Below are 56,865 nucleotides of genomic sequence, written 5' to 3' on the forward strand. Positions count from 1 at the left end.
AAAGTGCTACAGCGTCCTTTGCGCGTCTAATAAGACGCGCGGCGCTGTAGAGCGGTTGCGCGAAAGTCGTGCAGCCGCATCTTTACCGGCGAATCGCGTAACCGGATCAGCTCTCGAAATGGAAGGCGACTCTCTTGCCTGTCAGTTTGCCGAGTTGCTGAAGGCGGCCATCCAGGCGCTCGCCCTCGAAGTTGGAATAGGCCGCCGGCACGATGAATTCGAGATCGACATCCGGCCGCGGCGACTGCCGCAAGCCGAGATGGCGCGTGACGCCCGGCATCGACGCCGAGAAAAGATAGGCAACGCGCAGCAGGCCGCCCAAAAGCTTGGCGAGTTCAAGCAGGCGCGGCGTCGTGATCCCCGCGAGTGCCTCGGTGGTACCGTCGTCGTTGAGCCCCTCGAAACGGTAATAGTTCGCAAGCGCGATATAGGCGCGGCCGGCATGCGTGATGCCCGAGAAAGACGAGTGCGCGATGATGTTGAGCGCCTGCAGACCGCGATAATCCGGATGGGCCCGCCAACTGATATCGGCGAGCAGGCAGGCGGCCTGACGGTACCTGCTCTCCTCTTCCGTCTCCTCCACGCCGAAGTGCGGCACCATGCGTCCTGTCCATTCCGCGAGTTCACGGGCGTGTTCCGGCGAGCGGGCACGCAGGATCGCGATCTCGTCGGCGGCCGTCAGCAACGGGTCCTGCAGACGTTCGGCTTCGGAAAGCAGCGAGAACAGATAGCCCTCGCGGACGCCGAGCGCGGAGAAAGAAATGCGCTCCGGCTTCATGATCGCGAGCGCTTCCTGCATCGTCACGGCCCCGTAGGGCAAGAGGCTGCGGCGGCTCTTGGAGATCGTCGCGTAAGCCGAGGGTTTGATGTTCTTCGGCTCGATCACCTCGGGCAGGAGAGACATCGCCTCGTCATAGGAAATCTCGTAGCCCTGCATCATATGCAGCGGGTAGTTGCGCGTCTCCATATGAAGCTTGGCGATCGATCGCCATGTACCGCCGACGGCATAGAACGTGCGCCCCGCTCCGCCCTTGAGCACGGCCGCCCCTTTCATGAACTTGCGAACCCATGTCCGCGCCTTCGACAGCGAGCCGTTGCTGTGTTCAGAGAGGCGGATGCCGCCGAGCGGCAGCGTAATGCCCTTGCCGATGCGCTTGCCATTCACATCGACGAGTTCGAGGGAACCGCCGCCGAGGTCACCGACGATCCCGTCAGGATCGTGATAACCACTGACGATGCCCATGGCCGAGAAATGGGCTTCCTGCTCGCCGGTGAGGATATGCACCTTGCAGCCCAGGATGGCTTCCGCCTTTTCGATGAAAGACGGACCGTTGGAGGCTTCGCGCGCGGCGGCCGTCGCCAGCGCGTACATCGTGGTGGCACGCGCCTGATCCGACAGCGCCCGAAAACGCTGCAGCGCCTTCAGCGCCCGTTCGACGTTCTCATCCGCCATCCGGCCCGTCGCATCGATGCCCTTGCCGAGGCCGCACATAACCTTTTCGTTGAAAAGCATCGCCGGCGCGCGGCTGAGCCCTTCGTAGACGACAAGGCGAATAGAGTTGGAACCGATATCCACAACGGAAACCGGGCGGATGCCGGGCAGGCGCCCCTGCGCTTCAGATTCTACCATGCAATTCCAGTTTACTTGTGCCAACCGCTTTTCCAGCCGGCAATCAGCTTTGGTGCACTGGACTTCAGGGCCTCACCCCGGCCGGAGAGGCTGGGGTTGGTCATGAAATAATGCTGCGCATTGAACGGCTCGGCGTCCTTGCCGACTTCCATGCGGCGCGACGTGCCGTCCGGAAGAATCTCGTAGCTTTGCTGGTTGTCGATGAGATTGCCCAGCATGATCTGCGAAAGAACCTGTTCGTGCACAGTCCGGTTGATGAGAGGCACTAGCGTCTCGACCCGCCGATCCAGATTGCGCGGCATCATATCCGCCGAGCCGATATAGACAAGTGCATTTTCGGACGGAAGGCCATGACCATTGCCGAAGCAGAATATGCGCGAATGCTCAAGAAAACGTCCGACAATCGATTTGACACGGATATTGTCGGAAAGGCCGGGCACCTGCGGACGCAGGCAGCAGATACCACGCACGACGAGGTCGATTTCGACACCGGCACGGCTTGCCTCGTAAAGCGAGTCGATGATTTCCGGGTCGACAAGCGAATTCATCTTCATCCAGATCGCGGCAGGGCGGCCCGCCTTTGCATGCCCGATCTCTTCCTCGATATGCTTGAGGATCCGCGGCCGCAGCGTGTGCGGTGAGACCGCCAGCTTCATGCCCGCTTCCGGCTCGCCATAGCCGGTGATGAAATTGAAAATGTTCGCCATGTCGTGGGCGATCACCGGATTGCAGGTGAAGAACGACAGGTCGGTGTAGATCTTCGCGGTCACCGGGTGATAGTTGCCGGTGCCGAGATGGCAATAGGTCCTGAGCTTGCCTTCCTCACGGCGCACGACCATCGACATCTTGGCATGCGTCTTGAGTTCGATAAAGCCGAAGACGACCTGAACGCCAGCGCGCTCCAGATCGCGTGCCCAGCGGATGTTTGCCTCTTCGTCGAACCGCGCCTTGAGCTCGACAAGCGCCGTCACCGACTTGCCCGCGTCGGCGGCATCGATCAATGCGCGCACGATCGGGCTGTCGTTCGAGGTGCGGTAGAGCGTCTGCTTGATCGCAAGCACGTCCGGATCGCGCGCCGCCTGGAGGAGGAACTGCACTACGACGTCGAAGGATTCGTAAGGATGATGGACGACCATGTCCTTTTCGCGGATCGCCGCCAGGCAATCGCCGGCGTGCTCGCGCACGCGCTCCGGGAAGCGCGGATTGTAAGGCTCGAAGCGCAGATCTTCGCGCGGGGCCTTGGTGATTTCCGAAAGCGTGTTGAGCGCAAGAAGGCCTGGCAGCACGGCGATCCGGTTATCGGGAACCCCGAGTTCCTGCACCACGAACTGGCGCAGTGATGCCGGCATTTCCGAATCCGTTTCGATGCGGATGACCGAACCGCGACGGCGGCGCTTGAGGGCCGTCTCGAAGAAGCGGACGAGATCTTCCGCTTCTTCCTCGACTTCGATATCGCTGTCACGAATGATGCGGAAAGTTCCAGAACCCTGCACCTCGTAGCCCGGGAACAGGCGGTCGATGAACTGGCTGACCACATCCTCGAGCGTGATGTAACGGATGACGTTCTTCACATCCGGCAGGCGGATAAATCGGTCGAGCGCCACCGGTAGGCGCAACAGTGCGGTCATCGGCTCGCGGCCGGTCTTGCTGACGAGCTGCAGCCCGATCGAAAAGCCGAGGTTGGGGATGAACGGGAAAGGATGCGCCGGATCAATCGACAGCGGCGTCAGCACCGGGAAGATCGACTGATCGAATTCGTTGGCGAGCCAGCTTCGGTCCTGAGCGGACAGCGAGGCGGGCCGGACAATGAGGATGTCTTCCTTCGCGAGATATTGCTGCAGCACGGCGAGCGATGCCTGCTGCTCCATCTGCAGATTATCGATTTCCTTGAGGATATCGTCGAGCTGTTCGGCCGGCGTCTTGCCGTCGGGACTGCGTAGCGCGATCCCCTGACGCACCTGGCCTTCGATACCGGCAACGCGGACCATGAAGAACTCGTCAAGGTTGGCGGCCGAAATTGACAGGAAGCGGACGCGCTCCAGCAAAGGGTGCGCCGTGTTCAGCGTCTCCTCGAGAACGCGGCGGTTGAACTGAAGCCAGGAGAATTCGCGATTGATGAAGCGCTCGGGGCTCGTCAGCAGGTCTATCTGCTCCGCAGACGTCTCTTGTTCGATGATTGCAGACGTCGCCTTATCCATGCCCATCAGACCCCATTACTCCAACCTTGCGACCTACCCCACTTTGACGACGGAACTGTGACAGTCAATCGGACAGGTGGGGATTTCCAAGCTCTGCCAGCACTTCCGCAGCGAGGGTGCGCGTCAGGCGCGTGCCCCGGGCGAGCGCCAGATGGTCCAGTCGCTCGACGATCGTCTGAGCCGCTTCCAGCGAGCGCTCCATGCGCGCCACGATATAGCCGACAAGACGTTCATCGACGAAAAGCTGGCGGTCGGCGAAGAGCTTGACGAGCACCTGCGTCAAAAGCTCGTCATCCGGCTCGCCGATTTCGACGACCGTCGCAGCCTTCAGGCGCGAGCGGAGATCCGGAAGCGTCACCGGCCATGACATCGGCCACAGGCGCGTTGTCATCAGCAACGCGGTGCCGTGCTGGCGCACGCTGTTGATGACATGGAAGAGCGCCGTGTCGTCGAAGCCCTGGCGATCGGCATCCTCGAAGAGAACCGGCTTTCTCGCGGCAATGTCCGCGGCATCCGAGCCGGCGGCCGGATGGATCGGCTCGGCCCGTGCCCTCTCCCGCCAAATGCTGGCAAGGTGCGATTTCCCGGACCCGACCGGTCCGGCGATGATAACGACGGGCGACGGCCAATCGGGCCAATGGTCGACGATGGCGATGGCAGCGCTCAGCCGGTCGGAAACGAGCAGATCCTCGCGACCGGTTGCCGGATCATGGCCGAATGCGAGCGGCAGTTGTTCGAACGGACGTCTTGTCATGCTGTACTCTGGACAATGGCGCGGCTCAGCCGGGCTCCTGACCTTCCGGCCGCTTCTCCGCTTCTGTCCTATGCCCGTGATAGAGATCACTATCAAGGTACCGCTGTATGCCGAAACGGACAAGGACGCCGATCGCGGCGGCGGCCGGCACAGCGACGAGAAGACCGACGAAGCCGAAGAGAGCACCGAAGGCGAGCAGGGCGAACATCAGCCAGACGGGGTGGAGGCCGACGCTCTTGCCTACCAGCTTCGGCTGCAGAATGTTGCCCTCGAGGAACTGACCGCTGAAGAACACGGCCAACACCAGCGCGATCGTAAGATAATTCGGCCAGAACTGGACCAGCGCCACACCAACAGCCAGCACGAGCCCCACCATCGAGCCGACATAGGGGATGAAGCTGATCATGCCCGCGAAAAGACCGATCAGCAGCCCGAAATTGAGGCCGACGAGCGACAGGCCGATCGCATAGTAGAGGCCGAGGATGATGCATAGCGAACCCTGGCCGCGAACGAAGCCGGCGATGGTCGTGTTCATGTCGCGGGCGATCTGGCGGACGATGTCGACATAGTCGCGCGGTACCCAGCTGTCGAGTTTGTCGACCATGCGGTCCCAGTCGAGCAGCAGATAGAAGGCCACGACCGGCGTGATGATAAAGAGCGAAAGAATGTCCAGCAACGCCATGCCGGAGTTCCATAGTTGCTGGAACAGCGTGCCCAGGAAACTTGCGCCCTGTTCGAGCAGCTTGGCCGAATTCTGCTTGATCGCCGTCATCTGGTCCGCAAGCCAGTCCGGAAGCAGCGTTGTCTGGCTATCGGTGATGAAGGCCTGGAGGCTGGCGATATAGCCGGGCATCCTCTGGACGAAGTCAGCCGCTTGCGTGAAGATCAACGGGATGATGATCATCAGCGACAGCGCCAGCACGACGACGAAGGCGACAAGAATGACGATGGTCGCCATCAACCGGCTGAGGCCCAAACGCTGCAGGCGGTCGGCGACCGGATCGAGGAAATAGGCGAGCGCCATGCCGGCGAGAAACGGCAGCAGGATCGAGCTGAAGAGCGTCAGGAAGACGATGAAGCCGGCGAGCACCAGCAGCCAGAAGACGACCTGGCGCTTAAGACTGACACCGCTGACCTGACTGCCCATTGCGCTCCCCGTCCCGCGTCCGGCGCAAGCGCCTCGCGTTCCATCCATTCGGACGAGATAGGGCGCGGTCCGCATGCTGGTCAAGCCCGGCGCCTTCATGCGGAGGCAAATCAGGCCCTTACCGGGCGAAACGCGGTGGGATGCGGGTAAAATGGCAAAAAAAGCCGGCAAGCGCCGGCAGTTGGCTTGCACTCCTTGTCCTGCCGTGCCAATCGCTTCCGCAAAATTCGACGAGCCTTGGAGAACGAGCATGAGCCAGTCGGGCAAGAATGGTCTCACCTATAGCGACGCAGGCGTCGACATCGATGCCGGCAATCTGATGGTGGAGAAGATCAAACCCCATGTGCGCTCCACGCGACGTCCGGGTGCCGATGGCGAGATCGGTGGCTTCGGCGGCCTCTTCGATCTCAAGGCTGCCGGCTTCACCGATCCGGTGCTGGTTGCCGCGAACGACGGTGTCGGTACCAAGCTCAAGATCGCCATCGACGCGAACAAGCACGACACAGTCGGCATCGATCTCGTCGCCATGTGCGTCAACGATCTTGTCGTGCAGGGTGCGGAGCCGCTGTTCTTCCTCGACTATTTCGCGACCGGCAAGCTCGACCCGGACCAGGGTGCTGCGATCGTCGCCGGTATTGCCGCCGGCTGCCGCGATGCGGGCTGTGCGCTGATCGGCGGGGAAACGGCCGAGATGCCTGGCATGTATTCCGGCGGCGACTACGATCTCGCCGGCTTTGCCGTCGGTGCAGCCGAGCGCGGCCAGCTGCTGCCGGCGGGTGACATCGCCGAAGGTGATGTCATCCTCGGCCTCGCCTCGTCCGGCGTACATTCGAACGGCTATTCGTTGGTGCGCAAGATCGTTGGGCTGTCGGGACTGGCCTGGGACGCGCCCGCGCCCTTCGGCGAAGGCACGCTCGCCGATCTCCTGCTGACACCGACGCGCATCTACGTGAAGCCGCTTCTGAAGGCTATCCGCGAGACGGGAGCGATCAAGGCGCTTGCACATATCACCGGCGGCGGTTTTCCCGAGAACATTCCGCGCGTCCTGCCAAAACACCTTGCCGCCGAGATCGACCTCGATGCGATCAAACCGCCGGCGGTCTTCTCCTGGCTTGCCAAGACCGGCGGCGTCGCCGCCAATGAAATGCTGCGCACCTTCAACTGCGGCGTCGGCATGATCGTCGTCGTTCCCGCGGCAGAGGCTGAAAAGGTCGCGGCGATACTCAACGGCGAAGGTGAGATGGTCTTCACGCTCGGCCGCATGGTCGCGCGTGCCGAAGGCGCCGCGGGTACGATCTACAGGGGCAGCCTCTCCCTATGAGCGCGACTACTGCTAAAAAACGGGTCGTCGTCTTCATTTCCGGCGGCGGCTCGAACATGCTTTCGTTGGCGGAGGCAGCAGCGGAACCGGACTTCCCTGCCGAAGTCGTTGCCGTGATCGCTGACAAGGCGGAAGCAGGCGGCTTGGCCAAAGCAGCCGCCCTCGGCATCCCGACCTTTTCGTTCGTCCGAAAGGATTTTGCCAGCAAGGAAGCGCACGAAGCGGCGATCCTGACGGAACTGGACCGGCTCCAGCCGGACATCATCTGCCTTGCCGGCTACATGCGGTTGCTGTCGGCAGCCTTCATCCAGCGCCATGAGGGCCGCATCCTCAATATTCATCCGTCGCTTCTGCCGTTGTTTCCGGGGCTCCACACCCATCAGCGGGCGATCGATGCCGGCATGAGGCTCGCCGGCTGCACGGTTCATTTTGTCACCGAAGGCATGGACGACGGCCCGATCATCGCCCAGGCCGCGGTTCCGGTTCTGGCCGGCGACACGGCGGAAACACTTGCCGCGCGCGTTCTGACGGTTGAACACAAGACCTACCCGATGGCGCTGAGGCTCGTCGCCGAGGGCAAGGTCGAAATGCAGGATGGCCGGGCCGCAAGCCATGCGGTCGGCGAGGCATCGGGCACGCTCATCTCCCCCGCAATTTGATCGCAACCGTCCCTTCCAACCGGAGGGCGGACGGAATCGCAGTTCACTTTGCCGCCGCGAGCCTCCGGTCCAGCGCGTCAAGCACACGGCGCGTCAAGGCGGGATAGTCCTCATCGAAATGGTGGCCGCCCTCGATGGCGACCACATCCACGCCTGAAGATTTCAGATCCGGGCACGCGTCGCCGTCTTCGTCGGTGCCGTAGACACACTGGACGAGCGCGGGATCGATCGCCTTGAGATCGTCGACCGGGTCACCCCCCTCGCCCTCCGCACCCAGCCAGCCAAGAACCGAGATCTTGTAGTCGGCATGATGCGAGAGCGCCAAGAGCGTGAGCTGGCGCACGCGCGCACGATCCGCTGGCGGGAGCAGGTTGTAGGTGCGCGGCAGGATGTCCGCGCCGAAGGAATAACCGATCAGGAGGACGTTTCGGACATTCCATCGTTTTCGATAGTAGGTGATGATCCGCGCAAGATCGTCGGCAGTCGCTTGCGGCTGGCGTTCTGACCAGAAATAGCGCAGTGAATCCACCCCCACGACCGGAACACCCTGCTGCTGCAGGACATTGCCGACCTCTTTGTCGATATCCCGCCAGCCGCCGTCACCCGAATAGATCACAGCCATCGTGTCACGCGTGGGCTTCGCATCGAGAACCGTCAGCGGAAGGCCGAAAGGGTTTTCGGCTTCGTCGCCCTCGGCGAGCGCCCCGGAAAGCGCATCCGAAAGCGCGGTGTAGGCGTCGTCCCCGGTATCGTGCGTTTCAATGTCCGAATGCTTGGCAACAAGCGCGGCCACGTGGTCCTTCCCCTCGGCGGAGGCAGCGGGCGAAAACGTAACGGTCACGGGATCGGGCAACGGTCCGTCGGTCAAACCATAGACCATGCGGTCGCTCTTTCGAATCTTCCCGGCCGGCGTACAAAGCTGCTTCGTCAATGCGATGCCCTCTTCGGGATCGACCGCAAGCGTCTGACCGATGGTCGCGGCGGGGGACTGCGCGGCGATCGCCAGCGCCATCGCCCCCCCGGCGCCGACGCCCGCGACAATCGGCGGTCGATAGGCGCTGCTCTTTGCAGCGCGCTGGACCTGCTGGCTCAGCGATTCGATATCCGAGACCGTGTAGATGCAGTCGCCGTCATCCTTGGCAAGCGAAGCGAGATAGGCCTTGAGGTCGATGCCGATGACGAGCGCCTTGTCGTTTGCAAGCGCACGCGCGACCCCGTCTTCCTTCGCTGTCCATCCGGAAGCATCCGAAAGGAGAACGACAATTGCGGACGCCTCTTCCCTAGGGAAAAGGATATGCGGTGACGGGATCATGCCGGTGTCGAATTGCGGCGTGTCGTCGGCCCGGGCATGCAGCAAAGCTACCGCAATCAGCGCGGCGGAAAGGGCGAGCTTCCAGATCTTTCGCGTGCCGGTCATTTCCTTATCACTCCCTTGAGACCGCCGCCGATGAGGAACGTTGCGTCCATCAAAGCCAGGATCGGGTTGAGGCCGCCGCTCGCAACAAGGTAGCGCGGTTGCCAACGCGGGTGGAACTTGGACTTGAAGGCGCGCAGGCCCTTGAAATTGTAGAAGCGTTCGCCGTGCTCGAAGAATGCCCGGCCCGCTCGGTCCCACACAGGCGCTATCTGCCGGGAGGACATGCCGGAAAGTGGCGCCATGCCAAGATTGAAGCGCCGGTAACCCTGCACCTTGAGATATTCCATCAACTGCACGAACAGGAAGTCCATCGAACCTTTCGGCGCGTCGGGCGAGAAGCGCATCAGGTCGACGGAGCCCTCCTCCTTGGTCGCAGTCTTGAGGATGTTGGCAAAGGCAACGATGCGTCCGCCGCATTTAAGGACAGCAACCGGCTGAGCCGTAATGTATTGGGGATCGAAGGCTCCGAGGGAGAAACCCTTCTCCCGTGCGCTGTGATGTGCGAGCCAGGCATCCGAAACTGCCGCAAGCTCCGGCAGGATTGCCGGCACGGCCTCGGGCTCAACTATGGCGAATTCGAGCCCATCGCGCTGGCCACGACTGACCTGCTGGCGCAGGTTTGCCCATTTTCCACCCTTCAGTTCGAACCGCGTCAGATCGACCTCGGCAAGCTCGCCCAGCCGGAACGCCCGCAAGCCGGCGTCGGCGTAATAGGCGAGCCCCACCGGCGAAACCTGGTAGAAGACCGCCCGGCAGCCGTTGGCGCGGGCGGTCTCTATGAATTGCCAGATAAGATCCGGCCAAGCTTGCAACGGACCGACCGGATCAAAGAGGGCGATCCAGGAACGCGCACGGCGACCATACATGATGAAGGCACTGCCGTCGGCAGAGAACATGACGCTCTTGTCGCCCATCCGCACGAGGTTGGCATCCGACATGTCCTGGGCATCGACAATGGCGATCGCCCGCTCCAACGCCTCGTCCGATGCCGGCTCCACCGTTGTTGTGGCGGGACGCATCAGGCTCCAGATGGCGATGGCACTCGCCCCGATCGTGACCCCGAGGAAGGCGCGAAGTCCACGCGGCGCCTCGGCCGAAAACTCGAACTGCCACCAGAGCTCACGGCTATATTCGATATCGCGATAGACAAAGAGCAGGACGACCAACGCCCCCAGGCAAATGACGCCGATCGCCGTGAGCCACGGCGGCGTCAGGGCCTGACCGAACAGCGACGCGGGGCGAACGAAAAGCCGGCGGCTGGCGAGCAGTCCGACGACGAAGAACGCGAGCATGCCCGCTTCCGCCAACGCCACCGCTTTCAGCAACGATAGCAGCAGCGCAGCCGCCGCGATCACGATCGACGCCCACCAGGCACCATCGAGGCGCAGCGCCAGCCCCCGCGCGACGATGACCAGCGCCAGGCCGAGCAGGCTCGCGAGGAAGTGCGCGCCTTCGACCAGCGGCAGCGGAACATAGCTTTCAAGAAATGCCAGGTTCTCGTCGGGCGTCGGCGTCACGCTCGACAGCACCAGCATTATGGCGAGTACAAGTGCTAGCGTGGCGAGGAGCAATGGGGCCATGCGGCCGCCTATGCGGCGGACGCTTGATGCCGCAGGGTGGCCGGCGAACTGACGAATCTCCACGCCGATAATCATCACAATCGCGATCAGCAGCGGCAACACGTGATAGATGACGCGGTAGAGAACCAACGCTCCAAGGATCGTATCGACGTCGACCGCGCGGCCGAGCGTTGCGATCATCACCGCTTCGAAGACGCCGAGCCCCGCAGGCACATGGCTGAGCACGCCGATGCCCACCGCGAACGAATAGACCGCCAGGAAGGCGGGCCAGCCGATCGTTCCCGATGGCAACAGGACGTAGAGAACGCTTGCGGATGCCGCAAGATCGAGCGCTGTTACCAGGAACTGGCGGGAGGCGGTCCTCGAGTCGGGCAGACGCAGGGTCAGGCGTCCAATGCGGACTTCGCGGCCCTCTCCGGCCAGGATGAAGGTAGTCAACAAACCGCCGAGCACAACGACGGCGATCGTCCGCAGCCAGAACGGCTCAAGTCCCGTCAGCGGAGCGACATATTCGCCGACCGTCAGCAAGCTGAGGCAAGTGACCGTGGCAAGGCCGAGGCCAAAGGCGAGCGTCACGAAGGCAATGACGCGGGCTATCTCTTCTGGCTGCAAGCCGAGGCGGGAGTAGGACCGGTAGCGGATCGCCCCGCCGCTCAAGGCCCCGAAACCGGCCGTATTGCCGACGGCATAGGCGCAGGCGGCCGTAAGCGCTACGTCCGCGTAAGGCAGCTTGCGCTTGATGTAGTCGAGGGCGGCGACATCGTAGAAGGTGAGCGCGAGAAAACTCAGGCCGGTGAACAGGACCGCGGCAGCGATCGACTGCCAACTCGTGTCCGCCAATGCCGCGACGACCTCGTCATAATGCACCTCGGCGGTCAGATGAAAGATGGCCGCTCCGAACAGCGCGATCACGAGAAGCGTGCCGATAGCGGAAAGATAGCGCTGATTGCGCCTCAGAAACGGTCTCCACCCCGCTTCGTTCCTTTGCTCTTCATCGATTTCAGGCTCTGAGGCAGAGGGGAACGTCATGGCTCGCCCATGTCATTATTGACGACAACAAGCGCTTTAGCCCACAGGAACGCAATCAGAAAGTGAAATATCGGTAATGTATAATGTGCCGATTTATCAGAGGCCTGCTATGAAATAGAGGCGCGGTTGAGCATAGCCCATTGAAGCAGCATGATGGTCTTGGCGTCGCAGATCTCGCCAGTGCCAACCATTGCCACCGCCTCTTCGAAGGGAATTTCGAGAACCTCGAGGTCTTCGCCCTCGTGGGCGAGCCCGCCGCCTGCAGCCACTTTCTTCGAGGCGTCAATGCAGCCAAAGAAGAAGCTCGTTCGTTCCGTCAACGAACCCGGACTCATGTAGGCATCGAAGAGGTGGGTGGCGCTTTCAATGTTGTAGCCGGTTTCTTCCATCGCTTCGCGGCAAATCGCCACTGCCGGCTCTTCGCCGTCGAGAAGGCCGGCCGGCGCTTCGATAAGATATCCGGGCTCCCCCTGCAGAAATACAGGAATGCGAAGCTGGCGGACGAGGACCACCAACTGCCGCTCCGGATCGAAAAGCAGGATTGTCGCGGCGCGACCGTGGTCGTGAACTTCCCGGACCAGCCGGGCGGTTTGACCATCGGACATTTCCTGTTCGAGCGTGACCTCCTCGAGGCTGACGAAGCCGTTCCAGAGGGTTTTGCGGTCGATGATCCGGACGCGCGGGTCGGCATGTTCCGTCATGTGAGATCCTTGTCGAAAAAGGGAATCCGGCTGCAGAAGCCGCGGGCGCGAACAATCGTCAGGCCCGACGCACCCAGACCCGGTTGTCGTGGAAAGCCGCACCTCCGTAGGGCGCAACGGCGTCGGCACCGGTGAGGACATTGATCCCCTCGCCGTCGAGATGGGCGCCGTTCGGCCAAATCCCTTCGGCGATGACGACACCGCGGCGTGCCCCGCCGCCGATTTTCGCATGGAGCCGAACCTCGCCGCGGTCGTTGCCGAGCATGACGACATCGCCCTCGGCAATACCGAGCGCTGCTGCATCTTCGGCGTGGATCATGACCTCCGGTCGTCCCTCCTTCTGAATGGATGACGGCGTTTCGGAGAAGGTCGAGTTCAGGAACGAGCGCGCCGGGGAGGTCGCCAGCCGGTATGGATGGCGTTCGTCGGCCACTTCGATCAGATCGACATGGTCCGGAAATTCAGGCAGCCTGCCGTACGGGCCCTGCGGGCCCATCGATTTCGGCGGCCGGTTGGGTGCGGGCGTGCCGGTCCAATCGGCCTTGAAGCGGAACTTGCCGTCCGGATGCCCGAAGCCGTTGAGAAAATGCGCCTCCTCGAAAGCCGGCTGGCAATCGAGCCACTTCTCCTCTTTCATGCGCTCGTAACCGATGCCGTAGTTGGCCAGCAGTTGATCGATATGCTGCTGTTCGGTGAGCCCAAAGCCGGTGCGGTCGGCAACGCCGAGGCGCTTTGCCAACTCCTCGATGACGAAGAGATTGGTGCGCACGGTCGGCGGGGGCTCAACGATCTTCGGACCGATGAGAATGTGCTGGTGGCCGCCGCCGCGATAAAGATCGTCGTGCTCGAGGAACATGGTAGCAGGCAGGACGATGTCGGCGAGGCGGGCGGTGTCCGTCATGAACTGCTCGTGCACGGCAACGAAGAGGTCGTCGCGCAGGAAACCCTGTTTCACCAGTCGCTGCTCGGGCGCGACGTTGGCGGGGTTGGTGTTCTGGATGAGGAGCGCCGTCACCGGGCCGCGATGACGCAGCGCCTCGGCATCGCCGGTCAGCACACGGCCAATCTGCGACTGATCGAGCATGCGCACGTCGGGATCGTGGAATGCGGAACCGAGGAGTTCGCGCTTGTCCAGCTTGAAAATGTCGTTGTTCGAGTGGAACGCGCCGCCGCCCTCGTGCTGCCAGGAGCCGAGCACCGTTGCGACCGAAGCCGCCGCATGGATGGCGACGGAGCCGTTGCGCTGGCGGGTGAAGCCGTAGCCCAGGCGGAAATAGGTCCTGGGCGTCGTCCCGACGAGCTTGGCGAAGGCCTCGATCTCCTCCACCGACAGGCCGGTGACGGCGGAGGCCCACTCGGGGCCCCGTGTCTTAAGATGCGCTTCGAGGCCCGCGGGATCATCGGCGAATTTCGCCATGTAGGCGCGGTCGGCATAGCCGTCGCGGAAGGCGATATGCATGACGGCGCAGGCAAGCGCGGCATCTGTGCCCGGCTTCAGCACGAGCCCCATATCGGCTTGCTTGACGGTCGGGTTCTCGTAAACGTCGATGACGACGATCTTGGCGCCGCGGTCCTTGCGCGCCTTGACCGCATGGGTCATCACGTTGACCTGCGTCGCGACCGCATTGGTGCCCCAGATCACGACGCAATCGGCCTTGGCCATCTCGCGCGGGTCGGGACCGCGCAAGGCACCCGTCGCCATGGTGAAGCCGGTCCACGCCATGTTGGTACAGATCGAGCCGAAGAAGCCGGAATAGCGCTTGGCGTGGCGCAGCCGCTCGATGGAGTCACGCTGGACCTGTCCCATGGTGCCGGCGTAGAAATAGGGCCAGACCGCTTCCGAGCCGTGCTTCTGCTCGGCTTTGACGAATTGATCGGCAATCTCGTCGAGCGCTGCTTCCCAGGAAAATTCCTGCCAGTTGCCCTCGCCCTTGGCGCCGGTGCGGCGCTGCGGCACCATCAGCCGGTCGGGATGATAGATGCGCTCGGCATAGCGCGCGACCTTCGCGCAGATGACACCGGCCGTGTAGCTGTTTCCGGCCGCGCCGCGCAGGCGGCCGATCTGGCCTTCGGCCGTGAGATCGACCTCAAGCGCACAGGCGGACGGACAGTCGTGCGGACAGACGGAGTAGCCGATCGATTTTTCTGCTTTGATAGGGGTCGCAACGTTCATGGCTTTTCTATATGGCATCCGCTTGAGGGCAAAAAGCCCCATTCGCCAATCCATCGAAACAATTGATCAGAGCCATCGGCAACGCTCATGAACTACCGGCACATCTATCACGCAGGCAATTTCGCCGATGTCCTGAAACATGCGGTGCTGGCGCGGCTTGTCACGTACCTCAAGCAAAAGGACAAGGCCTTTCGGGTGCTCGACACGCATGCCGGCATCGGGCTCTATGATCTTTCGAGCGAGGAAGCGCAGAAGACCGGCGAATGGCGCGATGGCATCGGCCGATTGCTCGACGCTGAGCTTCCTGCCCCGATTGCCGCGATCCTCGAACCTTATCTCTCCGCCGTCCGCAACCTCAATCCCGACGGCGGCCTCACCCATTATCCCGGCTCACCGAAACTCGTGCGCATGCTGTTCCGGCCGCAGGACCGGCTTTCGGCGATGGAACTGCATCCGGACGATTACGAGACGCTGCACCGCCAGTTTGACGGCGACTTCCAGAGCCGCATCACCCATCTCGACGGCTGGCTGGCGCTCGGAGCCCACCTGCCGCCGAAGGAAAAGCGCGGGCTCATTCTCGTCGATCCTCCGTTCGAGATCGAGGGTGAATACGAGCGGCTGGTCGACGGCCTTGCAAAGGGATACCGCCGCTTCGCCGGCGGCATCTTCTGCCTCTGGTATCCGCTGAAGAAAGGTGCGCCGATAAAGGACTTTCACGCGGCGCTGAAGGCGCTGGAGATTCCGAAAATGCTCTGTGTGGAACTTTCGGTGCGCAGTGATCGCGACACGACCGGGCTTGCCGGATCGGGGCTCATCATCGTCAACCCACCCTTCACGTTGAAAGGTGAGCTCGATATCCTGCTGCCCTTCCTGAAAACACAGCTGACGCAGGACCGCTTCGCTTCGGCCCGCTGCTTCTGGGTGCGAGGTGAAGCGCCTCTCAACCCGGGGCCTTGACGGATCGAGGGCGAAGGCGTCAATCTCCTGAAAGGATTCAGGGAGATGGCCATGACTCGTACGCTTGCCGCATCGCTTCTGCTCTCGCTTTCCCTCACCACCGGTGCTGCCGCCGCCGACTATATCGGGGAACCCGCTCCCCATGCAGTCTATGATATCGGCGCCTGCGGCAACGCCTCCGTTCTGGGTTTCATCACCCGGCGCTTCGACTACAAGGCAGCAAACTATCTTCATGCGAACCTCGCCATAGCGGAGATTCGCGACATGGGCCAAAATCGGTTCGAGCCACGTGATTATACGCATCTCGTCGAGCGCGAATATTGCTACGCGACTGCAGTGATGACGGACGGCGAACGACGGCCGCTCTGGTATCTGATCGAACGCCCATGGGGCTTTGCCGGTGTCGGCAGGAGTATCGAGTTCTGCGTCGGCGGCCTCGATCCCTGGTACGTCTACGGCGCCCATTGCGCTTCGCTTCGCTGACTGCTGTGAAAAGGCTGCTGCCGGCGCTCGTCGCCGTTCTGACGATCGCCGCCTGCAGCGATGACAGTGCAGAGAGAACCGCCCCGCATTCCGGAACCGGCGCCACGAAGACTGCCGCGGCAGCTCCGGTTCCCGTCGGCAAGGGCTTCGACTTCTACGTCCTTTCCCTGTCCTGGTCGCCCACCTGGTGCGGCAACAACGATCCCTCCGGGAAGTCCGATCAATGCGAGACCGGCAGTCGCCGTGGCTTTATCGTGCACGGGCTCTGGCCACAAAATGAAAAGGGCTATCCGGAATATTGCCCGACGCGGCAATCCGATCGCGTCCCGGAGGCGCTCGGCCGGCAATATCTCGACCTCATTCCCTCGATGGGACTGATCGGCCATCAGTGGCGCAAGCACGGCACCTGCTCGGGCCTCAGCCAGGCGGACTATTTTGCCGTGGCGCGCGCCGCGCGCGAACGGCTGACGATCCCGCCGGAACTTGCATCGACGGAAGGATCGCGCGATGTCCCCGTGTCGACGATCGAAGCCGCGCTGATCGCGAAAAATCCCGGCATGACGCCGGAGACGATCGCTGTTACCTGCGAAGCCAGGCTTCTTGAAGAGATCAGAATCTGCTTCGACAAGACACTGAAATTCACGGCGTGCCCGGGAGTGGATCGCCAAGCCTGCAGAAGGGATGCGGTTTCTCTGCCCCCTGCCCCATGACAACGGAAAGACTTCGAATGAAGATACTCTATTCGCCTGCCTCCCCCTATTCGAACAAGGTCCGCATGGCCGCGCACCATATCGGCATCGCCGCGGAAAGCGTGCTGACGGACACCAACGCCAATCCGCCTGAACTGATCGGCAACAATCCGCTGGGCAAGATTCCGACCTTGATTACCGCGGATGGCAAGGCGATCTACGACAGCCGGGCGATCATGCATTTCCTCGACCGCGAAACGAAGGGCAAGCTTTATCCGAAGAACGCAGCCAAGCGCACCGAAGTAGAAATCTTCGAGGCGCTTTGCGACGGCATCTGCGACAGCCTGCTTGCAATCGTCTACGAAAAGCGCTTTCACCCGCCGGAGAAGGTGCATCAACCCTGGATCGACCGCCAATGGGAAAAAGTCGAGCGTGGGCTGGATTACCTGAACGCCAACCTGCCCAAGACCGGCGGCAAGCTCAACGCTGGACATTTCGCGCTAGCAGCCCTGTTGCGCTACATCGAACTGCGTTTCGCCGGCGAATGGCAGAAAGGGCGACCGAAGCTCAAGAATTGGCCGGCGAAGTTCGAGAAGTACTTTCCCGACTATTCCAAATTCAAGGCATGAAAAAAGGCCGGGTCACCCCGGCCTTTTCGCTGATGCGGCGTCAGCCGATCAGAATTTGACACCCATACCGAGGCGCACGCTGTGCTCGTCGTAGCCGGAGGAGACGCTGGTACCGCCGGCGCGGAAGTCCTTGGAAGCGTAATCCGTGTAGCGGTATTCGACGCGCGCCGTGACGTTGTCCGTCACGAAGGTTTCGGCGCCGGCGCCGGCTGTCCAGCCAACAAGGGTCTTGTCGTCGGCACCGGCCGCTGTTCTAAGCTTGGCATTGCCCAGAGCAACACCGGCGGTGCCGTAAAGCAGGACCGGATTCAGATCGACACCGACGCGTCCGCGGACCGAACCATTGACGCCTTGTGTGACGCTGCGACCGCTGGAGTGGGAGTCGTTTCCGGCATAGTTCACGTCGGCTTCACCGCCGTAGACCATCTGGCCGCTCTGAACGTTGTAGCCGCCATAGAGACCGCCGCCGAAACCGGCGGAGGTGTTCCCGCCGGTCGCATCGGCTTCGCCGTGATGCCAGCTCGCAGTGCCGCCAACATAGGCGCCCGACCAATCCTTTGTCACCGGTTCGGTATATTCGGCAGCCGGGGCAGCCGGAACCTCTTCGACGACGTCTGCGGCGTGGGCGGCCTGCAAGGCAACGAGAGCCATGGCCGAAGCCATGAGGGTGGTGGTCAGCGTACGCATACTATTCTCCTTTTCAACCGATGCTCCGATGCAATTGTATCTTTGCGGAGCACCGGACATTCTGTGATTAACCCGCCCGGTCGAGTGGAAATTGATCAGAAAATACGGATTCTCAAGAGCTAAAATGTGAAATTTTGGCGGCGCGGACGTGGCTGAAATTAGGTGTTGCCTACGCGACACAGGGTATTTATTAACCATAATACAGTTTAACGAAATATATACTATAGCACTTCAAATTAATACAACTTATCGGCTTTGCATTAATTTTTCCGAAATGAATCCCTTCGGATAGTTTCAGGTTGGCGGTTCTTGCCTATATCTTCGTCCAGCCAGAACAGGATTCGAGGGACGGGAAAAAGTTGACGAGAACACTCAAGGCGGCGCTTGTAACCGGCGGCGCCAAGCGCATCGGCAAGGCAATAGTTGAAGATCTCGTCGCGCACGGCTTCGCCGTCGCCATCCATGCAAACGGATCGATCGCAGAAGCAGATGCGCTGGCGAAGAGCCTCACTGCGAAAGGCGCCAAGGCGGTCGCGCTGAAAGCTGACCTCACCGATTCGGCTGCCGCGTCACGGATCATCGCGGAGGCGACGGCTTTGGTTGGTCCGCTCGACCTGCTCGTCAACAATGCCTCGATCTTCAAGAAGGACAGTCTGGAGGAGTTCGACGAGGATGTTTGGGAGCGTCATTTCGCGCTGCACGTCAAGGCCCCTTCCCTGCTTGCGCGCGACTTTGCCCGGCAGCGGCCGGACGACGTTTCCGGCCTTATCGTCAACATCATAGACCAGCGCGTCTGGTCTCCAAATCCGCGCTTTTATTCCTATATGCTTTCCAAGTCTGCACTGTGGACGGCAACCAAGACGATGGCGCAGGCGCTTGCCCCGCATATTCGCGTCAACGGCATCGGACCGGGGCCGACACTGCCGAACGAACGGCAGAAACAGAGCGAATTCCAGGCGCAGGTCGACGCCCTGATCCTCAAGCGCGGTCCGGCGCTCGACGAGTTTGGACGCGCGATCCGCTTCCTTTTCGACACGCCGTCGGTTACCGGACAGATGATCGCGCTTGACGGCGGCCAGCACCTTGCCTGGGAGACGCCGGATATTCGGGAGATAGTGGAATGAACGGGCAGACGCCCACCGATGGCGGCATCCTTTACGACGGCAGCGAAACCGATGACGACGACGATTTGCTCGATGTGACGGAAGGCGAGCGGCTGGCGCCGACGATCGATTGGGCGGAGAACCGCGTCGAAACGCAAGGCCTCAAGGGCGCGGAGCTCATTCAGGCCTTCGTCAAGGTTTTGCCGAACGGCCCGGGCGTCTACCGCATGTTCAACGACGCCGGCGACGTGCTCTATGTCGGCAAGGCCCGCAGCCTCAAGAAGCGGGTGAACAACTACGCACAGGGCCGCGGCCATTCCAACCGCATTTCGCGGATGATTCGCGAGACGGCGAATATGGAGTTTGTCACGACGCGGACGGAGATCGAGGCGCTGCTGCTCGAAGCCAACCTCATCAAGCGGCTGCGTCCACGCTTCAACGTGCTTTTGCGCGACGACAAATCCTTCCCCTATATCGTCGTCACTGGCGACAGCAGGGCGCCGGCGGTCTTCAAGCATCGCGGGGCCCGCAGCCGCAAGGGCGATTACTTCGGCCCCTTCGCCTCGGCCGGCGCCGTCGGACGGACGATCAACTCTCTGCAGCGCGCCTTTCTCTTGAGAACCTGCACGGACAGCGTATTCGAGACGCGCACCCGCCCCTGTCTGCTCTATCAGATCAAGCGCTGTTCGGCGCCTTGCACCGGCGAAATCAGCGATGCCGACTATGCGGAGCTCGTTCGCGAGGCAAAGGATTTTCTCTCCGGCAAGAGCCAGGCTGTGAAAGCGACGATCGCGGCCGCCATGAGCGAAGCATCGGAGAATCTCGATTTCGAGCGTGCCGCGCTCTACCGTGATCGCCTCGCGGCGCTCAGCCACGTACAGAGCTACCAGGGCATCAATCCGGCAGGTGTCGAGGAGGCGGACGTCTTCGCGATTCATCACGAAGGCGGGATTTCCTGCATACAGGTCTTCTTCTTCCGGACCGGACAGAACTGGGGAAACCGCGCCTATTTCCCGAAGGCCGATCCGTCGCTTCCTTCGTCGGAGGTCCTCAGCGCCTTTCTCGCCCAGTTCTACGACGACAAACCTTGTCCGCGGCAGATCCTGCTTTGCGAGGCGGTCGAGGAACAGGAGCTGCTCGGCCGGGCGCTCAGCGAGAAATCCGGCTACAAGGTATCGATCCTGGTGCCGCAGCGCGGCGAGAAGAAGGATCTCGTCGATCACGCGCTCGCAAACGCGCGCGAGGCCCATGGCCGCAAGCTTGCCGAGACGGCATCGCAAGCGCGGCTGCTCGAAGGCTTTGCCAGGACCTTCCACCTGGAACAGGTGCCGCGCCGCATCGAGATCTACGACAACTCGCATATCATGGGTACGAATGCCGTCGGAGGCATGGTGGTCGCCGGTCCCGATGGTTTCGTCAAAGGCCAGTATCGCAAGTTCAACATCAAATCGACCGATATCACTCCGGGCGACGACTTCGGGATGATGCGCGAGGTCATGACGCGGCGCTTCTCGCGCCTTCTGAAGGAGGAAGGCAAACCCGATCGCAGCGCTGAACCCGGCGACGACAGCGCATTCCCGGCCTGGCCGGATGTCATCCTGATCGACGGCGGCCAGGGCCAGATGACCGCCGTCCGCGCGATACTCAAGGAACTCGACGTCGAGGACTGCGTAACTGCAATCGGCGTTGCCAAGGGCGTCGATCGCGACGCCGGCCGCGAGCGCTTTTTCGCCGCGGGGCGCGAGAGCTTCACGCTGCCGCCGCGCGATCCGGTCCTCTATTTCATTCAGAGACTGCGCGACGAGGCGCATCGATTCGCCATCGGCTCGCACCGCGCCCGCAGGAAGAAGGAAATGGTCAAAAACCCCCTCGACGAAATCACCGGCATCGGGCCGACGCGCAAGCGCGCGCTGCTCACTCACTTCGGCACCGCCAAGGCGGTTTCCCGGGCGGGCATCAACGACCTGATGGCGGTCAACGGCATATCGGAAGCGGTCGCACGCCTCGTCTACGAACACTTTCACGAGGACGGCGTCAAATAGTGCCCGGCAGCGCCGCGCGCCCGATCCAGGCATCATGGCAGTGCACGACAATTCAGCCTGCGTTCAGATGAAATCCGCCAAATATGACAACCGGTACACAATGACCTGTTGACCTTATGGTCGCAAAGTCATTCTGTACACCTGAAACCCGGTGGGGATGAGGAAAGGCGTCCGGCGCCTTCCGCCCGCATCCCGCTCCGACCGTTAGAATCGATCGCGCCGATAACCCCAGATCGCGGGAAATGAGGGATTGTCGTGTCCAGAGAAACCGAGTCCATGCCAACGCCCATCGCCTATAGCGTCCCGAATCTGCTGACCTATTTCCGTATCCTGATCGTGCCGCTGATCGTTTTCTGCTTCTTCGTCGAGGGTCGCCTCCACAGCTCGGATTTCGCACGCTGGACCGCGCTCGTCCTGTTCATCACCGCCTCGATTACGGATTTCTTCGATGGCTATCTTGCGCGCGTCTGGAAGCAGACGTCGAATATCGGCCGGATGCTGGATCCGATCGCCGACAAGCTGTTGGTCGCGTCGATCCTGCTTCTCGTTGCCGCCGACGGCACGATCGCGGGTTGGTCGATCTGGGCCGCGATCATCATTCTCTGCCGCGAGATTCTCGTATCCGGCCTGCGCGAATATCTGGCTGCGCTGAAGGTCAGCGTGCCGGTAACACGCATCGCAAAGTGGAAGACGACGATCCAGATGGTGGCGATCGCCTTCCTGCTGGCCGGGCCGGCCGGTGACAAGGTCGTTCCCTATATCACCGAGGCCGGCATTGTGCTTCTGTGGATCGCGGCTGCAATCACCCTCTATACCGGCTATGATTATTTCCGAGCCGGTTTGAAACATGTGGTCAATGAATGAATACGATCAACCTCGTCTATTTTTCCTGGGTGCGGGAACGTATCGGCAAGGGTGAGGAAACGCTGGAGCTTCCGGCGAATGTGGTGACCGTCGCCGATCTGCTTGCGCATCTGAAAACGCTCGGCGAGCAATACGAGGTGGCGCTCGAACACCAGAACGTCATTCGCGCGGCGATCAACCAGGAGCATGTCGACCACGATGAGCCAATTGCCGGCGCGCGTGAGATCGCCCTCTTCCCGCCGATGACCGGCGGTTGAGGCGATGACTTCCCCCGTCACCGTCCGCGTCCAGTGCGAAGACTTCGACCTCGCCGCCGAAGTTTCCGCGCTTTCTCGCGACCGCGCGGACATTGGCGCGGTTGTGACGTTCTCGGGGCTTTGCCGCGACGAGGCGGGCGCACTTAGCGCGCTTGAGCTGGAGCATTATCCCGGCATGGCCGAGGCGGAAATCGAACGCATTTGCCGTGAGGCGATCAAGCGTTTCGGCCTGCAGGCGGCGACAGCCATCCATCGCTTCGGCAAGATCATGCCGGGCGAAAATATCGTGCTTGTGGTGACGGCCTCGTCGCACCGACAGGCGGCCTTCGACGGCGCCAACTTTATCATGGATTTCCTGAAGACATCGGCCCCCTTCTGGAAGAAGGAGCACCATGCCGATGGCAGCGCCGGCGGCTGGGTCAGCGCCAAGGACGCCGACGACACCGCCCGGGACCGCTGGTCGCAAAAGAACTGATCAGGGAATGACCTTTTCCCGGCGCGTCACGACCAGCACGATCACCAGAAAGCCGAAGATAGCGAAATCCCGCCACAGGATCGGGCCGTAGGCGCTCCACAGCGTTTCGAGCAGGCCGACCCCGGCTGCTCCGAGGGCGGCGAACAGTGGTGCTGTCTGCCCCCCGATTGCGGCAATGAACAGGACCTTGACGCCGAAGGTCAGGCCCGTCCCGAAATCCATGTTGCCATAGTAGGAAGCGGCAAGGATTCCGCAGAACGCAGCAATCAGCGACGCCGTGCCATAGGCAACGATGTAGACGGTTGCGGGGTCGATGCCGCAAAGCGCCGCGGCCTCGCGATCCTCCGAAACGGCGCGCCAGTAGCGCCCCGCATAGGAGTGGGTAAGCAGCCAATGGCCGCCGGCGACCAGCGCCACCATCAGCGCGGTATTGATGAGTTGGACGGCGGTGAGTGCAACCGGAAACTCGGGGCTCGGCCAGAACACGATGACCTGGTTCAGGAAGGGCGGCAGCCAAAGGCTTCGCGTGTTGGACGCGAGCCGCGCCGTTTCCATGAGTACCAGCAGACTGCCGAGCGAAGCGACGACGACGGCATTGGCCGAGGAAAACGCCAGCGGCCGCATGACATAGCGCCCGGCGACCAGACCGGCGCCAAGTCCGAATGTCAGTGCCGCCGCCGCCCCGACACCAAGTGCGGCCGGCAGGACCAGCCAGAGCCGATCCCAGCCGAAATCTGCGAAAAGCACGAACATCTGACCGGCGAACGCAAAGAGCGCGCCGTAGGTGAGGTCCGCCCTCCGCGTGACCGCAAAGGCAATCGCGTAACCGAAGGCCAGCGCCGCATAGAGCGCGGCGACGGGTACGGCGTTGGCTATCTGCTGAAGAAAGTAGGCCATGGCACATCCGCGTGGTGACACAAGCAATATAACTGGTAATATCTGTTTTACCAGTTAGGATTTCCGCATGAGCTTCACTTGGACCGCACATAGATTCTCGGGCGGCGCGCTGGCGCTGGATATCGCCAATTCCGTGGTTCTGCGCTTCGATCCCGAGCGTCGGATCGACCGCTTCGCGGATCCCGCGGCGATGGACTCCTTTGCCGAGGCCGCAAGTCTCTACAGCGCCGAAAGGGAGCGTTTCGGCACGCTTGCTCCGGCGCCGCCGGAGAACCGGAAATCACTCATCGGATTGCGCGAGGCGACGGACCGCCATTTTCGGGCGCAAGTCGAGGCCGAAGACCGGCCTGATCTGCTGGCAGACCTGCTCGAGGCGATTGCCGCCGTCTTGCGTCGGCCAGCGGGCAACAGCCGAGGCACATCGCTCGATGTGGCGACGGCGCATTCGGCACTCAGCCTTATCGCCAATCCCGAGCCGGACCGCCTGAAGATATGCCCCAATTGCTGCTGGCTGTTTCTCGACCGCAGCCGCAACAAAAGCCGCACCTGGTGCGACATGGCGGTCTGCGGCAACCGCACGAAGGCAAGGCGTCATTATCGCCGCAACAGGCAGGGAGTTCAGCCATGAAACGCGTCATCCTATCCGCTCTCTTTGCCGCGGCGGTGCTTGCCGGCTGCCAGCGCGAAGCCGGGCCGGACCCGCTGAAGTTGACCGGCAAGATGTTTGTCTTCAACTACCGGCTTGCCTACGCCGCCTACATGATCACGCTCAACAAGACGGAGCCGGTACCGGACGGCAGCGTCGTCGTGGCCCGTTTCGAAAACCCGGCCGGTGGTGAGGCATTAACACTGGAACGAAAACTTTTTCCGAAGCTCGACAAGGTGGTGCTGGAGAGTCCGGATATAACTTGCGTCAAGAAAGAGAAGCCTTATGCGGTGACGATCGAGGTCAGGGGTCCCGATGGCGCCACGCTTCAGAAATTGGAAACAACCGTCGTTTCCGACGTCGATCAGGACATCATGCCGGCGAAGCCGTTGGTCGAGGGACCGGCCTACGACAAGAACCCGGAGGTCTTCGTCGGCGGCAGGGCGCCGGAGCGCTTCGAGACGGCGGCCTGCCCGACGTGACATGCAGCAAGCATGACTTTGTTCCGGAACCACCTGCGACGTTCAGCAAAAAACCGGGGCGTCGCCACCCCGGTTCCGAAGAGTCTTTTCAAGCCTTTGCCGGCCGAAACGAAGAAAGTGAATCAGCCGACGATCTCGGTGCCGGAGAACCAGTAGGCGATTTCCTCGGCCGCCGTTTCCGGAGCATCCGAACCGTGGACCGAGTTCTCGCCGATCGACAGGGCATGGACCTTGCGGATGGTGCCTTCTGCGGCGTTTGCCGGATTGGTGGCGCCCATGACTTCGCGGTTCTTGGCAATGGCGTTCTCGCCTTCGAGGACCTGAACAATGGTCGGGCCGGAGGACATGAACTCGACCAGTTCTCCGAAGAACGGGCGTTCCTTGTGTACGGCGTAGAAGCCTTCAGCTTCGCGGCGGCTCATCCAGACGCGCTTCGAAGCGACGACGCGCAGGCCGGCATCTTCCAGCATCTTGGTGATGGCACCGGTCAGGTTGCGCTTCGTCGCGTCCGGCTTGATCATCGAGAAAGTACGTTCAATCGCCATTGGCTCAGATCCCTTGTTTCTTGAGAAGTGGCGGTTCATTAGCCGCCAATTCCGTGCAAAACAAGGGGGCGCGGCGATGTTTCGGCCCGGCTGGTGCGAGTTTCATGCCGCTGTCACGGAACGCCGGGACCCCGCGAAGATCGAGGCGGCAGTCGGACAAGCCGTCGTACTCAGCACGCAGGCCCCCGCACCACGACGCGGATCAAATCAGCATAATTCATAAGTGACATTCGACACAGGAATGCCGATTTGCTTTAGGTTGACCCGACCATAGAGGGATTACCAATGCTCGACCATTTTCGCATGTTCGCCGACTACAACCGTTGGGCCAACCGGCGGCTCTACACCGCAGCAGCCGAGCTTTCGGATGCGGAGTTCCGCCAGAACAAAGGCGCGTTCTTCGGCTCGCTCCACGGGACGCTCAACCACTTGCTGGCAGCCGATCGCATCTGGATGAAACGGTTCACCAAAGAGGGCGAAGCTCCCTCGGCGCTCGACGCGATCCTCCACGACGACCTCGCCGGCTTGACGGCGGCACGCGTGGCGGAAGACGGGCGCATCGTCGCCTGGACCGACGGCCTCGACGAGACCCGCCTGGCGGCGCCAATCACTTATTCGCCGCTCAGCGTGCCAGGCGAAATCACGCAGAGGCTGGGACCAACGCTCGCACACTTCTTCAACCACCAGACCCACCACCGCGGCCAGGCGCATGCGACCTTAACCGCACTCGGACGACCGTCATTGACGCTGGACCTGGTTTTCTTCCTGCGGACCGATGGCCAGAAGTGGGCGGACTGAGGGAAGCTGCCCGGCGAGACGGCTCTGCCAATCGGCCAAGCCAACGCCGCCGTCCGTGAGCTGCGCCCACAGCTTCATGAGGCGGCGCTGGCCAGACCAGGCCGCCATGCCCAGCGCTATCCCGCCGACGATGGAGAACAGCGAATAAACCGTTGACGACACCAGCGGCTGCACTGGCAGCAGCAGGAGTTCCGGCGCGAAACGATGCAGAATGTAGATATGAAAACCGGCGGCCGAGACGGGCAGGATCAGCTTCGCGCTCCATTGCGGCATCCTGACGTGCGGCAGGAACAACAGGGCGGCAAGGACCGCGATCTGCAGCAGATACTTGATCTTTGTGCCGATCCACACGCCTTCATATAGCCCGAAGAACAAGAAGATGCCGGCTCCGGCCAGCATCAGGACGCCGCGCTCGAGAGTAGTACTGGCGATCGCAGCGCACCAGCCGATGACCGCCAGATAGAAAATCCACGGCAGCGTGAAAATCTGGCGGTTGCCCATCTCGACGACCAGCGGCAATGCCAGGCGGGCGAGGAGCGCTGCTGCGAGCAACGCCATTCCGAACGCGTAGGGTCTTAAGGCAGCCGCACGCCGGACCGATGGCACTGCGAACAAACCCGCGAACACGACGAGCATCTGGCAGTACGCCTCGATGAACCAATAGAGGTAAGGGACCATGCTGTGGCGTTCTGGATCGGCAAAACCGAAATTGCCGACGAGGAACACGGACGCCCAGGGCACCTCCCCCCAGACAAGGGCGTAGGCTGCGACGATCAGATAATAGGGAACGAGGATCTGCGTAAGCGGCCGCAAAAACCGCAGCACCGCGCCGGACAGCAACACGCCACGCTGGAAGCGCGCAAGGCCGAAGCCCGCGAGGATCACCATTGCCGCGGATCCGCCGGGGATAGGCCACAGGGTCTCGTGGTGCAGGACGACAAGCAGGATCGCCAATGCCCGGATGAGCAAGTCGGTGGCGATGCGCCTGCCTTTGGTTTCGCGCTGCCCCAGCGGCGCAAGCTCGGCGACCGACATTTTCTCCCAGGCCTCGGGCACATCGCCAAGAAGCTTCTCCAGGCCGATCGAAAGCTGGACGAAACGCAGCGAGTCGCCGCCAAGCGACAGGAAGCTGTCGCCGGGTCGAACCTTTTTCGTGCAGAAGACCTGGTTGAAAAGCGCCTCGATACCGTCCTCGCCCGCGGTGGAGCCGATGTCCCCCTTCATCGCCTTGCGGAGAGCTTCGTAATCGATCTTGCCGGAAGCGAGCCGCGGCAGCGCATCGACGCGCGAAGCCTCCACCTGCAAAAAGGTCAATCCGCTTGCGGCAGCCAGCATTCCACGGATTTCGTCGCGATCGCGCGTTCCAACATAGAAGGCATGGACGCAGCTATCGTCACCAACGACGGCTGCCGTGACGCCCCGGCGCTCGAGCGTCACCTCCAGACTGTCGTGTGCGATCCGCAGGCCGGCGATTTTCGATATCCGCTTCATCCGCCCGATGATCCGGAAGAAACCGTCGGCGTCCTTCGTCGCCAGATCGCCGGTGCGCAATTCGGCAAACTCGCATCCGCGCGCAAGGTCCGCGCGCGAGGAAGCGTAGCCCATCATCACGTTCGGTCCCCGATAGACGAGCTCGCCCGGCATATCCGTGCCGGTGACCAATTGGCCCCCGTCATTCTCGATGCTCAGGCTCCCGCCCGGTATGGCGATGCCGATCAGGTCTTCCCTGCCCCTGAGGCGATCAGGGGGAACATAGGCCATGCGGGCGGTCGCTTCGGTCTGGCCGTACATCACGAAAAAGGAAGCGCCCCGCGCGGTGAGGTGTTCGTTGTAGAGACGAACCTTCTCGGACGCCAAACGTCCTCCGGCGACAGTCATGAAGCGCAGGTCTGGAAATTCGCGCTCGCGGAAACCCACCTTTTCCAGAAGATCGTAAGAGTAGGGAACGCCTGAAAGATTGGTGCTGCGGCTTTCGGCGAGCCCGTCGAGGAAACCGTCATCGAGGATGGAGGAGCCCGGAGCATAAAGGCTTGCGCCGGCCGACAAGTGGGCGTTCAGCACAGATAGGCCATAGGAATAGTGGAACGGCAGGATGAGGCAGCTTCGATCCGAAGCTTTGAGGCCCAGATAATCGGCGATCGAATGTGCATTCGACTGAATGTTCGCGGCAGACAGTCTCACGCATTTGCCGTGCCCGGTGCTGCCGGATGTCGAGAGCAGGACCGCAAGATCCGGATGAAGCTGTGTCTTGCTTCCCGCCGAACGTTCCGTCCGCCAGCGGCCGTCACAACGGCGATAGCAAAACTCCGGCTCCAGAAATGTTCGGTCTGGAGTGCCGGGGCCCTGGATGGCAATCACATGTCCGGCTTTAAGCGCCGCAAGGTAGGCAACGATGGCGTGTTCCGAGAGATCCGCCTCCAGCATGACCAGCCCGCGTTCACCGCGCCAATGCGACGCCCGACGATCGACGCGCTCGGCCAGATCGCGATAGCTTACGGTCCGCCCTCCGGGAAACAGCAGTGCCGGCCGTTCTCCCCAGGCGGCCAGATTCGCAGCGAAGAAGGGGAAATTCGACAAATCGCCTGCGCTCAAAACCGCCTCCTATTTCAGCGAGGCGGCATATAATTGCTGACTTTAATAGTCAAGTATAAGGCGGTGGCAAAAATGATAAGTTCTGTGACAATCGGTGCGGCAAACAGCAGCACCGACCACCTCGGCGGAACCGATCATGATTCAGCAACCATATCGTGCATTTTGCTCCCATTGCCCGGTTATTTTCAGGATCTCTTAAATTCGCGCCAAGGATAGTGCGGAGCGAGTTCGACAGTATCAAAGGCACCGTAATGACCCAGCATCCTCCAACGGCGCGCGCCCGATCGCAGGCACGAAATGCAGCGATCATCCAGAAACTGGCGCATTCCATGATGCGGCTCGGCGTTTCTGTCCTCCCCCGCAATTACGAGCTGATTTATGAAGCGCTGTCCGGTCAGATGCCGCAATTGTCGTGCGATCTCGCGGCGCTGGGTCCGGAGCCGACGCAAGAGGCGCTGGACGAACTTGGCATCAAGCACAAACTGGTCGGCCACAGCGCGCTTGCGGCCGACCGCGCACGGGCGGAGGCGCAACAGACACTCGGCGAACTGACGACGATGTTCGCCGACGCGCTGGCGCGAAAGCACGCCTTCAATGGTCAACTGCAGCGGTTCGCCGCTCGCCTTGCCTCCGATCCGGTCGCAACCATGTCGGAATTCGCCGATGAGGCGGCACGGCTACGCGACGCAGCAGGGCTGCTGATGAATGAGGAAACCGCGCTGCGCGCTGCGATAGAGATGCATTCTCAACGCTTGGGCGAGTTGGAAGGCGATCTGGAAGAAAGCCGCATGGCTCTTAACCGGGATCGACTGACCGGTCTTCCGAACCAGGCGGCCCTTTCGAAAAGGCTTAACGCCGTTTTCGAGATTGAGCGATCCGGCCAGTCCGCCGCACTTGTCCTGGTAACGGTTGAGGGATTGCGTGACCTTGGAGAACAACATGGCAGCGCACTGGCGCAAAAGGTGCTGAGCGAGCTCGCCACCGTCTTCCGCAAGACGATCAAGAAAAATGACTTCGTTGCACGGGTCGGCCTGCAGGAGTTTGCTTTCGTCTGCTACGACGTCACCGCGGAAAATGCCGAGACGATTGCGCGGCGTATCCATCAAAGTGTCGCGGAGCTGGCGATCACTCCCCCCGGCCGCGCGTTCACAAGCGAAACACTCTCCCTTTCCGCCGGCATTGCGCTGACCCCGGCCGCAACGAGCGCCACTGAATTGCTGGGCCAGGCCGAACTTGCATTGACTTCGGCGCGGGCGCAGGGCGGCATTCGGGTCTATTCGTCAGATATCGAAAAGACGGGCGGCAAGGCCTGTGTGCCGGCTGCCGCCTGACGGCCATCGCCAAATAAAAAGCGACCCGGCTCCACGCACAGCGGGACCGGGTCGCTCGGTTCACCTATTGGCAGATTAACGGGCGTTCTGTTCGTCTGCGGCCGGGACGTTCACGGCTGCGCGGCCATTGACAATTGCGCCGGTCGACGCCGCATCGACGGACTTGTTGTCAACGCCGGCATAAAATTCACCATTGTCGGCGGTGCTCGCCGAAACGCCGGTACCGGCCGAGGCCGCCGCGCGGCCCGTGAAAAGCGGAGTCGAGCTGACGCCTTTGTAGTAGCTGCCGCCGGCGCTTGCCGTGGAGGCGACGCCAGTCACAGCGACGGCAACAAGAAGGGCTGCAATGGATTTATTCATGGGATTGTTCCTTGCTGAAATGGGGTGCGGGCGCGGCGCTCTCGCGCCGTGCCCGCGCTTGGGAGGCGGCCTGCGTTAGCGGCTGATGCCCTGATAATATTCACCGTCGCCGCCCGAAACGTAGGCAGGCTGCGAGCCAAAGCTCGATACCGAACCGGTGGACGTGCGGTCGAGGGAGCCGTTGCGGCCGCGGACGGCAGCGCCCGTTGCCTCACGCGCCTTGGGTGCGCGGTCGGTGAACAGCGGCTTGTCGCTGACGCCTTCATAGTAGCTGCCGCCAGCAAAGGCGGCGGATGCGCCGCCGAGAACGGCAGTGGCAACCAGGGCTACAGCAAGCGCAGTATGGATTGCATTCCTCATGATCATCTCTCCTGAGCGGTCGTTGCGTGAACGACGATTTCCTAAAGATGGCCGGAGCGGTTTCCTTCGAACGCGGTGGCCTTGCCGATAGCGTTCGGTGTGATCCGGTCGGTCGGAGGAGCTTGGGAGTGCTCTTCCACAATCTATGTGGTCCCTCATGATGATGTTTGGAAGTATTGATTATCAGAACACGTTGTCCACGATTCGATAACAATCGCCCCTTGAAATACGCAACCGGGGTCCCATCGCGTGACAGGCACGGATGTCACTGCCGCACCCCTTGCCTTCCCGGAAAAGTCCGGGCAAAAGGCGCGGCATGATCCAGATCGCCGGTCTTTCAGCCCGAATCGCGGGCCGTCTTCTCATCGAAAACGCTTCCGTGACGCTTCCGGCGGGCACGAAGGCAGGGCTCGTCGGACGCAACGGGGCAGGCAAATCGACGCTCTTCCGGGTGATTACCGGCGAGTTGTCGGCGGAAGCCGGCAGCGTGTCGTTGCCGAAAAACGCGCGCATCGGCCAGGTGGCGCAGGAGGCGCCCGGCACCGAGGAGCCGCTGATCGAGATCGTGCTCAAGGCGGACAAGGAACGCACGGCGCTTATCGCCGAGGCCGAGACCGCGACCGATCCGCACCGGATCGCGGAGATCCAGACGCGACTTGCCGACATCGGTGCCCACTCCGCGGAAGCGCGCGCGGCGAGCATTCTCGCCGGTCTCGGCTTCGACCATGAGGCGCAGCGGCGCCCTGCTTCATCCTTCTCCGGCGGCTGGCGTATGCGCGTGGCGCTTGCGGCCGTTCTCTTCTCCGAACCTGACCTGCTGCTTCTCGACGAGCCGACCAACTACCTCGACCTCGAAGGCACGTTATGGCTTGAGGACTATATCCGCCGCTATCCGCATACGGTCATCATCATCAGCCACGATCGTGACCTCCTGAACACTGCCGTCAACGCGATCGTTCACCTCGACCAGAAGAAGCTCACCTTCTATCGCGGCTCCTATGACCAGTTCGAGCGGCAGAAAGCGGAAGCCGACGAACTGCAGATGAAGGCGAAGGCCAAGAACGAAGCGGCGCGCAAGCATCTGCAAAGCTTCATCGACCGCTTCAAAGCCAAGGCGTCGAAGGCCCGCCAGGCACAAAGCCGCGTCAAGGCGCTGGAGCGCATGGGCACTGTGGCGGCGGTCATCGAGGACCACGTGCAGGGTTTTTCCTTTCCTGATCCTGAGAAACAGGTGGCTTCTCCGATCGTCGCCATTCAGGGCGGTGCAGTCGGCTACGAACCGGGCAAGCCGATCCTCAAGCGCCTCAATCTCCGCATCGACGCCGACGATCGCATCGCCTTGCTCGGCTCGAACGGCAACGGCAAGTCGACCTTTGCGAAATTCATCTCCGGCCGGCTCCAGGCGAAAGCCGGCGATGTTCGGATCGCCCCGGGGCTGAAGATCGGCTTCTTCGCCCAGCACCAGCTTGACGACCTGGTGCCGACGCAAAGCGCGGTGGAGCACGTCCGCCGCCGCATGCCCGATGCGCCGGAAGCAAAGGTTCGCTCGCGCGTCGCACAAATGGGGCTTGTGACAGAAAAGATGGATACCGCCGCGAAGGATCTTTCCGGCGGCGAGAAGGCGCGGCTTCTGATGGGGCTTGCCGCCTTCGACGCGCCGAACCTCTTGATCCTCGACGAGCCGACCAACCATCTCGACATCGACAGCCGCAACGCACTGATCACCGCGCTCAACGACTATTCCGGTGCGGTCATCCTCATCTCGCACGACCGGCATCTGATCGAGGCCACTGCCGACCGGCTGTGGCTCGTGCGTGATGGAACCGTGGCCAGCTACGATGGCGACCTCGAAGACTACCGCGGCCTGATCGTCGGCGGCCCCAAGCCCCGGGACGACAAGCCGAGGATCAATGGATCGGACGAGGCCCTGTCGAAAGCCGATCAGCGCAAGGTCAATGCCGACAAGCGCGCGTCGCTGGCGCCTCTCAAGAAAAAGATAAACGAGATCGAATCGTTGACGGGGAAACTGGAGAAACTGATTCAAGCACTTGATGCCGAACTTGCAGATCCGGGTCTGTACGAAAAGGCGCCGGCAAAGGCCGCGCAGAAGGCCAAGGAGCGCGCAGATGCCGCCGCGAAACTGGCCGAGGCGGAGGAGCAGTGGCTGGAGCTGTCGACCGAATACGAAGAGGCGATGATCAGTTGATCCGCTCCGATTTCCTCAAAGCGGAATCGACTTGAGGAGCCATGCAGCAATACGGCGATACTGTAATCAACCAAGCTCGAATGTGGTGATGCCGTAGATCCGCCCCAGAGGAAGATCCGGTGCCGGACCGCGGTACATGCGGGCGGTTTCGAAGACCGGCTTCATGTTGTACCGTTCGCAAAGTGCCTTGGCGGACGCGTTCGGCTCGGGGATGTCGAGATAGATCTGAGTGCCTTTGGCATCTGCGGCAAGTTTGCGAAAAATGAGATCGGCGCCGGTCTCCGTGTCGGCGAAGAGCGGGCCGATCTTGAACCCCTCGCGACAGGCCCGCAGCGTTCCATAGCCGGTGATCGTTCCATCCCGGAGCAGCACGACGCTTCGGCGCGTCTTCAACTGCTTCGTCCATTCACGCAGAAACGCGTCGCGGCTTGCCGGATTGAAACCGCGATCATACTCGATCAAGGCAGGCGCATGAATTGGCGCCGCGTCGATCAGGTTCGTTCCCGGCGGCTCCTTCACGTCGACAGCGCCGCCATAGCGGATATTCGCGTGAGACCGGACGAAGCCCGATTTTCGATAGTTCTCCTGCTGCGCCACCACACCGTCGAGCCCAATGGTCCGTTCGCCCGCTTCGGCAATCGCGCGCTTCCACAGAGCCAGGCCAATGCCCCTGCCACGATATGCAGGGTGAGCGACGTAAAAACCAAGAAACGCGTAGTCGGTGCCGTAACGCACGAGGGAGATCGCCGCAGCAAGCGTGTCTTCCTCGGTCGAAACCCAATAGCCTTCTGGGTCTGCCGCCCAGAAAGCGTTGGCATCCTCCAGTCCGGGGTTCCATCCCTCTTTCGCAGCCCAGTCGATGATCGTGTCGAGTTCGGCGCGCGTAGCGTGGCGAATGGTTTGTGTCATTGCAAATCCTCAACAACCCGCTTTAGGGTACCGATACCGTCTGCCGGCGAACAGCCAGTTTATCCTCGCCGGCGGCAAGGGACGCCGATATCTTGTGCAATCCGCGTGACACCGTGATGCACGCCCGAACCGCGCTTGCCCGCCGCCTTCAATCTGCTACAAGGATCGAGAATAAATCATACTAATCCGAGCGAAGCACCATGACCCCCATTCAAATTGCGATTGTCGGCGTCGGCAAGATCGTGCGCGATCAGCACCTGCCGGCCATTTCAAGGAACGCCGACTACCGGCTGATCGCGGCGGCAAGCCGCCACGGAACGGTCGACGGCATCGACAATTTCAAGTCCATCGAGGCCATGCTGGAGGCAGTGACGGCAATCGACGCTGTCTCGCTGTGCATGCCGCCGCAATACCGCTATGAGGCGGCACATGTGGCGCTCCAGGCCGGCAAGCACGTCTTCCTCGAAAAGCCCCCGGGGGCGACCTTGAGCGAGGTTGCCGATCTCGAGGCGTTGGCGGTGGCAAAGGGCGTTTCGCTCTTTGCAAGCTGGCATTCGCGCTATGCGCCGGCGGTCGAAGCCGCAAAGGCGTTCCTTGAGTCGACCGCGACCCGCAGCGTCAAGATCATCTGGAAGGAAGATGTCCGCCACTGGCACCCGAATCAGGAATGGATCTGGGCAGCCGGCGGCCTCGGCGTCTTCGACCCGGGCATCAATGCGCTCTCGATCATTACGCATATCCTGCCCCGTCCAATCTTCATCACCTCGGCGACGCTCGAGTTTCCGGAGAACCGCGACGCGCCGATTGCGGCGACGATCGCTTTCAGCGACGCGGGCAAGCTCAGCGTTTCGGCGGAATTCGACTGGCGCCAGACAGGCAAGCAGAGCTGGGATATCGTCGCGGAAACCGATGCCGGCGAGATGGTTCTCTCCGAAGGAGGCGCCAAACTGGCCATCGACGGCAAGCTCGTGCATGAGGAGCCAGAGCAGGAATATCCTATGCTGTACCGGCGCTTTGCCGAACTCATCAAGGCCGGCAAATCCGACGTCGATCTGGCACCACTGCGTCACGTCGCCGACGCCTTCATGCTCGGCCGCCGCAAGTTCGTGGAAGCGTTCCACGACTAGGATGATGTGGCGAGTGTGAGCGTGAATTCACGCCTAATCGTGAGTTGACCCCTCCCCAACCCCTCCCCACAAGGGGGAGGGGCTCGAAGAGCCGCACCCTCTCCTCGCTATCTCACCGTTTGCGCCAGTCTCGAAGTTGAAGAGGACGCAACGGTGCGGCAGGCACCAAGCCCCTCACCCTTGCGGGAGGGGTGATATTGTACCTTCAATTGATGTGAGGATGGCTCAGGCCTTCTTCTCCCACCGCCCATCTCTGTTCTGCTGCCAATAGGTGAGGTTATGTCCCTCCCCCTTGAGCCGCCGCCATTGGGCGCGTGCTGCCTCGAGCTGCTGCTGGTCGTAGCCGTCGAACATGAAGACTACTCGTTCGTAATCCGAGACCGGCGGCGGCTCCGCGCCGTCAACCAGGAAGCGTACCGTTGCGGCATTCTGGTTGCTTTCATTGGCAACAATCAGGATCGGCTGATCTGCCGCGAAGTCGCCTGCGTCAGTACCATGCGGTAGAAAACTGTCGTCGCGATAGACCCAAAGGTGCGTGTCCAGCACGTCGCGGCGCTCCGCATCAACGGTTTGCACCACCACACGCCATCCGCGCTCGATGCTCTTGTCAAGCAGCGGCGGCAGCGCATCCTCAAGTTTCGATTCCGTCAGGTGGTAGAAAAGGATCTCGGTCATGCCGATCGCTCCCGAACCCCCGCTGTGAAGCAATCATGCTTCGTAGCTCGTGCGGACCAGTTCGTCGAGAAGGCGCACGCCGAAACCGGATCCCCAGGACTGGTTGATCTCGTCGGTCGGCGAGCCCATGGCCGTTCCGGCGATGTCGAGATGCGCCCAGGGCGTATCCTTGACGAAGCGCTTCAGAAACTGGGCAGCCGTCACCGAACCGCCGTGGCGCCCGCCCGTGTTCTTCATGTCGGCGAACTTGCTGTCGATCATCTTGTCGTATTCCTTGCCGAGCGGCATCCGCCAGAGGCGCTCCTGCGTCGCGGTTCCGGCTGCGAGCAACCGTTCGGCCAGGCGATCATCGTTCGAGAACAGACCCGCATAGTGGCTGCTGAGTGCCACCATGATCGCGCCCGTGAGCGTCGCGAGATCGATCATCGCCTGCGGCTTGAAGCGATCATTGCAGTACCAGAGCGCATCGCACAGCACGAGCCGGCCCTCGGCATCCGTATTGATCACCTCGATCGTCTGCCCGGACATCGAGGTAACGATATCACCCGGCCGCTGGGCGCTGCCGTCCGGCATGTTTTCGACGAGCCCAATGATACCGACTGCGTTGACGTTTGCCTGCCGCGCGGCGAGCACATGCATCAGGCCGGTGACCGCCGCGGCGCCGCCCATGTCGCCTTTCATCTCCTCCATGCCGGACGCGGGCTTGATCGAGATGCCGCCCGTGTCGAAAACGACGCCCTTGCCGACAAAGGCGATGGGCTTTTCTTTCGCCTTTCCGCCTTTCCACTGCATGACGACGAGGCGCGGCGGCCTGGAAGAGCCCTGGGCAACGCCGAGCAGTGCGCCCATTCCAAGCTTCTTCATCTCCCGCTCGGTGAGGACCTCCACTTCCACGCCAAGCTTTTCCAGTTCCTTCGCCTTGGCGGCGAATTCCACCGGCCCGAGCACGTTGGCCGGCTCGTTGACGAGATCGCGCGCGAGAAAAACGCCTTCGCCGACTGCCTGAGCGACGGCGAACGCCTTCTTGGCGGCGATCACCGTACCGGTGACGATCGTGACCTTAACCGGTTTCTGCTGAGATTTTGGCTCGTCGTCGGATTTCTTGGTCTTGTAGCTGTCGAAGGAGTAGGCATTCATCTCCATGCCAAGAGCGAAGTCGGCGGCAGCCTTGCCAGTGACTTCGACACCGGGAGCATCGAGAAAGACAGTGACTTTTTCGGCGGAACGCAGCTTCGCTGCAACCGCGCCGCCGGCCTTCAGCCAATCATGATTCGTCAGCGCGGAAGGATCGCCGAGCCCGAGAAGGAGAATCCGATCGGCCGACGATCCATGAGGAGCGACGATGTCGAGTGTCGAGAGCGCTTTGCCCGTGAACTTGCCGATCTTGGCCGCTTTCGGTAAAACGCCTTCCGGATCGGCGACTGCCGCACCGGCCGCTTCCTTGGCGCCGGCGACCTGAAGAAGAACCGCAAGGCCACCAGCGGGGCGGTGGGACTTACTGAAAGCGAATTCGAATTTCATCGGCATTTAACAACTCCGGGCATTTCTGATTGGATCCGCCCGCTCTGTTACCGGACGGTTACAGTGACAAACATTCGCGACGCCGGCCACCGTCAAAGCTGTGGCGCGCACCCTTCTCGCTTTTCAGCCGCTTGGCAAGATGCCCACACGTGTTTACATGCAGTTAACCGCAGTTGTTCGCCTTATATTATCCCTGTTGTTCGAGAATCGGATTCCTGGGCACAATCGGCGGAGACCCGGTCGGTCGTGAGTGAGCATTGAGCAAGCTCGGGAACGCGGATGAAAGACTTGAGCAGGATTTGGACCGGATACGGACATGAAGCTGGTTGAACGCTACATCTTCCGACGCGCCGCGACCATGTTCCTCGCAACGCTCCTGCCGTTGATGGGTATCGTCTGGACGACTCAGGCCCTCACGAACGTGAACCTGGTCACCGATAGCGGCCAGTCGATCTTCGCCTTCCTGAAACTTGCGACGCTGATTCTGCCGTCGGTCGTTCCGATCATACTCCCGTTCGCGCTCGTGATCGGCGTGACGCAGACGCTAAGCGCAATGAATACCGATTCGGAGCTGACGGTGCTGAATGCAGCCGGCAGCTCCCGCATGTCGATCATCCGGCCGGTCATCTATCTCGCCGCGGGATTAAGCGTGCTGTCCTTCACGATCGACAATTTCGTCGAGCCCTATTCACGTGTCGCCGTGCGCCGGATGATCGCGACGGCGCATGCCGACCTTCTCTCCGCCGTGGTCCAGGAGAACGCCTTCCGCAAGATCACCGATGGGCTTTATGTCCAGGTCGGCGCCCGCCGCAGCGGAGGCGTGCTGCAAGGCATCTTCGTTGCCGATTCGCGCAATCCGAATTTCGAGCTCGTCTATTATGCTCGCGAGGGCGCCGTGGACGAGGAAAGCTCGGCTCTGGTGATGAAGGATGGCGAGGTCCACCGCAAGCTGCCGGATGGTGGCGTCTCCGTCATCAAGTTCGACTCCTATGCCTTCGACCTGACCGACATGACCAAGGCAGTGGGCGAGGCCAACATCCGCGCGAAGGATCGCGACCTTTTCTATCTGCTCAACCCCGATCCGAACGACCCGGCCTACAAGCGGGCGCCGCTAGCCTTTACGGCGGAGCTCCATAAACGTTTCACCGAATGGACCTACCCGCTGCTGTTCGGCCTCATCGCACTCGTCTTCAGCAGCGATGCGCGCTCTCACCGCGAAGCGCGCGTGCACCCGATGATCAGCGCGCTCGGAGCGGCGCTTGTGATCCGATGGATGACGTTCTATGCGGCCAACAGCGCCGAGGAGTCTTTCTGGTTCATTCCGCTCATGTATTTTGTTCCGCTGGCAGCCGGCGCACTTGCGATCCATCAGTTGGTCAGCAATCACCGGCTCGACATACCGATGACATGGCGGGAAAAACTCTCCGAACTCATGATACGGCTACGCTTCATGCGGCCGGCGGGCGCTGACGGGGAGCAGGCCTCATGATGCTCAACACGCTCGGACGCTATTTCTTCAAGCGCTACACGATCACGACCTTCTGGTTCCTCGTCGGGATCTTCGCGCTGATCTTCATCATCGATTTCAGCGAACTTGCCAGCCGCATGTCAGCACTCCCCCACTACACGGTGAGCGGCGCGCTGCTGATGACGACGTTTCGCATCCCGACGATCATGCAGCAGACAGTCCCCTTCATCGCGCTCTTTGCGGCGATGGCAGCATTGATCTCGCTGAACCGCCGCTATGAATTGGTCGTCACGCGGGCAGCCGGCATTTCCGTCTGGCAGTTCCTTCGACCCTTCGTGCTCGGGGCGTTTCTTTTCGGCCTGCTCGCCGTGGCTGTGCTCAACCCGCTTGCAGCCTGGGGGACGAAAAAAGCCGAGGCGCTCGAAGCCGAGTGGGGCTCGTCCCGTTCCGCCCAAGCAAATTCGATTCCCTGGCTCCGCCAGATCTACGACGGCACAGACACGATCATCGGAGCGCGCTCCGTTCAGAACGGCGGAACGGAGCTTATCAACGTCACCGTCATCCACTTTGATCCACAGGGTACGATCATCAAGAGGCAGGACGCGAAGTCCGCGAAACTCGAAGATGGTTACTGGCTACTTAACGACGTGACGGAAACCGGCGGCGGAAAGCTGCCGCGTCGTCAGGAAACGGCACAGCTTCCCACCAACCTGAAGGCGGAATTCGTTCAGGAGCGCTTGGCAAAGGCTGATTCCATTCAGTTTTTTGAGCTTCCACGGAAGATCGACGTAGCGCGATCCTTCGGCTTTTCCACCAACGCCATGGAGACGCAATTCCACTCGCTGCTCGCTCTGCCGTTGCTGCTTGTGGCGATGACTCTGATCGCGGCATGCGTCTCTTTGAAATTTAGCAGGTTTAACCAATCGCGCTCCGTAATTCTCGGTGGAATCCTCTCGGGCTTCGTGCTTTATGTCGTCACCGTGCTTGTCAAAGCATTCGGGAGCAGCGGTATTGTGCCTCCGTTCGTTGCAGCCTGGTTGCCAGTTGTTGTAGCGATGGCGCTGGGCTCGACGATTCTACTGCATCAGGAGGATGGCTAGTGGCGGCAGGCAACCGCAAACGCACGAAGCTGATCAATGCTGCCCTGCTTTCAGGCGTGGCATTGCATACACTTGCCATGGGAATGAATGCGCCCGCGCTGGCGCAGGACACATCGGCACGAATCGATTCGCTGCAGCCGAACATCCCGGCTGACGCAAAGCTGCTGCTGTCCGCCAATGAGCTCATCTACAATCGCGACGCGGAAACCGTCACTGCGCGCGGTAGTGTTCAGATCGCGTACGGCGGCTACAGAATGGTCGCCCGTCAAGTCGTTTACGACCAGAAGTCAGGGCGAATCATCGCGACCGGCGAGATCCAGCTGACCGAACCGGACGGCAATGTTGTCTACGCCGACAAGATGGATGTCACCGACGACTTCGGCAACGGTTTCGTTCAGGCCCTGCGGATCGAGACGACCGATTTGACGCGGCTGGCGGCCGAGTCCGGTGAGCGCCGCAACGGCGAGGAGTTCATCCTCAACAAGGCCGTCTATACCGCTTGCACGCCCTGCAATATCAAGCCGGAGCACCGTTCGCTATGGCACATCAAGGCGGAGCGTGTGATCCAGAATGGCAGGACGCACACGATTCGGCTTGAACACGCCTATTTCGAGCTTTTCGGCAAACCGATCGCCTATATTCCGGTAATGGAAATCCCGGACCACACGGTCAAGCGCAAGAGCGGGTTTCTGTTCCCGAAGTTCCGCTATACGCAGAAACTTGGCGCCGGTGTGGGCGTCCCTTACTACTGGGCGATCTCGCCCTATATGGATGCAACCGTCACAGCAACGGGGCTGACGCGGCAAGGCTTCCTGCTCGAGGGCGAATTCCGTCAGTCCTTCCATAATGGCTTGCACACGCTGAACGTAGCCGGCATCAGCCAGCTCGACAGAGGCAAATTCACGCCCGATACCGTCGATGCCCAGGAGACCAACCGCGGGATGGTGGCGTCGAAGGGTGAATTCGAGATCAATCCGCGCTGGTCATTTGGCTGGAACGTTCTCGTCCAATCGGACGCCAACTTTGCCAAGACCTATGATCTGGAGAGCTTCGACGGCACGACCTACACCAATCAGGCCTACCTGACCGGCCTCGGCAAGCGCAACTACTTCGACCTGCGCGCCTTCTATTTCGACATCCAGGACGCCGACCCCAACAGCCTCGAGGAAAATCAGCAGCCTGCGGCTCAGGTCCTCGACTACTCCTACTTCGCGCCGGAATCCGTCCTGGGCGGCGAGCTCAGCGCAGACGTGAACCTCACGAACATCAAACGCAACCGACTGGACAGCATTAACGTTCTCGGCGTCGAGCGCTTCCGCGGCCTTGAAGGCACCACGCACCGTCTGAGCGCGGACCTCGAATGGAAGCGGACATTCATTGCGCCCGGCGGTCTCGTATTGACACCATTGCTCGCGGCACGCGGCGATGCCTTGGGCCTCAACATGGATAATCCGGGCCCCGCTTACACCGGCGACTACACGAATAGCGACGCGGTAACGCGGCGCATGCTGACCGCCGGCCTGGAGGCACGCTACCCGATCCTCTTTGCCGGCGAGAACAGCAGCCACGTGCTGGAGCCGATCGGCCAGATCTATGTCCGGCCGGACGAACAGCATGCCGGCGGGCTCCCCAACGAAGACGCACAGAGCTTCGTCTTCGATGCCACCAACCTTTTTGATCGCGACAAGTTCTCCGGCTTCGACCGTATCGAAGGCGGAACGCGCGCCAACCTCGGCATCCGCTATACCGGAAGCTTCGACAATGGTTACGGCTTGCGCGCCATCGCCGGCCAGTCGTTCCACCTCGGCGGGCTCAACTCCTTCGCAACCGACGATCTCGTCAAGGTCGGAGCGGATTCGGGACTGGAAACCAAGAGTTCGGACTATGTGGCGATGGTCGGCATCGACGCGCCCTACGGCCTGATGGCAAGTCTCTCCGGGCGACTGGACGAGGACGACTTTGCCCTGCGCCGCGCCGACGCCACGGTCGGCTATCTTGGCCTGAATTGGCAGGCGGCCCTGACCTATACGCGGATCGAAGCACAGCCGACCTATGGCTCGCCCTCCGACCAGGACGAGATCCAGACGGCCGCTGCCTACCGATTCCAGGATTACTGGTCGGTGTTCGGAGCATTGACCTATGACATCAACAATGATGTCATTTCCCGCAATGGCTTCGGCATCACCTATGACGACCAGGATACGTTGTTCTCGATTGTCTACACGCAGGAGCGCGATACCGACAGTTCGGTCGCGAACGACTGGTCGATCGGCGCTCGCATCAGCTTCCGCACGCTTGGCGACATCAATGTCGGTGACACCACGTTCGACGAACTGGACTTCTACTGAGGTCCGCACCGGACGCCCATGACCTTATTCTGCCAGCTGCGCGTCCAGAAGACGCGCAGCACTTAAGGTTGATCATGTGGTCTTGTCATCCTTTGGCCGCATGTATTATGCATTTCCTCCAACTGACACAGGGAAGGCGCAAGCTGGCGGTCCAACGCGGACCACAGGCGGTTGGGGCGCGGGACGGACAGGGAAATATGATGGGCGGGAAATCGATCTTGAGGGTGATACCGGCGCTGGTGCTGGCCGGCACGCTGAGCGTCGCTGCATACACGACGGCACTGGCCGCAAGCGGCGTCAAGGTGATCGTCAACAATGTCGTCATCACCTCAGGCGACATTGCCAAGCGCGCAGCCTTCCTTCGCCTTCAACGCCAAGGAGGCGGCGCCGAGGAAGCCAAGCGGCAGCTTATCGACGAAGTGCTGAAGCGCGGCGAGATCGCGCGCGTCCAGCAGTCGGTCAGTACCCAGGACGTTGACGCCGCCTTTGCGCGGTTTGCAGCGGGAAACAAGATGTCGACCGACCAACTCGGCAAGATCCTCGATCAGGCCGGTGTCGGCGTCGATCATTTCAAGCAGTTTATCGCCGTTCAGATGAGTTGGCCTCGCGTCGTCAATTTCCGCTTTGGCAACGCCAATCGCCTCTCCGGCGGCGACCTTGTGAAGCGCATGATGGAAGGCGGCGGCAACAAGCCTGTGACGACAGAGTATTTCCTCCAACAGGTCATCTTCGTCATTCCTGAATCCAAGCGCGGCGCGATTACGGCAAAAAGGCAGGCCGAAGCGAACGCGTCGCGATCGCAGTTCCCCGGTTGCGAGACATCCAAGGTCTTTGCGGCCAATTATCGCGACGTATCGATCCGCAACCTCGGCCGTGTGCTTGCCCAGCAATTGCCGGAAGATTGGAAGCCGCTCGTCGAAAAGGCCGGCGACGGCATGACGACTGGCACGCGCGTCACCGAAAAGGGTGTCGAATATCTTGCAATCTGCAAGAAGCGTCAGGTCAATGATGATACCGCCGCCGAAATCGTCTTCCGCGCCGAGGACCTGGGCAAGAAGAAGGCCGGCGGCGAAGACCCGAACAGCGCGAAATACCTCGAAGAGCTGCGTGAAAAGGCGCAGATCATCAACAAGTAACGGGCGACCATGAGCAAGACGAGCGGCAGGCCGATCGCCCTGACGATGGGCGATCCGGCCGGTATTGGCCCGGATATCAGCCTGGCTGTGTGGGCAAGGCGCGAGACGCGGGCGACGCCGCCTTTCCTCTTTATTGGCGATCCTGCAGTGCTCTCGGCCCGCGCAAAGGCTCTCGGCCAGGCGGTGCGGATAACGGAAACCGATTGTCTTGACGCCTGTGCGGCCTTCGCGAACGCCTTGCCCGTATTGCCGGTGCGTTGCGCTGTTCCGGTTGTCGCCAGCGAGCCCGACCCGGCCAACGCCTCCACCGTCACCGCCGCCATCGATACCGCCGTGCAGCTCGTCATGGCTGGCCAAGCCACGGCCGTAGTCACCAACCCGATTGCGAAGGCCGTGCTCTACGAGGCCGGTTTCCGCTTCCCCGGCCACACCGAATATCTTGCGCATCTCGCTGAGCAGACAACCGGGACTCCCGTCCTGCCGGTGATGATGCTGGCCGGGCCGAAGCTGCGCGCAGTTCCCGTCACGATCCATATTCCGCTCAAGGATGTTCCCGGCGCGCTGACGCCGGAACTGATCCACCAGACCTGTACGATAACGGCCGCAGATCTCCGAAACCGCTTTGGCTTGGCGAGGCCGCGCCTTGCCGTCGCCGGTCTCAATCCGCATGCAGGCGAAGGCGGTGCGCTCGGCCTCGAGGACGATGCCCTCATCCGTCCGGTCATCGACCGGCTCCGCGCTGAGGGATTGGATGTCGTCGGCCCGCTCCCGGCCGATACCATGTTCCACGACCGTGCCAGGGAGACCTACGACGCGGCGGTCTGCATGTATCATGACCAGGCACTGATACCGGCGAAGGCGCTGGGCTTCGATGACAGCGTGAATGTCACGCTCGGGCTGCCCTTCATCAGAACGTCGCCGGACCACGGCACCGCTTTTGGCATTGCCGGAAAGGGCATCGCGCGCGAAGACAGCCTGCTTGCGGCGCTTCGCCTCGCGGCGGAGCTCGCCGCCAATACGGAAGGGGCGCATCGCTGATGGCGGCGCTTGACGGTCTGCCGCCGCTCAGAGACGTCATCCAGCGTCACGGTCTCGATGCGAAGAAGGCGCTCGGCCAGAACTTCCTGCTGGACCTCAATCTCACCCAGAAGATCGCCCGCACGGCCGGTCCGCTCGACGGCGTGACCGTCATCGAAGTCGGCCCGGGACCGGGCGGCCTCACAAGGGCGATCCTGGCGCTGGGCGCCAAAAAGGTGGTGGCAATCGAACGGGATGCCCGCTGCCTGCCGGCGCTCGCCGAAATCGCCGCCCATTATCCTGGGCGGCTCGACGTGATCGAGGCCGACGCGCTGAAGATCCCCTTCGAAACGCTCGCCAACGGTCCGGTGCGTATTATCGCCAACCTGCCCTACAACGTAGGAACGCAACTTCTCGTCAACTGGCTGCTGCCGGAACAATGGCCGCCGTTCTGGCAGTCGATGACGCTGATGTTCCAGCGCGAGGTGGGCCTTAGGATTGTGGCGGGTGCCGACGACGATCATTACGGCCGTCTCGGCGTTCTCTGTGGCTGGCGGACCAAGGCGCGCATGGCCTTCGACGTCTCGCCGCAAGCCTTCACGCCGCCGCCCAAGGTCACCTCGTCAGTCGTCCATCTGGAGCCGATCGCCGATCCGATCCCCTGCTCTGTCTCCGCGCTCGAAAAAGTGACGCAGGCGGCCTTCGGGCAACGCCGCAAGATGCTGCGCCAGAGCCTGAAAAGCCTGGGTGGCGAGGCGCTGTTGGCAAGAGCGGATATCGATCCCCAAAGGCGCGCCGAAACGCTGACGGTCGATGAATTCTGCCGATTGGCGAATTGCCTCAACCGTTAAACGCTGCCCCCCGCTCGATCAAAAGGGGTTTTCCGTCAGCAGTCCGTTGACGAATTCGAACAGGCCGGGACGGCGGTCGCGGCGCAGGCGTTCGGCTTCCACAATCGCCCGGACAGCGGAGAACGCCCGGTCGAGATCGTCGTTCACGACGATATAGTCATATTCGCGCCAGTGCTCGATCTCGGCACGCGAATTGGCGAGCCGGGTCGCAATCACGTCCTCACTATCCTCGGCGCGCCGGTGCAGCCGCGACTGCAATTCGGCCATGGACGGCGGCAGAATGAAGATCGAGACGACATCGCCGCCCATCTTTTCCTGCAATTGCTGCGCGCCCTGCCAATCGATGTCGAACAGCATGTCGCGGCCTTCGGCCATCGCCGCCTCGACGGCATCGCGCGGGGTTCCATAGAAGTTGCCGTGCACCTCCGCCCATTCGAGGAGCGAGTCGGTCGCGCGCAGCGCCTCGAATTCGCGGATCGACTTGAAGAAATAATGCCGTCCCTCGATCTCGCTCGGCCGCCGCGCGCGCGTCGTCACGCTCACCGAGATGCTGAGTTCCGGATCGGCCTCGAGGAGGTTGCGGGCGATCGTCGACTTGCCGGCGCCCGATGGCGACGAAATCACGAGCATCAGCCCACGGCGGGCGATCTTGACGGGCGAAGCGGTCGCCGATTTCATGTCTTACTCCAGATTCTGAACCTGCTCGCGAAACTGATCGATCACGACCTTCAACTCGATTCCGGCGGCCGAAACGGCGGCGGCATTCGACTTCGAACAGATCGTATTCGATTCGCGGTTAAATTCCTGTGCCAGGAAATCCAGCTTGCGGCCGACGGGACCGCCCTTTGCGAGAAGATCCCGGGCAGCGGCGACATGCGAACCGAGACGGTCGATTTCCTCTCTAAGATCCGCCTTCGTGGCAAGCAAAGCGACCTCCGCATGCAGTCTTTCGCGGTCGAGCGAGGACGCGCCCTCCATTAACAGCGCCACCTGCTGCGCCAGCCGTTCGGCGATCGCGGAAGGGCTTCGGGACGGGTCGCTCTCAACGCCAGCCCTCAATTGCTCGATGCGATCCACATGCGCAAGCAGGATCTGGCCGAGCGCCGCTCCCTCCTCTTCGCGCATGGACCGCAGGTCTTCAAGGGCGAGCGCCAAACCGGAGAGGATATCGGCGTCGCGCGCGACACGCTCGCTTTCCCTTTCCTCCGGCTCCCGAAAGTCGACGATGCCGCGGATCGAGAGCAGCGTGTCGAATTTCAGCGGGGCCGGATCGACGAGATCACCAAGCTGCTCGCGCAGCCGCAATACGGCCGACAACGCGCCCTGGTTGACCACGGCCTCGACGGCGGCCTCGCCCCCGCTCACGTTGAGTCCGATTTGCAGGTTGCCGCGAACGAAATATTCCGAAGCAAGGCGCCGGCAGTCGGGCTCGAAGCGTTCAAGGCCCTGCGGCAAGCGAAGGCGAACATCGAGCCCCTTGCCGTTAACCGACCGCAATTCCCAGGCCCAGCGATGGCGTCCGCTGCTGCCCTCTCTCCTCGCAAAGCCAGTCATCGATTGGAGCGGCATCATTACCTCCGTCCGCTGCATGTTTCCCGGGATCGGAACCGTTTGAGGGTGAAACCGTACAGCGCCTCAAACTGCGACGGCGACCCTTATGCATCGGAAGCGACGCACGACCCTGCAGTCGCAAAAGCAATAGGGCGACGGCGCGGCATCCCGCAAGGGATATCCGCACCGCACCCTGTCCGTCCACAATAAGGGCCTGTTACTGTACCTCCGCCGGCGTCACCGTCGGCTCGGCGGTTGCGGCCGCCTCCGCCGCCTTGGCTGCCTCTGCCGCCTTCTCGGCCTCAAGCTTTCTCCAACGCCTTACGTTTGCGTTGTGTTCGTCGAGCGTCGCTGCAAAGACATGGCCGCCTGTTCCGTCCGCCACGAAATAGAGTTCCGGCGTGCGCGACGGGTTGGCAACGGCCTCGAGGGCCGCGCGGCCCGGATTGGCGATCGGCGTCGGCGGCAAGCCTTTGATGAGATAGGTGTTGTACGGCGTTTCCTTATCAAGGTCCGACTTCAGGATTGCGCGGTCCGCCGGCTTCCCCTCCCCGCCGAAGATGCCATAGATGATGGTGGGGTCGGATTGCAGCCGCATGCCCTTTTCGAGGCGGTTGATGAAGACCGACGCCACGCGCGGCCGCTCGTCCGCGCGGCCCGTTTCTTTTTCAACGATCGACGCCAGCGTCACGAACTCCTCAACGGTCGAGACCGGAAGATCGGGGTCGCGCATTTTCCAGATCTGATCGACCAAGGCCTTCTGCGCCGCAACCATCTGCTGAACGATCTCGGCGCGCTTGGTGCCGCGGGTGAATTTGTAGGTGTCAGGCTTGAGCGAGCCTTCGGATGGCAGATCCTGCGGCAGATCGCCGACCAGCACCGGATCGTTGGCGAGCTTGTTGAACATCTGCTTAACCGTCAGCCCCTCCGGGAGCGAAACGGAGTAGAGGATCGACTTGCCGGACTTCAGCAATTGCATGATTTCTTGCATCGACGATCCGGCCTTGATCTCGTATTCACCCGCTTTCAGGGTTTCGTTGTCGAGATAGGCCTCAGACACGAAACGGAACACGCGTCCGTCGGTAATGATGTTGTTGCGCTCAAGGCCGCTGGCAATTTCGCTGATGCCCGCGCCATTGCGAACAATGAAGTTCTTGTTGGCTTCCAGCGGGCCGGGCTTTTCATATTCGTGCATCGCATAATAGACCGCGCCGGCGGCTGCGAGCGCCACGAAGACGATAACCGTCATCACGAAATTGAGAAAGATGACGACCTGACTGCGCGCCTTGCGGGAACGCTTCGGCGGTTGCGGAACCTTTTCGGGGCGCAGGGCCTCGCTCGCCGATTTCGGGATGATCGGCCCGTTGCTCCCGGTTTCATTGCGGCCGAATTGTACCGCGCTGTTATCGTCTGAGTCGCTCACGCTTATCCCGAATCCGAAATCCGCAACCTCAATCAAGCTGCCACCGATGCGAATTTCGGCTTAAAACCGACGGCAAGCTGAATGTGTCAGAGCAATGGATATTCTACAAATTGTCAGAAATGCCTTGCGCGAACATAGTCTCGGCGTCGCCGCCCAGCGGCGGCGAATCCTCCGATTACAGCTTGTAGCGAGCAATGCGGCAAAAAGCAGGATCACAAAGCGGTGTTTGAAGTGCACCGGAGGGTCGGAAGCGGTCTCCGACGCAATGCCCGATCCTCGGCAGAACCAGCCGAGGATCGGCATTGTCGATCGCATCATAAAGCCGATGGTTAGTTGCCGTTATAACGGCGCAGCACCAGTGAGGCATTCGTGCCGCCGAATCCAAAGGAGTTCGACAGCGCGACGTTGATCTCCCGCTTGCGCGCAACATGCGGCACCAGATCGATCTTCGTCTCGACGGAGGGATTGTCGAGGTTGAGGGTCGGCGGAGCGATATTGTCGCGAATCGCGAGCGCCGAGAAGATCGCCTCGATCGCGCCGGCGGCGCCAAGCAGGTGCCCGATTGCCGACTTGGTCGAAGACATGGATATCTTGGACGCGCTGTTGCCGACCAGCCGCTCGACCGCGCCGAGCTCGATCGTATCAGCCATCGTCGAGGTACCGTGTGCATTGATGTAGTCGATGTCGGCGGCCATCAGGCCGGCACGCTTCAATGCCATTTGCATGCAACGATAGGCGCCGTCACCGTCCTCGGACGGAGCAGTGATGTGGAAGGCGTCGCCCGACAGACCGTAGCCGACGATTTCGGCATAGATCTTGGCGCCGCGTGCCTTCGCATGCTCCAGTTCTTCGAGGATGACTACGCCTGCGCCCTCACCCATGACGAAACCGTCGCGATCGGCGTCATAGGGGCGCGATGCCTTTTCCGGGTTATCGTTATGCTGGGTCGAAAGCGCCTTGCAGGCGGCAAAACCTGCGAGCGAGATGCGGCAGATCGGCGATTCCGTGCCACCCGCCACCATCACGTCGGCATCCCCGAGCGCGATTAACCGGCTCGCGTCGCCGATCGCGTGCGCGCCCGTCGAGCAGGCCGTCACGACCGAATGGTTCGGGCCACGCAGCTTGTGGCGAATGGAGACCTGACCCGAAGCGAGATTGATCAGACGGCCGGGAATGAAGAACGGGGAGATACGGCGCGGGCCCTTGTCGCGCAGCGTATACCCCGCATCGACGATGCCCTCGAGGCCACCGATGCCGGAGCCGATCAGCACGCCGGTCGCGATCTGGTCTTCATCGCTTTCCGGCTTCCAGCCGGCGTCGGCCAGCGCCATGTCGGCGGCCGCCATCGCGTAAACGATGAAGGGGTCGACCTTGCGCTGCTCCTTCGGCTCCATCCAGTCGTCGGCATTGAAGGTGCCGTCGGAGCCGTCACCGAAAGGAATACGGCAGGCGATCTTGGCAGGAAGATCCTCAACCTCGAATTCGGTGACCTTGCGCGCAGCGTTCTGGCCCGCGATAAGACGCGACCAGCTGACTTCGGTTCCGCAACCCAAAGGAGATACCATGCCGGTACCGGTGATAACGACACGTCTCATAAACCGTGACCCACCCTGACTGTTCAGTTCCAGAGCCGGACCGGACCACGCGTGACGACCCCGATCCGTGCATCCATTGTAAATTTCTCATGTGACGATCAGAGGGAAAGGCGGGAACGCTTTGCTGATCGAACCCGCGGTCGACGCAGGTCAGCCCACTTCCCTGGGCTGGTACGGGCCGCACAGGCGGCCCGTCAAACGGCCGGGACCGTAAAGATCAGGCCTGAGCCTTCTCGATGAACTTGACGGCATCGCCGACGGTCAGGATCGAATCTGCCGCGTCGTCCGGGATCTCGACTCCGAATTCTTCTTCGAATGCCATGACCAGTTCGACGGTGTCGAGCGAGTCCGCGCCGAGGTCATCGATGAAGCTTGCGCCTTCGCTGACCTTTTCGGCGTCGACGCCAAGATGATCAATAACAATTTTCTTCACGCGTTCTGCGATATCGCTCATGTCGGAGTTCCTCGACCTTCGTTTCTCTGCGGCGCCATTCTTGGCGCCGTCACTTTCAATCAAGCCTGATAGACCAAGATGGTCCGCCGGGCAATCCATCCAACCGAACCCGCGGAAACCCAAGGCAGCCAGGGCTGCCGGACACCTGGCCGGACCGGTCGACTGCGCACAGTCATGGCCCGATTAACATGGTTTAAGTCTGCCGCAAAGGGCGAAAATGCCCGACATTCGCTTGGTCAACATTGAATTTCAGGCATTTGGCACCGACCAGTGAAGGTGGCGAAGCAGGTGCCCGCGACAGGCCGCGCGCGCCGTTCCTCACCGGTGTCGGATCAGATCATCGCCATGCCGCCATTGACGTGAATGGTCTGGCCGGTGACGTAGCCTGCTTCGTTCGAAGCAAGATAGGCAACGGCGGATGCGACCTCGGCACCCGAGCCCATGCGCCGCATCGGGATCGCACCCATGATGCCCTCCTTCTGCTTGTCGTTGAGCTTACCGGTCATCGCGCTTTCGATGAAGCCCGGAGCGACGCAGTTGACGGTAACGTTACGGGTGGCGATTTCCTGCGCGAGCGACTTGGAGAAGCCGATCATGCCGGCCTTCGAGGCACAATAGTTGGCCTGCCCGGGGTTCCCGGTGACGCCGACGACGGAGGTGATGTTGATGATGCGGCCGAAGCGGCGACGCATCATCGGGTGAGTGAGCTCACGGGTCAGGCGGAACACCGCCGTGAGGTTGACCTCGATGACGCTGTCCCAATCTTCATCGCTCATGCGGACGAAGAGCCCGTCCTTGGTGATGCCGGCATTGTTGACGAGGATATCGACGCCGCCGAGTTCAGCCTCCGCCTTCTCGCCAAGCGCCTTGACTTCGGCGCGGTCGGAAAGGTCGGCGGGGAAGATCTGAACACGCTCGCCAAGTGTGTTGGCGAGCGCCTCAAGCTTCTCGACACGCGTGCCGTGCACACCGACGATGGCACCCTGTGCGTGCAGGATGCGGGCGATTTCCTCGCCGATTCCGCCGGACGCGCCGGTGACGAGAGCCTTGCGGCCGGAAAGATCAAACATGGGCTTGTTCCTTATAACTGGGGCGCTCAGGCCAGAAGGGCAGCGAGCGCCGTGTCAATATCGGCGGGCGTATTGACGGCGATGCCGTTGACAGTCTTGTCGATCCGCCGGGCAAGTCCCGTCAGCACCTTGCCCGAGCCGATTTCATATAGCGTCGTGACATTGTTGGCGGCGAACCATTCGACCGTCTCGCGCCAGCGTACCTGACCCGTCACTTGCTCGACGAGCAGCCGGGCGATCTCGCCCGCATCACTCACCGGAGCAGCCAGAACATTCGCCACAAGCGGAACGGAAGGATCGCGCTTCTCGACCTTGGCAAGTGCGTCACGCATCGCGTCAGCGGCGGGCGCCATCAGCGAGGAGTGGAAAGGTGCGGAGACCGGCAGCATCAGCGCGCGTTTTGCGCCCTTTTCGGAGGCAAGCGCCGCAGCCTTCTCCACCGCCTGCTTCTCGCCCGAGACCACCAGCTGTCCACCGCCGTTGTCGTTGGCGATCTGGCAGGAGCCGAGCGCTGACGCTTCGCGGCAAACCGCGTCGACGTCCGCATGTTCCAGGCCGATGATGGCAGCCATCGCGCCTTTGCCGACAGGGACGGCCGCCTGCATCGCATTGCCGCGAATGCGCAGGAGCCGTGCCGTATCTGCAAGCGAGAAAGTTCCGGCAGCGCAAAGCGCAGAATATTCGCCGAGCGAATGGCCGGCGACGAAAGAGACTTTGTTCTTGAGATCCAGGCCCCTGGCTTCAAGCACGCGGATCACGGCCATGGAGGCGGCCATCAGCGCCGGCTGCGCGTTTGCCGTCAGCGTCAGCGTTTCCTCCGGTCCGTTCCACATGACGTCCGACAGCTTTTCGCCGAGCGCTTCATCGACCTCGGCGAAGACGGCTGCCGCCTCCGGAAAGGCATCCGCCAGCTCCTTGCCCATGCCGACAGCCTGGCTGCCCTGCCCGGGGAACGTGAATGCAATGCTCATGGGATGCCCCTCCCTGGATCACGAAACGAGCGAACCAGAACTCTCGCGATCGTTTCTCACACATTGGAACGGATGCCGGCGAAGCCCGCCTCATTGCTCATCCGCGCCATTTTTCCTCTCCATTCACATTCCTGAACAGCGAGTCAAGCGCAGAGGCAAACCTTCGCGGCTCCCGGCGGGCTTTTGCCCTTGATCTTCGTCAATCAAGGCGTAAGTTTGCCGCGCATTGCTGCCGCGCCGGTCAACAAGCCATGAAACCGCGGCCCCTTCAATTCATTTGGCGGCGCGCCTCTCCCTCCTGCCGGCGCAAACCCGCCTTCCACGAGGAATGTTATTTCATGCGCTACAACACGCTGGGCCGCACAGGCATCAAGATTTCCGAGATCTGCCTCGGCACAATGACCTGGGGCTCACAGAATACGCAGACCGAAGCTCATGCGCAGCTGAATTACGCCTTCGACCGTGGCGTCAATTTCATCGATACGGCCGAACTCTACCCGACCACGCCGCTTTCGGCCGAAACCTATGGCAACACCGAACGCATCATCGGGAACTGGCTGGCGGCGCGCGGCCGGCGCGACGATGTGGTGCTCGCGACCAAGGTGGCCGGCCCCGGCCGTCCTTATATCCGCGACGGCGGACCAATGACGCCGGAAGCAATCGAGGAGGCCCTGAATGCCAGCCTCAAGCGGCTGAAGGCGGACTATGTCGACCTCTATCAGCTTCATTGGCCGAATCGCGGCCACTATCACTTCCGCAATGCCTGGTCCTACGACCCGTCGAAGCAGGACAACGAGCATGTCGCCACCGACCTGAAGGCGATACTCGACAAGCTTGGCGAACTCGCGAAGGCCGGCAAGCTTCGCGCCATCGGGCTTTCGAACGACACCGCCTGGGGCACCATGAAGATGCTCGATCTCTCCGACAAATATGGCCTGCCGCGCATTGCGACGATCCAGAACGAATACAATCTGCTCTATCGGGCCTACGACCTCGATCTGGCGGAGCTGTCGCATCACGAGGATGTCGGCCTGCTTGCCTATTCGCCGCTTGCGGCCGGTCTCCTCACCGGCAAATATCTGGAAGGCGCAAAGCCCGCGGGATCGCGCCTGTCGATCAACGGCGATCTCGGCGGGCGCTTCACGCCGCACCAGGAGCCCGCCGTCGCCGCCTATGCGGCGCTCGCCCGCGAACATGGCCTCGACCCGGCGCAGATGGCGATTGCCTTCTGCCTGACGCGCCCGTTCATGGCTTCGGTCATCATCGGCGCGACGTCGATGGAACAATTGAAGACCGACATCGGCGGCGCCGGTATCACGCTCTCGCAAGATGTGATGGACGGCATCCGGCGCCTTCATCGGCTCTATCCGGCGCCGATCTGAGCCGCCCCCACTGTGAAGCGAGGGCTTAAAGCGCGTCGCGTTCAATCGGACTCATGCGGCGCGCTTTAGGTCCTTGCTTTTATGCATGTCGTTGTCCCAAAACCGCTGCACACTTTTGGCCGACATGCACTAAGCAGCCATCTGGCGGCAGCTCTCGGCGCAGCGCCAGCAGGCGTCGGCGCATTCGGTCATGTCACCGATGCGCTCGCAATCCTTGGCGCATTCGGTGGAAATCTCCGCGCATTCCCGGCACAGATGCGGGTGGTGAGGGCTTCCGATCAACATGAAATGCGCCGCGGTCCGGGAGATCTCGGCGCAGGCTGCCATCAGCCTGAAATGCGCCGGTTCGGTATGCTCGCCGCCTGCCTGGAGGCAATGGTTCATCGCGGTCGACAAGCAGACGGAATAACAGTCCAGGCAATTGTCGATGCAGGCTTGCATTCTTGGATCAACATGGGCCATCGTCGGCTCCCGCTGTTTTGAGTTGCCGATATCCAACAGCAATGCCCGGCGATTGTTCCGGCGGGCACCCGGCGGCTCCCGGACGGCGAAGTTCGGATCGCGGCTTGCATTTCGGCGGAAAATCCGTATAAGCGCGCTGTTCGAAACACCCGGTCTTCTGGCTGGTGGCTGAACGGAGGGCCGGTTTCCCGCGTTGGAAGCCGCCAGGAATGCAAGGCATTCCGGCCTCCCGTGTCTCCGCTCTCGACCGTCTCGATACAACACTTTCTTGCCGGCCACCTCGCGGCCCTTAAGAACAGTCGTTGAGGCTTAGCCGCCGAGGTCCGGGCTGATTAACGCAAGAAAGGCAAGCCACAATGGCTCTTTATGAACACGTATTCCTTGCCCGGCAGGATATCACGCCGCAGCAGGTCGATGCCCTCGTCGAGCAGTACAAGGGCGTCATCGAAGCGAACGGCGGCAAGGTCGGTCGCGTCGAGAACTGGGGCCTGAAGTCCCTCACCTACCGCATCAAGAAGAACCGCAAGGCTCATTACGTCCTGATGGACATCGATGCTCCGGCACCGGCCGTCCACGAAGTCGAGCGCCAGATGCGCATCAACGAAGACGTCCTGCGCTACATGACGATCGCCGTCGAAAAGCACGAGGAAGGCCCGTCCGCGATGATGCAGAAGCGCGATCGCGACGATCGTCCCCGCGGCGAAGGCCGTGGCCCGCGCGAAGGCGGTTTCGACCGTGGCCCGCGTCCGGACCGTGGCGACCGTGAAGACCGACCGCGCCGTCCGCGTGAAGACCGCGCGTAACCCGAAGCTTAGGAGATAAAAACAATGGCTGAAGTTTCTTCCGCTCCGGTACGTCGTCCGTTCCACCGTCGCCGCAAAACCTGCCCCTTCTCGGGCGCAAACGCTCCGCGGATCGACTACAAGGACATCCGTCTCCTGCAGCGCTACATTTCCGAGCGCGGCAAGATCGTTCCGTCCCGCATCACGGCCGTTTCCCAGAAGAAGCAGCGCGAACTCGCCCAGGCGATCAAGCGTGCACGTTTCCTCGGCCTGCTGCCCTACGTCGTATCGTAAGGCGAACTGACTCTCCGTCAGTCGATTGACTCGACGGAAGCTCGTTTCGAGGCAAGGTATTTCCGCACCGTAAGTGCCTTGCCTCTCTCCCTTCCGCGGTGGGCGCGGATCGGAACCGGCGCATGCGCCAAAATCCCATGTTGGGGCCTCATTTGACCCCTAACTGCGTTAAAGCAGGACAGCGAACGTGAATATCTGGAACAGGACATCGCTGATCACCGGCGCGCTTGCCGGCATTACCGCCGCCCTTCTGTCGATGGGCGCGAACACGCAGTCGTCCTTTGCGATCGTTCTCTACGCCGCTTCCGCACTGCCCATCCTGATTGCCGGCCTCGGCTGGGGCAACGCGGCCGCGGTCGTCGCCATCGTCGTTGCCGGCGCGACTGCCGCCACGCTCGTTTCCGCCTATTTCGCGCTACTGATTCTGCTCGTGACGCTTGTTCCGGCCGGCTGGCTCAGCCACCTCGCGAACCTTGCGCGCCCGGCCTCCGAGCTCGGCGGCCCCGAAGGCGCGCTTGCGTGGTATCCGTTGTCCGACATCCTCGGCCATCTCGCCGGGCTCGTTACCGTCGGCATGATCATCGTCGGCTATATCGTCGGCTACGATTCCGACGTCTCGGACCGCATGATCGACATGGTGATCGAGGCTGTGAAGGCGCAGGAGCCGCTCTACAATCCGGATGCCGCGGCGATCGCCCAGATCAAGTCGATGTTCACACTCGCGCTGCCGCTCGTGCAGGGCGCGATCTGGGTGCTGATGCTGTTTGCCGCCTATTATCTCGCAACCCGGATCGTCCAGATGTCCGGAGGGTCACTGCGTCCGCGCGAAGACATTCCGTCGTCGCTGAGGATGCCTCGTAACGCCATTTTCGCGTTTCTCGCCGGCCTGGTCCTCGCCTTTCTCGGCGGAGCGCCGGCGGCGATCGGCGCCCTGATTTGCGGCACGTTCGGCGCAGGCTTCCTGCTCTCGGGCTTTGCCTCGTTCCATTTCCGCACGCGCGGGAAGTCCTGGCGGCTTCCCGTTTTGTGGATCGCCTACCTGTCGGTGCTCGTCTTCACGATCCCGGCCGTTTTCTTCCTCCTGTCCGGCCTGACCGACACCCGACGCACCATCGCGGTTACGCCAACGGGAAAAAACTGACCAACGAACCAACGACAAACTGAAAGGAAATCAAAATGGAAGTCATTCTCCTTGAACGCATCGCCAAGCTCGGCCAGATGGGCGAAACCGTAAAGGTTCGCGACGGCTTTGCACGCAACTACCTGCTGCCGCTCGGCAAGGCGCTGCGCGCCAACGCCGCCAACAAGGCACGGTTCGAATCCGAGCGCGCAACGCTCGAAGCCCGCAACCTCGAGCGCAAGTCCGAAGCCCAGAAGGTCGCAGACAAGCTCGACGGCAAGTCCTTCATCATCGTCCGCTCTGCTGGTGAAACCGGCCAGCTCTACGGCTCGGTTGCGGCCCGCGACATCGTCGAGACGCTTGCTGCCGAAGGCTTCAACATCAACCGCAACCAGGTCGACCTCAACCACCCGATCAAGTCGATCGGCCTGCACAAGGTGACGCTGCACCTGCACGCGGAAGTCGAGATCGGCGTTGAAATCAACGTTGCCCGTTCGGCCGAAGAAGCTGAGCGCCAGTCCAAGGGCGAAAGCCTGACGTCTGCCGACGCCATCTACGGCGTCGACGAAGACGCCCTGAAGCCGGAAGACTTCTTCA

The 56,865-nt window shown here is 61.7% G+C and carries 53 protein-coding genes (1 of these 53 only partly in view); 28 read left to right on the top strand and 25 right to left on the bottom strand.

The genetic code is table 11. The annotated features are described in order from the left end of the window. Positions 1-106 precede the first annotated feature (106 nt). The 4 genes from ppx to GHK62_RS23465 form a co-directional block, all read right to left on the bottom strand. Positions 107-1,630 carry an exopolyphosphatase gene (ppx, locus tag GHK62_RS23450; RefSeq protein WP_153441456.1) on the bottom strand — a complete coding sequence of 508 codons (1,524 nt, stop codon included), beginning with the start codon at positions 1,628-1,630 and terminating at the stop codon, positions 107-109. Positions 1,631-1,641: 11 nt separating this feature from the next. After that, positions 1,642-3,828 (bottom strand): RNA degradosome polyphosphate kinase, encoded by a 2,187-nt coding sequence (locus tag GHK62_RS23455; protein ID WP_153441558.1) that lies wholly within the window; start codon positions 3,826-3,828, stop codon positions 1,642-1,644. Positions 3,829-3,892: 64 nt separating this feature from the next. After that, the gene (gene hdaA, locus GHK62_RS23460) at positions 3,893-4,582 is read right to left on the bottom strand and encodes a DnaA regulatory inactivator HdaA (RefSeq protein WP_153441457.1); all 690 of its coding nucleotides are present in this window, start codon (positions 4,580-4,582) and stop codon (positions 3,893-3,895) included. Between the two features lie 25 nt (positions 4,583-4,607). Then, positions 4,608-5,729, bottom strand: a complete 1,122-nt coding sequence (locus GHK62_RS23465) for an AI-2E family transporter (RefSeq protein ID WP_153441458.1) — start codon at positions 5,727-5,729, stop codon at positions 4,608-4,610. Between the two features lie 250 nt (positions 5,730-5,979). Between GHK62_RS23465 and purM the strand changes: the two genes are divergently transcribed. Further along, positions 5,980-7,050, top strand: a complete 1,071-nt coding sequence (gene purM, locus GHK62_RS23470; RefSeq protein WP_153441459.1) for a phosphoribosylformylglycinamidine cyclo-ligase — start codon at positions 5,980-5,982, stop codon at positions 7,048-7,050. Next, the gene (purN, locus tag GHK62_RS23475) at positions 7,047-7,709 is read left to right on the top strand and encodes a phosphoribosylglycinamide formyltransferase (RefSeq protein ID WP_153441460.1); all 663 of its coding nucleotides are present in this window, start codon (positions 7,047-7,049) and stop codon (positions 7,707-7,709) included. Before purM ends, purN begins: the two co-directional genes overlap by 4 nt. A 43-nt stretch (positions 7,710-7,752) precedes the next feature. Here purN and GHK62_RS23480 read toward each other — a convergent pair whose 3' ends face one another. The 4 genes from GHK62_RS23480 to GHK62_RS23495 all read right to left on the bottom strand — a co-directional run bounded on the left by GHK62_RS23480 (position 7,753) and on the right by GHK62_RS23495 (position 14,627). Continuing rightward, on the bottom strand, positions 7,753-9,126 hold the full coding sequence (locus tag GHK62_RS23480) for a virulence factor family protein (protein ID WP_153441461.1): 1,374 nt from the start codon (positions 9,124-9,126) through the stop codon (positions 7,753-7,755). Next, positions 9,123-11,735 (bottom strand): bifunctional lysylphosphatidylglycerol flippase/synthetase MprF, encoded by a 2,613-nt coding sequence (mprF, locus tag GHK62_RS23485; RefSeq protein WP_153441462.1) that lies wholly within the window; start codon positions 11,733-11,735, stop codon positions 9,123-9,125. The genes GHK62_RS23480 and mprF overlap by 4 nt, the downstream gene beginning before the upstream one ends. Positions 11,736-11,842: 107 nt before the next feature. Beyond that, on the bottom strand, positions 11,843-12,436 hold the full coding sequence (locus GHK62_RS23490) for an NUDIX domain-containing protein (RefSeq protein ID WP_153441463.1): 594 nt from the start codon (positions 12,434-12,436) through the stop codon (positions 11,843-11,845). A gap of 58 nt (positions 12,437-12,494) precedes the next feature. Next, complete coding sequence (locus GHK62_RS23495; protein WP_153441559.1) at positions 12,495-14,627, bottom strand: molybdopterin-containing oxidoreductase family protein; 2,133 nt, start codon at positions 14,625-14,627, stop codon at positions 12,495-12,497. A 69-nt stretch (positions 14,628-14,696) separates the two neighbouring features. Here GHK62_RS23495 and GHK62_RS23500 point away from each other — a divergent pair, with 69 nt between their 5' ends. Genes GHK62_RS23500 through GHK62_RS23515 form a run of 4 tightly spaced genes read left to right on the top strand, consistent with a single transcriptional unit; the run spans position 14,697 to position 17,367 of the window. Continuing rightward, positions 14,697-15,566 carry a 23S rRNA (adenine(2030)-N(6))-methyltransferase RlmJ gene (locus GHK62_RS23500; RefSeq protein ID WP_153441464.1) on the top strand — a complete coding sequence of 290 codons (870 nt, stop codon included), beginning with the start codon at positions 14,697-14,699 and terminating at the stop codon, positions 15,564-15,566. 51 nt (positions 15,567-15,617) lie between these two features. After that, positions 15,618-16,049 carry a hypothetical protein gene (locus tag GHK62_RS23505; RefSeq protein WP_153441465.1) on the top strand — a complete coding sequence of 144 codons (432 nt, stop codon included), beginning with the start codon at positions 15,618-15,620 and terminating at the stop codon, positions 16,047-16,049. After that, positions 16,046-16,759, top strand: coding sequence for a ribonuclease T2 family protein (locus GHK62_RS23510; protein ID WP_234887023.1), 714 nt, complete (start codon positions 16,046-16,048; stop codon positions 16,757-16,759). Before GHK62_RS23505 ends, GHK62_RS23510 begins: the two co-directional genes overlap by 4 nt. A gap of 17 nt (positions 16,760-16,776) precedes the next feature. Then, positions 16,777-17,367: a glutathione S-transferase gene (locus GHK62_RS23515; RefSeq protein WP_153441467.1), complete on the top strand. Its 591-nt coding sequence runs from the start codon at positions 16,777-16,779 to the stop codon at positions 17,365-17,367. Positions 17,368-17,415: 48 nt separating this feature from the next. On the opposite strand, the gene GHK62_RS23520 is transcribed toward GHK62_RS23515, so the two are convergent. Then, positions 17,416-18,054, bottom strand: a complete 639-nt coding sequence (locus GHK62_RS23520; RefSeq protein ID WP_153441468.1) for an outer membrane protein — start codon at positions 18,052-18,054, stop codon at positions 17,416-17,418. Between the two features lie 359 nt (positions 18,055-18,413). Here GHK62_RS23520 and GHK62_RS23525 point away from each other — a divergent pair, with 359 nt between their 5' ends. From GHK62_RS23525 to GHK62_RS23545, 5 genes are all read left to right on the top strand, one after another. Further along, positions 18,414-19,178: an SDR family oxidoreductase gene (locus tag GHK62_RS23525; protein ID WP_153441469.1), complete on the top strand. Its 765-nt coding sequence runs from the start codon at positions 18,414-18,416 to the stop codon at positions 19,176-19,178. Further along, on the top strand, positions 19,175-21,199 hold the full coding sequence (gene uvrC, locus GHK62_RS23530; RefSeq protein ID WP_153441470.1) for an excinuclease ABC subunit UvrC: 2,025 nt from the start codon (positions 19,175-19,177) through the stop codon (positions 21,197-21,199). The genes GHK62_RS23525 and uvrC overlap by 4 nt, the downstream gene beginning before the upstream one ends. Positions 21,200-21,475: 276 nt before the next feature. Further along, positions 21,476-22,063, top strand: coding sequence for a CDP-diacylglycerol--glycerol-3-phosphate 3-phosphatidyltransferase (gene pgsA, locus GHK62_RS23535; protein ID WP_153441471.1), 588 nt, complete (start codon positions 21,476-21,478; stop codon positions 22,061-22,063). Continuing rightward, positions 22,060-22,320, top strand: a complete 261-nt coding sequence (moaD, locus tag GHK62_RS23540) for a molybdopterin converting factor subunit 1 (RefSeq protein WP_153441472.1) — start codon at positions 22,060-22,062, stop codon at positions 22,318-22,320. Before pgsA ends, moaD begins: the two co-directional genes overlap by 4 nt. Positions 22,321-22,324: 4 nt before the next feature. Then, a complete protein-coding gene (locus GHK62_RS23545) occupies positions 22,325-22,795 on the top strand; it encodes a molybdenum cofactor biosynthesis protein MoaE (RefSeq protein ID WP_153441473.1) in 471 nt (156 codons plus the stop codon). On the opposite strand, the gene GHK62_RS23550 is transcribed toward GHK62_RS23545, so the two are convergent. Continuing rightward, entirely contained in the window at positions 22,796-23,692 is an 897-nt protein-coding gene (locus GHK62_RS23550; protein ID WP_153441474.1) for a branched-chain amino acid ABC transporter permease, read from the bottom strand. Positions 23,693-23,759: 67 nt separating this feature from the next. Between GHK62_RS23550 and GHK62_RS23555 the strand changes: the two genes are divergently transcribed. Both GHK62_RS23555 and GHK62_RS23560 read left to right on the top strand, forming a co-directional pair. Beyond that, the gene (locus GHK62_RS23555) at positions 23,760-24,320 is read left to right on the top strand and encodes a CGNR zinc finger domain-containing protein (protein ID WP_153441475.1); all 561 of its coding nucleotides are present in this window, start codon (positions 23,760-23,762) and stop codon (positions 24,318-24,320) included. Further along, on the top strand, positions 24,317-24,820 hold the full coding sequence (locus tag GHK62_RS23560; RefSeq protein ID WP_153441476.1) for a lipoprotein: 504 nt from the start codon (positions 24,317-24,319) through the stop codon (positions 24,818-24,820). Before GHK62_RS23555 ends, GHK62_RS23560 begins: the two co-directional genes overlap by 4 nt. Before the next feature lie 122 nt (positions 24,821-24,942). On the opposite strand, the gene ndk is transcribed toward GHK62_RS23560, so the two are convergent. Beyond that, positions 24,943-25,365, bottom strand: coding sequence for a nucleoside-diphosphate kinase (ndk, locus tag GHK62_RS23565; RefSeq protein WP_153441477.1), 423 nt, complete (start codon positions 25,363-25,365; stop codon positions 24,943-24,945). 285 nt (positions 25,366-25,650) lie between these two features. On the opposite strand from ndk, the gene GHK62_RS23570 reads away from it, so the two are divergent. After that, on the top strand, positions 25,651-26,163 hold the full coding sequence (locus GHK62_RS23570; protein ID WP_153441478.1) for a DinB family protein: 513 nt from the start codon (positions 25,651-25,653) through the stop codon (positions 26,161-26,163). Here the strand turns inward: GHK62_RS23570 and GHK62_RS23575 are convergent. Further along, a complete protein-coding gene (locus GHK62_RS23575; protein ID WP_153441479.1) occupies positions 26,104-28,755 on the bottom strand; it encodes an AMP-binding protein in 2,652 nt (883 codons plus the stop codon). The genes GHK62_RS23570 and GHK62_RS23575 overlap by 60 nt on opposite strands. A gap of 251 nt (positions 28,756-29,006) precedes the next feature. On the opposite strand from GHK62_RS23575, the gene GHK62_RS23580 reads away from it, so the two are divergent. After that, a complete protein-coding gene (locus tag GHK62_RS23580; protein ID WP_153441480.1) occupies positions 29,007-30,086 on the top strand; it encodes a GGDEF domain-containing protein in 1,080 nt (359 codons plus the stop codon). Between the two features lie 75 nt (positions 30,087-30,161). On the opposite strand, the gene GHK62_RS23585 is transcribed toward GHK62_RS23580, so the two are convergent. Both GHK62_RS23585 and GHK62_RS23590 read right to left on the bottom strand, forming a co-directional pair. Then, on the bottom strand, positions 30,162-30,446 hold the full coding sequence (locus tag GHK62_RS23585) for a hypothetical protein (RefSeq protein ID WP_153441481.1): 285 nt from the start codon (positions 30,444-30,446) through the stop codon (positions 30,162-30,164). Between the two features lie 75 nt (positions 30,447-30,521). After that, positions 30,522-30,812, bottom strand: coding sequence for a hypothetical protein (locus tag GHK62_RS23590; RefSeq protein ID WP_184108525.1), 291 nt, complete (start codon positions 30,810-30,812; stop codon positions 30,522-30,524). Positions 30,813-31,122: 310 nt separating this feature from the next. Between GHK62_RS23590 and GHK62_RS23595 the strand changes: the two genes are divergently transcribed. Then, on the top strand, positions 31,123-33,012 hold the full coding sequence (locus GHK62_RS23595) for an ABC-F family ATP-binding cassette domain-containing protein (protein WP_153441483.1): 1,890 nt from the start codon (positions 31,123-31,125) through the stop codon (positions 33,010-33,012). Between the two features lie 66 nt (positions 33,013-33,078). On the opposite strand, the gene GHK62_RS23600 is transcribed toward GHK62_RS23595, so the two are convergent. After that, positions 33,079-33,921: a GNAT family N-acetyltransferase gene (locus tag GHK62_RS23600; RefSeq protein ID WP_153441484.1), complete on the bottom strand. Its 843-nt coding sequence runs from the start codon at positions 33,919-33,921 to the stop codon at positions 33,079-33,081. Between the two features lie 200 nt (positions 33,922-34,121). Between GHK62_RS23600 and GHK62_RS23605 the strand changes: the two genes are divergently transcribed. Continuing rightward, positions 34,122-35,048 carry a Gfo/Idh/MocA family protein gene (locus GHK62_RS23605; protein WP_153441485.1) on the top strand — a complete coding sequence of 309 codons (927 nt, stop codon included), beginning with the start codon at positions 34,122-34,124 and terminating at the stop codon, positions 35,046-35,048. Between the two features lie 225 nt (positions 35,049-35,273). Here GHK62_RS23605 and GHK62_RS23610 read toward each other — a convergent pair whose 3' ends face one another. Together GHK62_RS23610 and GHK62_RS23615 are read right to left on the bottom strand one after the other, a co-directional pair. Then, the gene (locus GHK62_RS23610; RefSeq protein WP_153441486.1) at positions 35,274-35,723 is read right to left on the bottom strand and encodes a DNA polymerase III subunit chi; all 450 of its coding nucleotides are present in this window, start codon (positions 35,721-35,723) and stop codon (positions 35,274-35,276) included. Positions 35,724-35,756: 33 nt separating this feature from the next. Beyond that, on the bottom strand, positions 35,757-37,250 hold the full coding sequence (locus tag GHK62_RS23615) for a leucyl aminopeptidase (RefSeq protein WP_153441487.1): 1,494 nt from the start codon (positions 37,248-37,250) through the stop codon (positions 35,757-35,759). A 310-nt stretch (positions 37,251-37,560) separates the two neighbouring features. Here GHK62_RS23615 and lptF point away from each other — a divergent pair, with 310 nt between their 5' ends. The 6 genes from lptF to rsmA all read left to right on the top strand — a co-directional run bounded on the left by lptF (position 37,561) and on the right by rsmA (position 45,164). Next, positions 37,561-38,733, top strand: a complete 1,173-nt coding sequence (gene lptF, locus GHK62_RS23620) for an LPS export ABC transporter permease LptF (RefSeq protein WP_153441488.1) — start codon at positions 37,561-37,563, stop codon at positions 38,731-38,733. Next, positions 38,730-39,812 (top strand): LPS export ABC transporter permease LptG, encoded by a 1,083-nt coding sequence (gene lptG / locus GHK62_RS23625; RefSeq protein ID WP_153441489.1) that lies wholly within the window; start codon positions 38,730-38,732, stop codon positions 39,810-39,812. The genes lptF and lptG overlap by 4 nt, the downstream gene beginning before the upstream one ends. Continuing rightward, positions 39,812-42,160, top strand: a complete 2,349-nt coding sequence (locus tag GHK62_RS23630) for an LPS-assembly protein LptD (RefSeq protein ID WP_184108524.1) — start codon at positions 39,812-39,814, stop codon at positions 42,158-42,160. Before lptG ends, GHK62_RS23630 begins: the two co-directional genes overlap by 1 nt. A gap of 197 nt (positions 42,161-42,357) precedes the next feature. Beyond that, a complete protein-coding gene (locus tag GHK62_RS23635; protein WP_167528343.1) occupies positions 42,358-43,296 on the top strand; it encodes a peptidylprolyl isomerase in 939 nt (312 codons plus the stop codon). Positions 43,297-43,305: 9 nt separating this feature from the next. Continuing rightward, on the top strand, positions 43,306-44,334 hold the full coding sequence (pdxA, locus tag GHK62_RS23640) for a 4-hydroxythreonine-4-phosphate dehydrogenase PdxA (RefSeq protein ID WP_153441492.1): 1,029 nt from the start codon (positions 43,306-43,308) through the stop codon (positions 44,332-44,334). Beyond that, positions 44,334-45,164, top strand: coding sequence for a 16S rRNA (adenine(1518)-N(6)/adenine(1519)-N(6))-dimethyltransferase RsmA (gene rsmA, locus GHK62_RS23645; protein ID WP_153441493.1), 831 nt, complete (start codon positions 44,334-44,336; stop codon positions 45,162-45,164). Before pdxA ends, rsmA begins: the two co-directional genes overlap by 1 nt. 18 nt (positions 45,165-45,182) lie before the next feature. Here rsmA and gmk read toward each other — a convergent pair whose 3' ends face one another. From gmk to fabD, 7 genes are all read right to left on the bottom strand, one after another. Beyond that, positions 45,183-45,842: a guanylate kinase gene (gene gmk, locus GHK62_RS23650; RefSeq protein ID WP_153441494.1), complete on the bottom strand. Its 660-nt coding sequence runs from the start codon at positions 45,840-45,842 to the stop codon at positions 45,183-45,185. Between the two features lie 3 nt (positions 45,843-45,845). Then, positions 45,846-46,733 carry a YicC/YloC family endoribonuclease gene (locus GHK62_RS23655; RefSeq protein WP_153441495.1) on the bottom strand — a complete coding sequence of 296 codons (888 nt, stop codon included), beginning with the start codon at positions 46,731-46,733 and terminating at the stop codon, positions 45,846-45,848. 199 nt (positions 46,734-46,932) lie between these two features. Beyond that, on the bottom strand, positions 46,933-48,138 hold the full coding sequence (gene mltG, locus GHK62_RS23660) for an endolytic transglycosylase MltG (RefSeq protein ID WP_184108523.1): 1,206 nt from the start codon (positions 48,136-48,138) through the stop codon (positions 46,933-46,935). A 329-nt stretch (positions 48,139-48,467) separates the two neighbouring features. Continuing rightward, positions 48,468-49,733, bottom strand: a complete 1,266-nt coding sequence (gene fabF, locus GHK62_RS23665; RefSeq protein WP_153441497.1) for a beta-ketoacyl-ACP synthase II — start codon at positions 49,731-49,733, stop codon at positions 48,468-48,470. Positions 49,734-49,950: 217 nt separating this feature from the next. Then, entirely contained in the window at positions 49,951-50,187 is a 237-nt protein-coding gene (locus tag GHK62_RS23670; RefSeq protein WP_003531676.1) for an acyl carrier protein, read from the bottom strand. Between the two features lie 332 nt (positions 50,188-50,519). Further along, positions 50,520-51,257, bottom strand: coding sequence for a 3-oxoacyl-[acyl-carrier-protein] reductase (gene fabG, locus GHK62_RS23675; protein ID WP_153441498.1), 738 nt, complete (start codon positions 51,255-51,257; stop codon positions 50,520-50,522). A 26-nt stretch (positions 51,258-51,283) separates the two neighbouring features. After that, entirely contained in the window at positions 51,284-52,228 is a 945-nt protein-coding gene (gene fabD / locus GHK62_RS23680; RefSeq protein ID WP_153441499.1) for an ACP S-malonyltransferase, read from the bottom strand. A 338-nt stretch (positions 52,229-52,566) separates the two neighbouring features. On the opposite strand from fabD, the gene GHK62_RS23685 reads away from it, so the two are divergent. Further along, positions 52,567-53,610, top strand: a complete 1,044-nt coding sequence (locus GHK62_RS23685; protein WP_153441500.1) for an aldo/keto reductase — start codon at positions 52,567-52,569, stop codon at positions 53,608-53,610. Positions 53,611-53,739: 129 nt separating this feature from the next. Here the strand turns inward: GHK62_RS23685 and GHK62_RS23690 are convergent, their stop codons facing one another. Next, on the bottom strand, positions 53,740-54,072 hold the full coding sequence (locus GHK62_RS23690) for a four-helix bundle copper-binding protein (RefSeq protein ID WP_153441501.1): 333 nt from the start codon (positions 54,070-54,072) through the stop codon (positions 53,740-53,742). Positions 54,073-54,428: 356 nt separating this feature from the next. Between GHK62_RS23690 and rpsF the strand changes: the two genes are divergently transcribed. The 4 genes from rpsF to rplI all read left to right on the top strand — a co-directional run. Then, complete coding sequence (gene rpsF, locus GHK62_RS23695) at positions 54,429-54,875, top strand: 30S ribosomal protein S6 (RefSeq protein ID WP_034854248.1); 447 nt, start codon at positions 54,429-54,431, stop codon at positions 54,873-54,875. 24 nt (positions 54,876-54,899) lie between these two features. Next, on the top strand, positions 54,900-55,148 hold the full coding sequence (gene rpsR / locus GHK62_RS23700) for a 30S ribosomal protein S18 (RefSeq protein WP_025426448.1): 249 nt from the start codon (positions 54,900-54,902) through the stop codon (positions 55,146-55,148). Positions 55,149-55,335: 187 nt separating this feature from the next. Further along, positions 55,336-56,289 (top strand): YybS family protein, encoded by a 954-nt coding sequence (locus GHK62_RS23705; RefSeq protein WP_184108522.1) that lies wholly within the window; start codon positions 55,336-55,338, stop codon positions 56,287-56,289. 35 nt (positions 56,290-56,324) lie between these two features. Then, positions 56,325-56,865: the 5' portion of a 50S ribosomal protein L9 gene (gene rplI / locus GHK62_RS23710; RefSeq protein WP_153441502.1), read on the top strand. It continues 35 nt past the right edge of the window; only the first 541 of its 576 coding nucleotides appear in the window; it begins with the start codon at positions 56,325-56,327; its stop codon lies beyond the right edge, outside the window.

Origin of the sequence: Sinorhizobium terangae (assembly GCF_009601505.1) — a bacterium.
Lineage (GTDB): Bacteria > Pseudomonadota > Alphaproteobacteria > Rhizobiales > Rhizobiaceae > Sinorhizobium > Sinorhizobium terangae.

Excerpts from the sequence above, each read along its gene's own strand:
- ppx (WP_153441456.1), bottom strand. The coding sequence starts at position 1,630 with ATGGTAGAATCTGAAGCGCAGGGGCGCCTGCCCGGCATCCGCCCGGTT.
- GHK62_RS23455 (WP_153441558.1), bottom strand. The coding sequence starts at position 3,828 with ATGGATAAGGCGACGTCTGCAATCATCGAACAAGAGACGTCTGCGGAG.
- hdaA (WP_153441457.1), bottom strand. The coding sequence starts at position 4,582 with ATGACAAGACGTCCGTTCGAACAACTGCCGCTCGCATTCGGCCATGAT.
- GHK62_RS23465 (WP_153441458.1), bottom strand. The coding sequence starts at position 5,729 with ATGGGCAGTCAGGTCAGCGGTGTCAGTCTTAAGCGCCAGGTCGTCTTC.
- purM (WP_153441459.1), top strand. The coding sequence starts at position 5,980 with ATGAGCCAGTCGGGCAAGAATGGTCTCACCTATAGCGACGCAGGCGTC.
- purN (WP_153441460.1), top strand. The coding sequence starts at position 7,047 with ATGAGCGCGACTACTGCTAAAAAACGGGTCGTCGTCTTCATTTCCGGC.
- GHK62_RS23480 (WP_153441461.1), bottom strand. The coding sequence starts at position 9,126 with ATGACCGGCACGCGAAAGATCTGGAAGCTCGCCCTTTCCGCCGCGCTG.
- mprF (WP_153441462.1), bottom strand. The coding sequence starts at position 11,735 with ATGACGTTCCCCTCTGCCTCAGAGCCTGAAATCGATGAAGAGCAAAGG.
- GHK62_RS23490 (WP_153441463.1), bottom strand. The coding sequence starts at position 12,436 with ATGACGGAACATGCCGACCCGCGCGTCCGGATCATCGACCGCAAAACC.
- GHK62_RS23495 (WP_153441559.1), bottom strand. The coding sequence starts at position 14,627 with ATGCCATATAGAAAAGCCATGAACGTTGCGACCCCTATCAAAGCAGAA.
- GHK62_RS23500 (WP_153441464.1), top strand. The coding sequence starts at position 14,697 with ATGAACTACCGGCACATCTATCACGCAGGCAATTTCGCCGATGTCCTG.
- GHK62_RS23505 (WP_153441465.1), top strand. The coding sequence starts at position 15,618 with ATGACTCGTACGCTTGCCGCATCGCTTCTGCTCTCGCTTTCCCTCACC.
- GHK62_RS23515 (WP_153441467.1), top strand. The coding sequence starts at position 16,777 with ATGAAGATACTCTATTCGCCTGCCTCCCCCTATTCGAACAAGGTCCGC.
- GHK62_RS23520 (WP_153441468.1), bottom strand. The coding sequence starts at position 18,054 with ATGCGTACGCTGACCACCACCCTCATGGCTTCGGCCATGGCTCTCGTT.
- uvrC (WP_153441470.1), top strand. The coding sequence starts at position 19,175 with ATGAACGGGCAGACGCCCACCGATGGCGGCATCCTTTACGACGGCAGC.
- pgsA (WP_153441471.1), top strand. The coding sequence starts at position 21,476 with ATGCCAACGCCCATCGCCTATAGCGTCCCGAATCTGCTGACCTATTTC.
- moaD (WP_153441472.1), top strand. The coding sequence starts at position 22,060 with ATGAATACGATCAACCTCGTCTATTTTTCCTGGGTGCGGGAACGTATC.
- GHK62_RS23545 (WP_153441473.1), top strand. The coding sequence starts at position 22,325 with ATGACTTCCCCCGTCACCGTCCGCGTCCAGTGCGAAGACTTCGACCTC.
- GHK62_RS23550 (WP_153441474.1), bottom strand. The coding sequence starts at position 23,692 with ATGGCCTACTTTCTTCAGCAGATAGCCAACGCCGTACCCGTCGCCGCG.
- GHK62_RS23555 (WP_153441475.1), top strand. The coding sequence starts at position 23,760 with ATGAGCTTCACTTGGACCGCACATAGATTCTCGGGCGGCGCGCTGGCG.
- GHK62_RS23560 (WP_153441476.1), top strand. The coding sequence starts at position 24,317 with ATGAAACGCGTCATCCTATCCGCTCTCTTTGCCGCGGCGGTGCTTGCC.
- ndk (WP_153441477.1), bottom strand. The coding sequence starts at position 25,365 with ATGGCGATTGAACGTACTTTCTCGATGATCAAGCCGGACGCGACGAAG.
- GHK62_RS23570 (WP_153441478.1), top strand. The coding sequence starts at position 25,651 with ATGCTCGACCATTTTCGCATGTTCGCCGACTACAACCGTTGGGCCAAC.
- GHK62_RS23580 (WP_153441480.1), top strand. The coding sequence starts at position 29,007 with ATGACCCAGCATCCTCCAACGGCGCGCGCCCGATCGCAGGCACGAAAT.
- GHK62_RS23585 (WP_153441481.1), bottom strand. The coding sequence starts at position 30,446 with ATGAATAAATCCATTGCAGCCCTTCTTGTTGCCGTCGCTGTGACTGGC.
- GHK62_RS23590 (WP_184108525.1), bottom strand. The coding sequence starts at position 30,812 with ATGATCATGAGGAATGCAATCCATACTGCGCTTGCTGTAGCCCTGGTT.
- GHK62_RS23595 (WP_153441483.1), top strand. The coding sequence starts at position 31,123 with ATGATCCAGATCGCCGGTCTTTCAGCCCGAATCGCGGGCCGTCTTCTC.
- GHK62_RS23600 (WP_153441484.1), bottom strand. The coding sequence starts at position 33,921 with ATGACACAAACCATTCGCCACGCTACGCGCGCCGAACTCGACACGATC.
- GHK62_RS23605 (WP_153441485.1), top strand. The coding sequence starts at position 34,122 with ATGACCCCCATTCAAATTGCGATTGTCGGCGTCGGCAAGATCGTGCGC.
- GHK62_RS23610 (WP_153441486.1), bottom strand. The coding sequence starts at position 35,723 with ATGACCGAGATCCTTTTCTACCACCTGACGGAATCGAAACTTGAGGAT.
- GHK62_RS23615 (WP_153441487.1), bottom strand. The coding sequence starts at position 37,250 with ATGCCGATGAAATTCGAATTCGCTTTCAGTAAGTCCCACCGCCCCGCT.
- lptF (WP_153441488.1), top strand. The coding sequence starts at position 37,561 with ATGAAGCTGGTTGAACGCTACATCTTCCGACGCGCCGCGACCATGTTC.
- lptG (WP_153441489.1), top strand. The coding sequence starts at position 38,730 with ATGATGCTCAACACGCTCGGACGCTATTTCTTCAAGCGCTACACGATC.
- GHK62_RS23635 (WP_167528343.1), top strand. The coding sequence starts at position 42,358 with ATGATGGGCGGGAAATCGATCTTGAGGGTGATACCGGCGCTGGTGCTG.
- pdxA (WP_153441492.1), top strand. The coding sequence starts at position 43,306 with ATGAGCAAGACGAGCGGCAGGCCGATCGCCCTGACGATGGGCGATCCG.
- rsmA (WP_153441493.1), top strand. The coding sequence starts at position 44,334 with ATGGCGGCGCTTGACGGTCTGCCGCCGCTCAGAGACGTCATCCAGCGT.
- gmk (WP_153441494.1), bottom strand. The coding sequence starts at position 45,842 with ATGAAATCGGCGACCGCTTCGCCCGTCAAGATCGCCCGCCGTGGGCTG.
- GHK62_RS23655 (WP_153441495.1), bottom strand. The coding sequence starts at position 46,733 with ATGCCGCTCCAATCGATGACTGGCTTTGCGAGGAGAGAGGGCAGCAGC.
- fabF (WP_153441497.1), bottom strand. The coding sequence starts at position 49,733 with ATGAGACGTGTCGTTATCACCGGTACCGGCATGGTATCTCCTTTGGGT.
- GHK62_RS23670 (WP_003531676.1), bottom strand. The coding sequence starts at position 50,187 with ATGAGCGATATCGCAGAACGCGTGAAGAAAATTGTTATTGATCATCTT.
- fabG (WP_153441498.1), bottom strand. The coding sequence starts at position 51,257 with ATGTTTGATCTTTCCGGCCGCAAGGCTCTCGTCACCGGCGCGTCCGGC.
- fabD (WP_153441499.1), bottom strand. The coding sequence starts at position 52,228 with ATGAGCATTGCATTCACGTTCCCCGGGCAGGGCAGCCAGGCTGTCGGC.
- GHK62_RS23685 (WP_153441500.1), top strand. The coding sequence starts at position 52,567 with ATGCGCTACAACACGCTGGGCCGCACAGGCATCAAGATTTCCGAGATC.
- GHK62_RS23690 (WP_153441501.1), bottom strand. The coding sequence starts at position 54,072 with ATGGCCCATGTTGATCCAAGAATGCAAGCCTGCATCGACAATTGCCTG.
- rpsF (WP_034854248.1), top strand. The coding sequence starts at position 54,429 with ATGGCTCTTTATGAACACGTATTCCTTGCCCGGCAGGATATCACGCCG.
- rpsR (WP_025426448.1), top strand. The coding sequence starts at position 54,900 with ATGGCTGAAGTTTCTTCCGCTCCGGTACGTCGTCCGTTCCACCGTCGC.